Raw genomic sequence first — 57,671 nt, forward strand, 5'->3', positions numbered from 1 at the left:
CTTGTACGGAATGGTGCTGAACTCGGCCGGCCGTTGTGTCTGTCCGGAAGGCACCACCTTCCGTGACGGCCAATGCTCTTCCGGCGGCAGCAAGCTTCTGCCGCTGCCGGTGCCGCAGCGTTGCGTCCTGCTGCAGGGCCAGATCCGGACCGAGGACGGGCGCTGCGTCTGCCCGCGCGGCACGGAACTGGTAAATGGCAAGTGTGTGCAAAGCGAGCAGCCGCAGGAGCCGCAGTGCACGCTGCGTCCCGGCCAGTACCGCGACCAGGAGGGCAATTGCGTCTGCCGGCGCGGCGAGCTGGTGAACGGCGTCTGCCAGATTGTTCCGCCGAAATGCAGTATCCGCGGCGCGGTACTGACCGCCGAAGGCTGCGTCTGTCCCCAAGGCACCCATCTCGACCGGGTCGCCAAGGCTTGCGTGCCGGACCGGCAGCCGCCGAGCCAGTGCCGCATCCGTGGCCAGGTACGCAATGGAGATGGCGATTGCGTCTGCCCGAGCGGCATGGAAGTGCGCGGCAAGGCCTGCAGGCCGATCCAGACCAGCCAGTGCCGCATCCGCGGCCAGGTGCGTGACGCCAACGGCAACTGCGCCTGCCCCGACGGCCTGGAGGTACGTGGCAAGGCCTGCCAGCCGCCAAAGCCGAACCAAGAGCAGTGCACCATCCGCGGCCAGGTCCACAACAAGCGGGGCGACTGCGTCTGCCCGCGTGGAACCGAGATCCGCGACGGCGCCTGCCGCAGGCCGCCGGTGGAATGCGCACCGGGTGCCGAGTTCATCGACGGACAGTGCCAGCCGGTCTTCACCCGGCAGCGCTGCCCGGCCGGAACGACCGGACAGTATCCGGATTGCTACCCGATCCGCAGGCGGCCGGGCATCGAGATCAACCCCGGCATCCTGCTCAATCCGCTGCAGCAACTGGTGCCGCAGCGCCAGCCGCGGCGGCTGCTGCAGGACCCGGCAGGCGCCAACATCCAGAACTTCAAGCCGTAATTCGGCCGGCTGAAAAACGAAGCCCGCCGGAGCCATCCGGCGGGTTTTGTGTTGTTCCTCTTGTTTAGCCGCATTTCTGCGGCGCCAGATGATTCCACTTGGCTGCAAAATGCTCTAGGCAGTTCTGATCGCAACAAGGGCGAGGCCCGATTATGAGCAAGAAGACACTGATCGCGCCCTCGGTGCTGGCGTCGGATTTCTCGAAACTCGGTGATGAGGTCGAGGCTGTTGCTGCCGCCGGCGCCGATTGGATCCATCTCGACGTGATGGACGGTCATTTCGTGCCCAACATCACCTTTGGCCCGCCGGTGATCAAAGCGATCCGCGACCGCACCAAAACCTTCTTCGATTGCCATCTTATGATTTCGCCGGCCGATCCTTATCTCGCAGCCTTCGCCGAAGCCGGCTGCGACGGCATGACGGTGCATGCCGAGGCGGGACCGCATCTCGACCGCTCGTTGCAGACCATCAGGAATCTCGGCAAGAAGGCCGGCGTCTCGCTCAACCCAGCGACGCCGGAAACGGCGATCGAATATGTGCTCGACCGGCTCGACCTCATCCTGATCATGACCGTCAATCCAGGCTTCGGCGGCCAGGCCTTCATTCCGGCCATTGTCGACAAGGTGAAACGGGTGAAGGCGCTGATCGGCGACCGGCCGATCCGCATCGAGATCGACGGCGGTGTTTCGCCGGAGACGGCGCCGCTGGTGACAGCCGCCGGCGCCAACGTGCTGGTGGCCGGTGCCGCCGTCTTCAAGGGCGGCGGTGTCGAGGCGTACCGGGCAAATATCGAGGCGATCCGTTCGGCAGCCGACAGCGCGGCCATCTGAAAAAGCGATTTATCATTTGCAAGCGCAAGCTGCACGACCGCACCTGCTGTTGAATGGCCGCTCAATACATCAACTTGCGCAGGAATCTCAGGTTTTCTACCCGAACTTTACTGTCGCGACCCGATCGAGCGCCTGTCTCCTCTTAAAGTCGAATACCGTCATCTTCCGCTTGAGGCGGCATTGCCCCGTTGTATGATACATGTACGGGAAATTGCTTCGCCGCGGGGCCCTGACTAATCAGGGGCAAGCAACAGGAGTTGGATTGACAAACGCAAACGCCGATCCGGGCGAGGGCAAGCGTGCCAAGAGCACGCTGGCCAGCACGGTCTATCAACAGCTTCGCGACGATCTTCTGCGTGGCGTGCTCGAAACCGAAAGCAAGCTGCGGGTCGAGTGGGTGGTTTCGCGATACGGCGCGGGGGCTTCGCCGGTGCGCGAAGCCCTCAACCGCCTTGCCTCCGAAGGACTGCTCGGGCGCCACGACCAGCGCGGCTTCTTCCTGATGCCGGTGAGCGCGGAGGAACTGGAGGAACTGACCCGCACGCGCTGCTGGCTGGAAGAGCGAGCGCTGCGCGAATCGATCGAGCACCGCACCGCCGAATGGGAGGAGCAGCTGGTGCTGGCGCTGCACCGCCTGGCCCGCGCGCAACGCCGCCCGACCGATGATCCTTCGTCGCACAATCCCGATTGGAAGACGTTGCACCGCTTCTTCCACCGCGCGCTGATTTCGGGTTGCCGGTCGCGCTGGCTGGTTGGTTTCTGCGAACAGCTTTCCGACCAGGCCTCCCGCTACCGGCTGATGTCGCAACACGGTCCAGGCAATGAGCGCGACGATCTCGCCGAGCATCGGCTGATCGCCGAGCGCACCCTGGACGGCGACGCCGACGGTGCGGTGGAGGCCCTGCTCAGCCACTACCGCCTGACGGCGGCCATGTGCATGGCCCGCCTCAACCAGGGCGATGGCCTGATGGCCGGCTTAGGCAAGACGGGCCGGGTCCGCAGATAGCTGCCCATCGCCGACAAATCTGATATTCGCTTCGGCAAACGCGATTTGCCATTGGCTTCGACGCCCGAGGGAATCTCATGACCAATCACCTGTTCGATGCCTTTCGCGCCCGAATGCCGGCTGCCGATCGCCTGCTCATGGAGACGGACGACGGCCGCTCAATCTCCTATGGCGATATGCTGGCGAAATCGGCGCAGCTGGCGCATGCGCTGTTGCAACTGGATGTCGAGCCGGGCGACCGGGTCGCCGTGCAGATCGAGAAAAGCCCCGAGGCGGTGCTGCTCTATCTGGCCTGCGTTCGCGTCGGCGCCGTTTTCCTGCCGCTCAACACCGCCTACACGCTGCCGGAACTCGCCTATTTCTTTGGCGATGCCGAGCCCCGGCTGATCGTCTGCGATCCGGCAAGGGCGGCCGATATCGAAATGCTGGCCGAGGGTACGGGCGCCGCCGCCGTCGCGCTCGGCGGCAATGGCCAGGGCTCGCTGATCGACCAGGCCTCGCGGCTGCCGTCGGAATTCCGTGATGTGGTGCGGGGGCCGGACGACCTTGCCGCAATCCTCTACACCTCCGGCACAACGGGCCGCTCCAAGGGAGCCATGCTCAGCCACGAGAATCTCGCCTCCAATGCACGCGTTCTGGTCGAGCAGTGGCGCTTCAGCCCGAACGACGTACTGATCCACGCGCTGCCGATCTTCCACACGCATGGGCTGTTCGTCGCCACCCATGTCACTCTGATGGCCGGCGCAAAAATGCTGTTCGAACGGAAGTTCGACCCGGGCCGCATCATATCGCTTCTGCCGCGCGCGACGGTGCTGATGGGCGTGCCGACCTTCTATGTGCGGCTGCTGCAGCAGGACGGCCTGACGCAGGAGGCCGCCAAGGCCATGCGGCTGTTCATCTCAGGCTCGGCGCCGCTGCTTGCCGAGACACATAATGCCTGGCGCGAGCGCACCGGCCACGCCATCCTCGAGCGCTACGGCATGACCGAAACCAACATGAACACCTCGAACCCCTATGACGGCGAGCGGCGGGCCGGCACGGTCGGCTTTCCCCTGCCTGGTGTCACGCTGCGCATCACCGATCCCGAAAGCGGCAGGCTACTTGCCCAGGGCGACATCGGCATGATCGAGGTGAAGGGGACAAACGTCTTCTCGGGCTACTGGCGGATGCCGGAGAAGACAAAGGCCGAGTTCCGCGAGGACGGCTTCTTTATCACCGGCGATCTCGGGCTGATCGATGCCGACGGCTACGTCCACATCGTCGGACGCGGCAAAGACGTGATCATTTCCGGCGGCTACAACATCTATCCGAAGGAGGTCGAGAGCGAGATCGACGCGCTTGCCGGCGTCAGCGAGAGCGCCGTGATCGGCGTCGCCCATCCGGATTTCGGCGAAGGCGTCACAGCAGTGGTGGTGCGCAAGCCGGGATCGGCCGTCAGCGCCGCCGACATTGCCGACGCCATCGCCGGACGGCTGGCGAAATACAAGCATCCGAAGCAGGTGATCTTCGTCGACGAATTGCCGCGCAACACGATGGGCAAGGTGCAGAAGAACGTTTTGCGCGAGATGTATAAGGATATCTATGGGGCGAGCAAAGCCGGCTAAACATCCATCGCGTCATCCTAGGGCGAAGCAAGGAGCGAAGCGAAGCGCGCAGACCCTGGGATCCATTCCGTGACGCTAAGGCATTGCAACGATTACAGAATTCTGCACCGCTGCGCTCCGCGGGAGAGGTCACGGAATGGATCCTCGGGTCAAGCCCGAGGATGACGAAAACCGCGAAGGCCTATGCTCCAAACACCTTCCTGCCGCCGATCCAGACGCTCTTCACGCCCAGCCCCTCCGACAGGCCGACGATGTCGGCGGCGGTGCCGTTGGCGAAGCGGCCGAGCCGGTGCGCCTGGCCGATCGCTTGCGCCGGATAGAGCGAGGCCATGCGCAAGGCTTCGTCGAGTTCGAGCCCGACGACGCGATGGACGAAGCGGACGGCCGAGATCATGTCTAGATCGGCACCGGCCAGCGTGCCGTCGGCAAGCCTGAGGGTCCCGTCCTTGCGATAGATGGTGCGGCCGTTGAGCGTGAAGGAGGTCATGTCGGTGCCGATCGTCGCCATGGCGTCGCTGACCAGCAGGATCTTGCCCGGACCCTGCTTGGCACGCAGCGCAAGGATTATCGTTGCCGGATGGACGTGGATGCCGTCGGCGATGATGCCGGCAAATAAGCTGCCCGTGTCGATTGCCGCCCCGGCCAATCCGGGCTCGCGATTGCCGATCTGACTCATGGCGTTGAACAGATGCGTGGCCATGGTGGCGCCGGCTGCAGCAAAAGCGCTGGCGATCTTGTAACCCGTGTCGGAATGGCCGAGGCTGACGATGATGCCGGCCTTGGCGAGCGCTGTGACGCGGGCAGACTCGACCGATTCCGGCGCGATCGTGGTGAGCAGGACAGGAAGTTTCTTCCGCGCGGCGATCAGTGCCGCCTGGTCGGCATCCGTCATCGGCCGGATCAAGGCAGGATCATGCGCGCCCTTGCGCGCGACCGACAGATGCGGACCTTCGAGATGCAGGCCGAGAAAGCCCGGCACCTTGCGCCGGGCGGCCTCCGCGCCGGCGGCGACAGCGGCGGCGGTGGTTTCCGGCGTGTCGGTGATCAGCGTCGGCAGCAGCGCCGTCGTGCCGAACGGCGCGTGCGCCCGGCAGATGGTTTCGACCGAGGCAACATCGGGGTGATCGTTGAGCATGACGCCGCCGCCGCCATTGACCTGCAGGTCGACGAAGCCTGGCACCAGCAGCCCGCCGCCGGTCTCGACCTCGGCAACACCGGATGGAATGGCGCCGACGGGCAGGATGGCCTCGATCAGGCCGTCCCTGACGACCAGGGCGGCATCGTCGTGCCAGTCGGCGCCATCGAAGATCTTGGCGCCGGTCAGGGCGAAACGGTCGCTCATACGGTTTCCGTCACCTTGCGCAGATTGCGCGGCGTATCGGGGTCGAGGCCGCGATGGCGGGCGAAGGCCTCGACGAAGCCATAGAAGGACACGATCAGCGGCAGCGGATCGGTGAGCGGATGGCCGGTGGCGACATAAGGCAGCTTCAGGGCAGTCTTCACCTTGTCCGAGGTGGCGAAGGCGGCGGCGCCCTTGGCCGCCACGCCGTCAGCGGCCTCGGCGACGGACGGTTCCGAGGCATCCCGCGCGGCGAGCGCCAGGACCGGAAAACCCGGCCCGACCAGCGCCAGCGGCCCATGCATAACCTCGGCGGCGCTGTAGGCCTCGGCATGCATGGCGCAGGTTTCCTTGAACTTCAGCGCCGCCTCGCTGGCGATGGCGAAGGACGGGCCGCGGCCGAGGATGAACAGCGACTGCGGCGCCGCCAGCGCCGCGGCCAGCGCCATCCAGTCGCAGGCGATCGCCTTGTCGAAATGCTCCGGCAGGCGCGCGAGTGCCGCCAGCAATGCCTGATCGCCGGTGCTGTGCGCCATCAGCGCCATGCCGGCGACGGCGGAATTGACGAAGGTCTTGGTGGCCGCGACGCTGCGCTCCGGCCCTGCGAGAATATCGATGGCATAGTCCGAAGCTCGCGCCAGCGGCGAGTCGGCGGTGTTGGTGATGGCGACGGTGAGAGCACCGCCGGCCCTTGCCGTTTCGGCCATGGCGACAATGTCCGGGCTCTTGCCGGATTGCGAGATCGCCAGGCAGGCCGAGCCGCGCAGCCTGAGTTTCGCGCCGTAGATCGACGCGATCGACGGACCCACGGAAGCGACCGCAAGGCCGGCGGTCAGCTCGACGGCGTATTTCATGAAGGTGGCGGCATGGTCGGACGAGCCGCGCGCCACGGTGACGACGAAATGCGGGTCGCGCTCGCGAAGGCCGCGTCCTGCCTCGGCAAGCACAGCGGCCGAGCCGTCGAGCAGGCGGGCGGCGGCTTGCGGGATCTCGTCGATCTCGCGCCGCATATGGGTGGTGTTTGAATTCATGGTCGGCTGTCCTCTCCCGGCCCGGTCAGCCGGAGTTCGGCGACAAAATCATAGGCATCGCCCCTGTAGGTGGAGCGGGTGAATTCGATCACCTTGCCGCTCGTCAGATAGGAAATGCGCTCGATGTGCAGTCCGGCAACCCCCGGCGACACTTCCAGCAGGCGCGCATCGCCGTCGCCGAGATTGGCGGCGGAAATCCGCTGCACCGCCCGCACTGGGCGATTGCCGGTCAATTCCAGCGTGGCATAGAGCGATGAGCCGATCGCCTCGGGATCGGGCAGCACGCTGGCTGAGAGCGCCGCGCGCTCGATCGCCAGCGGCGTGTCGTTGGCGATGCGCAGGCGCGCGACGCGCGCCACCAGCTCGTTCGACGACAGGCCGAGCACCATCATTTCGTCCGGCGAAGGCGCATAAAGGCCGCGGTCGAGCCAGGCCGAGCGCACCGCCATGCCGCGGCGCGCCATGTCCTCGGTGAAGGAGGTGAGCATCGACAGCGACTGCTCGACACGCTCCATGCGCGGCGCGACGAAGGTGCCGGAACCATGGCGCTGGACCAGGATGCCGCCCTTGACCAGATCCTGCACCGCCTTGCGCACGGTGACACGCGAGATGTCGGCCTTGCTGGCGATGTCGCGCTCGGACGGCAGCGCGTCGCCCGGGCCGATCAGGCCGCGACTGACCGCTTCCTCGATGCTTTTCCTGAGCTGCAGGTAAAGCGGGGCGCCGCTCTGCGAGGATTCTTTCAGCATGGCGAAGATCTGGTCGGCGGCGCTCATCGCGGCGCCTCCGACTTGCCGGCGAAAATGCGCAGCGCCATCTGCACCGCACCGCCGAGCGCGTCGTCGAGCGGGGATTTCAGCAGCGCCTGGTAACGCGCCGACAGGCGCGGCGCGTAAAGCGGCGCCAGCCCGCCGAGCAGGCAGAGCGGCGCATCGCCGGCGAGGTCGAGCGCGCCGAGCGATGCCTCGACGTCGGCGACCGCCTTGTCGAGGATCCAGGTGGCGACGAGATCGCCCTTTTCGGCATGTTCGAACACTTTTGGCGCAAAGCCACCGAAATCGCCGGGCTTTGCATTGGTGGTGAATTCGACCACGTCTTCCGGGTTGTTGCGGAAGACGGCCAGCATGGCTTCAGTCAAGGGCGAGCCCGGGCGGATGCCGTCATAGGCGAGCAGCGTCTGCTCGAGCAGATCGCGGCCGATGCGGGCGCCGCTGCCCTGGTCGCCGACCTGGAAACCCCAGCCGCCGATGGCGCGCGACTTGCCGCCCTTGCGCGCCATATAGGCGGTGCCGGTGCCGAGGATGGCCATGGCGCCGTCGCCAGACCCGACCGCGCCCTCGAGCGCGATCTCGGCATCGGTCTCGACGCGGCTTCGGCTGAACGGCAGGATCGCCTCGAGCTGCTGCCGGTAGGTGCCGACATTGGCGCCGGCGAGGCCGAGAATGGCCGGCGTTTGCGGGATCAGTTCCGGATCCTTGCCGGCGGCGAGAAAGGCTTGCCTTGCCGCATCGACGATGTTGGCGCGGGCTCCGGTGAGGTCGGTGCGGATGTTGGCGGCGCCGCTCCTGGCGCGGCCGACGACGGTGCCGTCAACGGTCGCAAGGGCCGCCCTGCAGCTGGTGCCGCCGCCATCGATGCCAAGCACGAAATTCACGCGATTTCTCCTCGTGGCGGATAATACCAATAAAATACCAATAGCCAAGGATTAATTTCGGTTCAAAAAAGATTAAGGCGTATTTTATTGAAAACTCACCACATTTCGCCGACTAGCGACTTTCAGGTGCCGGAACTCGTTAATGGATGTGGACAAGTGGTATTTTTTTGGTATTGTTCGCTCAGTCGGAGGACAATTGATGGCCGAGATGCGCACGGAAGCGCTTCACCAGAATGCCGAGGGACTGGACGTCCAGACCCCGGATGCCATCCTTTCGTTCCTGGCCAACGCCCAGATCGAGGCCGCCAAGACCGTGCACGGCGCTATTCCGGCCATCGCCGAGGCCGCCGAACTCATCGCAAGACAATTAAAGGCTGGCGGCAGGCTCGCCTATGCGGCGGCCGGCAGCTCGGCCCTGATGGCGGTGGCCGATGCGCTAGAGCTTCCAGGCACATTCGGTATCGCGCGTGACCGTATCGCCATCCTGGTCGCCGGCGGCGACGAGGCCTTCCGCACGCTGGCCGGCGGACCCGAAGACGACACCGGGGAAGCCGCAGCGGCCGTCGCCGGCGCCGGCATCAGCAAGGGCGACTGCCTGATCGCGATTTCCGCCAGCGGCTCGACGCCCTATGCCGTGCAGGCGATCGGCGATGCACGGCGCCAGGGCGCCGCGACCATCGCAATCGCCAACAATAAAGGCGCGCCACTCTTTAACCAGGCCGACGTCGCCATCCTGCTCGAAACGCCGCCCGAGCTGATCGCCGGTTCGACGCGCATGGGCGCCGGCACCGCGCAGAAGATCGCGCTCAACATGCTGTCGACGCTCACCGCCATCCATCTCGGCCATGTCCATGACGGCTACATGGTCAACCTCACCGCCGACAACATCAAGCTGCGCGACCGCGCGGTGCGCATGGTCGCCGCCATCAGCGGCCGAGGCCGCGACGACGCGGCGCGGCTGCTCGAAGAGAGCGGCGGCGTTGTCAAAACCGCCATTCTGCTCGCCGCCGGCGCCGCCAACGCCGATGCGGCCGAGAAGATACTGGAAGGGGCCGGCCAGAAGCTCAGGCCGGCACTTTCCGCGCTGGGGCATGATCCCGAAAAGTGGAACCCGCTTTTCGGAAAAGATCATGCCCTAACAAAGAAGTAGGGCCCGTTTCATCCCGATTTCCATCGGGGCGAAACGGGCTTGCGAGGGGAGCAAGGGGCGCTAGTCCCTGTTCTCATCAGAACCGAACCTGAAAAAGGTCAACAGGGAGACTGAACATGACGACCAAATTACTGACGGCCCTTCTGCTCGGCACAAGCATCCTCGCTTCGACCGGGATGGCTCTGGCCGAGGACGTGACGCTCAACATCGAAAGCTGGCGCGGCGACGATCTTTCCATCTGGAAAGACAAGCTGATCCCGGCCTTCGAAGCCAAGAACCCCGGCATCAAGGTGGTGTTCGCACCCTCGGCGCCGACCGAGTATGACGCCGCTCTCGGCGCCAAGCTCGCCGCCGGTTCGGCCGGCGACCTGATCACCTGCCGCCCGTTCGACAAGTCGCTTGAGCTGTTCAAGAAGGGCAATCTCACCGACCTGAGCTCGCTGCCCGGCATGGACAATTTCTCGTCGGTGGCCAAGGCCGCCTGGCAGACCGACGACGGCAAGTCGAGCTTCTGCGTGCCGATGGCCTCGGTCATCCACGGCTTCATCTACAACAAGGACGCCTTCGACAAGCTCGGCCTCAAAGTGCCGACGACGCGCGACGAGTTCTACGCCGTGCTCGACAAGATCAAGGCTGACGGCACCTATATCCCGATGGCGATGGGCACCAAGGACCTCTGGGAAGCCGCGACCATGGGTTACCAGAACATCGGCCCCAACTACTGGAAGGGCGAAGAGGGCCGCCAGGCGCTGATCAAGGGCGAGCAGAAGCTGACCGATCCGCAGTGGGTCGAGCCCTACAAGGAACTGGCCAAATGGAAGCCCTATCTCGGCGACGGCTTCGAGGCGCAGACCTATCCCGACAGCCAGAACCTGTTCACGCTCGGCCGCGCCGCCATCTACCCGGCCGGCTCGTGGGAAATCGGCCTGTTCAACACGCAGGCGCAGTTCAAGATGGGAGCCTTCCCGCCGCCGGTGCAGAAGGCCGGCGACACCTGCTACATCTCCGACCATACCGACATCGGCATGGGCCTGAATGCGGCATCGAAGCATCCCGAACAGGCCAAGAAGTTCTTGGAATGGGTCGCCTCGCCCGACTTCGCCACCATCTATGCGAACGCGCTGCCGGGCTTCTTCAGCCTGAACAGCACGCCGGTGAAGATGCAAGACCCGCTGGCGCAGGAATTCGTCTCCTGGCGCGGCAAGTGCAAGTCGACGATCCGCTCGACCTACCAGATCCTGTCGCGCGGCACGCCGAACCTCGAGAACGAGACCTGGGTCGAATCGGCCAATGTCATCAACGGCACCGACACGCCGGAAGCCGCGGCCAAGAAGCTGCAGGACGGCCTCGACAGCTGGTACAAGCCGGCGAAGTAAGTCTTTAGCCAATCGAGCCGGCCGGGCGCCAGCCCGGCCGGTATTCGGACAACTTTTAGATTGCGATTGTCGGCGCCGCGTCTCGGTCTTACCCTCCAATCCGGCGGGGAAGACGAAGCCGGACTATCGCTGGCCCTTGTCCCTCGCGAGGGGACAACCGGACCGTGCATCGAGGCGTCACCTAGCATCAATTCGACCTGGAACCGAGAGAGACGGCGGGGACCGAACTCATGGCTGCACGACCGAAAAGAGCATTTCGCTGGCATATCGGCGTCTTTCTGGCGCCGGCGGTACTGGTCTATACGGCGATCATGATCCTGCCGCTCGCCGGCACGCTGCAGCTGTCGCTGTTCCGCAACATCGAGCAGGCGCAGGTGTTCGTCGGCTTCGACAATTTCCGCACGCTGTTCGGCGACCCGAACTGGTCGGTCAATTTCTGGAACGCGCTCAGGAACAATGTCTGGTTCTTCATCATCCACATGCTGGTGCAGAACCCGATCGGCGTGCTTTTGGCAGCACTTCTGTCCAGCCCGAGGCTGCGCTTCGCCGTCTTCTACCGCACGGCGATCTTCGTGCCGACGATCCTGTCCTTCGTCATCGTCGGCTTCGCCTGGAAGCTCATCCTGTCGCCGCTGTGGGGCGTGGCGCCGCACCTTCTCGACTTCGTCGGCCTGAAGAGCCTGTTCACGCCGTGGCTCGGCAAGGAGCAATATGCGCTGACCGCCCTCAGCCTGGTCTCGGTCTGGCAGTTCGTCGGCATTCCGATGATGCTGATTTATGCAGCGCTGCTGTCGATCCCCGACGAGGTGATCGAGGCGGCCGAATGCGACGGCATCACCGGCATGGCGCAGTTCTGGAAGATCAAGCTGCCGCTGATCCTGCCCTCGATCGGCATCATCTCGATCCTGACCTTCGTCGGCAATTTCAACGCGTTCGACCTGATCTACACGGCGCAAGGGGCGCTCGCCGGGCCGAACTATTCGACCGACATCCTCGGCACTTTCCTCTACCGCGCCTTCTTCGGCTTCCAGCTGCAGGTCGGCGATCCCAATATTGGCGCGGCGATCGCCACGATGATGTTCCTGATCATCCTTGCCGGCGTCTGCGTCTATCTGTTCCTCATCCAGACGCGCCTGCGTCGCTACCAGTTCTGAGGGGCGCGAGATGAGCACCGCCACACGTTCGCTGCCCCGCACCATCGGCGCCCACGCGATCCTGTTGACCTACACGGCGATCGCGCTGTTTCCGGTGATCCTGGTGATCATGAATTCGTTCAAGTCGCGCGCGGGCATCTTCGGCGCGCCGCTGACGCCGCCGACGCCGAAGACCTTCGACCTGATCGGCTATACGACGGTGATCGGCCAGGGCGATTTCATCCACTATTTCCAGAACAGCCTCGTTGTCACCGTAGGCTCGCTGTTCTTCGTGCTTCTGTTCGGCGCCATGGCCGCCTTCGCGCTGTCGGAATACCGCTTTCGCGGCAACACGATGATGGGGCTTTATCTGGCGCTCGGCATCATGATCCCGATCCGCCTCGCCACCGTCGCCATCCTGCAATTGATGGTGGCGAGCGGACTGGTCAACACGCTGACGGCGCTGATCCTGGTCTACACCGCGCAAGGCCTGCCGCTCGCCATCTTCATCCTGTCGGAATTCATGAAGCAGGTGTCGGACGATCTGAAGAATGCCGGACGCATCGACGGGCTTTCGGAATACACAATCTTCTTTCGCCTGGTGCTGCCGCTGGTCAGGCCGTCGATGGCGACGGTCGCGGTCTTCACCATGATCCCGATCTGGAACGATCTGTGGTTCCCGCTGATCCTGGCGCCGTCGGAAGAAACCAAGACGGTGACGCTCGGCGCGCAGCTCTTCCTTGGCCAGTTCGTCACCAACTGGAACGCGATCCTGGCGGCGCTGTCGCTGGCGATCCTGCCGGTGCTGATCCTCTACGTCATCTTCTCGCGGCAGCTGATCCGCGGCATCACGTCAGGAGCCGTCAAGTGAGTCCGGAAACACCTCTTCGCGTCGCAAATCCTCTACGGGTAATTGTCGCAGGCCTCGGCAATATGGGCCGCAGCCATGCGCTGGCCTATCACACCAATCCGGGCTTTCAGATCGCCGCTTTGGTGAACCGCTCCGACGTGCCGCTGCCGGAAGGACTTTCCGGCTACCCCATACGGCGCTCCTTCGAGGACGCGTTGCGCGAGGAGAAGCCGGACATCGCCGCGATCGCCACCTATTCCGACAGCCATGCCGGCTATGCCGTGAAGGCGTTGGAAGCGGGCTGCCATGTCTTCGTCGAAAAGCCGCTGGCAACGACGGTGGCGGACGCCCAGCGCGTCGTCGACGCGGCCAAGGCGAACGGCAAGAAGCTGGTGATCGGCTATATCCTGCGCCACCACCCGTCCTGGATCCGGCTGGTTGCCGAGGCGCGCAAGCTCGGCGGCCCTTATGTGTTCCGCATGAACCTCAACCAGCAATCCTCCGGCCACAGCTGGGAGACGCACAAGCAGCTGATGCAAACGACCTCGCCGATCGTCGACTGCGGCGTGCACTATCTAGACGTGATGCTGCAGATCACCGACGCCAGGCCGGTCGAGGTGCGCGGCATGGGCGTGCGGCTGACCGAAGAGGTCGCGCCGTCGATGTACAATTACGGCCATCTGCAGGTGCTGTTCGACGACGGCTCGGTCGGCTGGTACGAGGCCGGCTGGGGTCCGATGATCTCTGAGACCGCCTTCTTCGTGAAGGACGTGATCTCGCCCAAGGGCTGCGTGTCGATCGTCATGAAGGAGGGTGTGCGCTCCGACGACATCGACACCCACACCAAGACCTCGACCATCCGCCTGCATAGTGCTGCGACCGGGCCTGACGGCAAATTTGCCAGGCCGGACGAGATGCTGTCGATGGAAGGCGAGCCCGGCCACCAGGAGCTTTGCGACCTCGAACAGGCTTTCCTGCTCAAGGCCATCCGCGAAGACATCGATCTCACCCGGCATATGGACGACGCGGTGAAGTCGCTCGCCGTCTGCCTTGCCGCCGACGAGAGCGTGCGCAGCGGCGCCGCCGTCAAACTCTAGAACAGGGACGAAGCCGTGGGCTCGCTGAACATCGAGAATGTGAAGAAGGCTTTCGGGCCGGTCGAGGTGCTGAAGGGCATCGACCTCGAGGTGACGGATGGCGAGTTCGTCGTCTTCGTCGGCCCGTCCGGCTGCGGGAAGTCGACCCTGCTGAGGGTCATTGCCGGGCTGGAGGATTCGACCTCGGGCCGGGTGGTGATCGACGGCGAGGACGTCTCGGTCACGCCGCCCGCGAAACGCGGCATCGCCATGGTGTTCCAGACCTATGCGCTCTACCCGCATCTGACGGTGAAGAACAATATGGGCCTTGGCCTGAAGCAGGCCGGCACACCCGCGGCCGAGATCGACCGCCGCATCAAGATTGCCTCCTCGATGCTATCGCTGGAGCCCTATCTGGAGAGGCGACCGGCGGAGCTCTCCGGCGGCCAGCGCCAGCGCGTGGCCATCGGCCGCGCGGTGGTTCGCGAGCCGAAGCTTTTCCTCTTCGACGAGCCGCTGTCGAACCTCGACGCGGCGCTGCGCGTCAACACAAGGCTGGAGATCGCGCAGCTGCACCGGCGGCTGAAGGCGACGATGATCTACGTCACCCACGACCAGGTCGAGGCGATGACGCTGGCCGACAAGATCGTCGTGCTCAATGCCGGCCGCATCGAGCAGATCGGCAGCCCGATGGAGCTTTACAATTTTCCGGCCAATGAATTCGTCGCCGGCTTCATCGGCTCGCCGAAGATGAACTTCATCGACGGCGCCAAACTTGGCGAGACGGCGAAGACCATCGGCGTGCGGCCGGAGCACCTGACGGTCGATCCGAAGTCAGGCGACTGGAAAGGCACGGTCGTGCATGCCGAGCACCTCGGCGCCGACACCAACCTCTATCTCGACTGCGAGAAGGCCGGGCTGATCACGGTGCGCATCTTCGGCGTCTACAATGCCGAGCCGGGCGCGACGCTCTATACGACGCCGGATGCGGCGAAGACGTACCGGTTCGGGGCGGACGGGAAGGTGTTGAAGTAGTGGCTTTCTCCTTCTCCCCTTGTGGGAGAAGGTGTCGCCGAAGGCGACGGATGAGGGGTGTTGGACGGATCGCTGCGTCGAAGAATTAGGCGCTTGTCAGCACATTATTTTTCGGCGCCTCATTTCTTCCAACACCCCTCATCCGCCTCGGCGCTGCGCGCCGAGCCACCTTCTCCCACAGGGGGGGGGGGGAGGTAAGGTCGTGCTTACTCATCGGCCTTAAAAGTCTGCTTCTGCTGGCCCATGCCTTCGATGCCGAGCTCGACGACGTCGCCGGGCTTCAGGAACACCGGCGGTTTCATGCCCAGCCCGACGCCGGGCGGCGTGCCGGTGGAGATGATGTCGCCGGGATGCAGCGACATGAACTGGCTGAGATAGGAGACCAGGTACTTCACACCGTAGACCATGGTCCTGGTCGAGCCGTTCTGCATGGTCTTGCCGTTGACGGTCAGCCACATCTTCAAATTATGCGGATCGGCGACCTCATCCTTGGTCACCAGCCACGGGCCGATGGGCCCGAAGGTGTCGCAGGACTTGCCCTTGGTCCACTGGCCCTGGCGCTCGGCCTGGAAGGCGCGCTCGGAGACGTCATGCGCGACGCAATAGCCGGCGACATAATCCAGCGCCTCGGCTTCCGAGACATATTTCGCTTTTCTGCCGATGACGACGCCGAGCTCGACCTCCCAGTCGGTCTTGACCGAGCCGCGCGGGATCAGAACGTCATCGTCGGGACCGACGATGGCCGAGCTTGCCTTCATGAAGATGATCGGCTCCGGCGGCACGGTGGCGCCGGTCTCGGCGGCGTGGTCGGAATAGTTGAGGCCGATGCAGATGAATTTTCCCGTGCCGGCAACGCAGGCGCCGATGCGCGGCTTGCCGGATACCGCCGGCAGCGATTTCGGATCGAGCTTCGACAACATGTCCAGCGTGGCCGGATGCAGCGCCGTGCCGGCAATGTCGGCGACATAGGCGGAGAGGTCGCGGATCGTCCCATTCTGATCGAGCAGGCCGGGACGCTCGCTCCCCACCTCGCCATAGCGCAGCAGTTTCATGCTATTCCACTCCTCAATGAGATTGGTTCAGATCGACCAGCCGCCGTCGATATTATAGGCCTGACCCGACGTATAGGTCGCGCCGGCCAGATAGACGGCGAGATCGGCGATTTCCTCCGGCGTGCCGAGCCGGCCCATCGGCTGGCGGGCGATGAAGGCGGCGCGGGCGGCTTCGTAATCCCCCTGCGCATGCATGCGGTCCTGCAGCGAAGGGCTCTCGACCGTCCCGGGGCAGATGGCGTTGCAGCGAATGCCCTTGCCGACATAGTCGGCGGCGATCGCCTTGGTCAGGCCGATGACCGCCGCCTTGGTCAGGCCATAGACGAAACGGTTCGGAACGCCCTTCTGCGAGCTTGCCAGCGAGGCCATGTTGATGATCGAGCCGTCGCCGCGCTCCAGCATGCCGGGCAGCACGGCGCGTATGGTGCGAATCATCGCGCGAACATTGAGGTTGAGCGCGAAATCGAGATCCTCGTCCTTCATTTCGAGGATCGAGCCTGAATGGACGAAGCCGGCGCAGTTGAACAACACATCGACAGGACCGATCCCGGCAAAGGCCGAAGCGACCGCCGCGTCGTTGAGCACATCGAGCTTGCGCGTCTTGATGCCTGGGGTCTTGCCAAGCTCGGCAAGCAGCGTCTCGTTAATATCGGTGGCATGGACCGTCGCGCCGGCCTTGGCGAAAGCCAGCGCGCTTGCCTTGCCGATGCCTTGCGCCGCCGCCGTGACGACCACCACCTTGCCTGCCAGATCCGCCATGCTTTCCTCCTCGCCCGCCTGATGCATTCGCCTTTATCGGCGGCCGGCCAAGGCGTCATGTGCCAGTCAGGCGCCATCGTGCGGCCTGCACAGCTGCCGGTTCACAGATAAAGATGTTTTTTCTGGTTAAAGAACATACGTGCGAGCGTCAAGCACCAACACGATCACCATCGCGACTGTGACGTTGAAGTCAACCTGGCCGCCGATGCGGCCTCGATAGAGAAGCATCAATCGCCGTAAGGCACCCATACGTTCTTGACCTCGATGGCGCGGCGCAGGAAGGCGGCGCCTGCGGCATCGGCCGCTGCCCAGTCGAGGCTGCGGCCATTGCCGGTCCAGACGCGCTTGAGATTGCCGATAGAGTCGGCTTCCGCCCTGGCGCAGGTCCCGGCATCGGCAAAGACCCAGAGCCCGTCGACATCATCATGCCTGGCCAGCACGCCGCAAAGCTCGGCGCTGCGGCCGGTGACGATGTTGATGGCGCCGGCCGGAATGTCCGAATATTCGATCACCTGGTAGAGGTCGGTGGCTAAAAGCGGATGGCGCTCCGACGGGACCGCCACCACCGTGTTGCCCATGGCGAGCGCAGGGGCTATCAGCGACACAAATCCAAGCAGCGGCTGGTTGTCGGGCGCGACGATGCCGACGACGCCGACCGGCTCGTGCAGCGCCAGCGTGACGGCGCGGGCCGGCGGCTGGTGCACGCGGCCTTCGAACTTGTCGGCGAGGCCGGCATAGAGGAACAGCCGCTCGATCGAGAGGTCCACCTCGTCGCGCGCGGCCTTGGCGGCGACCCCGGTGAGTTGCACGAGGCGGGCGGCGAACTCGTCGGCGCGGCCGGACAGGTTTTCCGCGAGATAATAGAGCACCTGGCTGCGATTATAGGTCGTTGCTTCCGGCCATGCCTTGCAGGCGCGCGCGGCAGCGACGGCGTCGCGAATGTCCTTCCTGTTGCCGAGACCGACTTCGCCGGCGAGCTTGCCCTTGGCGGTGGCGACGGCGAGCGAATAATTGCCGTCCGGCCGCACCTGCTTGCCGCCGATGAACAGCTTTGCCGTGCGATCGATGGACGTTCCGTCGGCTTGCTCGACCGGCTGGGCGGAGAGCGTTGCCGGTTTGATGACGGGGCCGACGGGGAGTTTCGCCGCCAGATATTCGAACATGCCCTCGCGGCCGCCCTCACGGCCAAAGCCGCTTTCGCGGTAGCCGCCAAAGCCGCAGGCGGCGTCGAACATGTTGGTGCCGTTGACCCAGACGACGCCGGCCTTCAGTTGCGGCGCGACGTGCAGCGCAAGGTTGATGTTCTCGCTCCACACCGAAGCAGCCAGGCCATAGCGCGTGTTGTTGGCAAGCTCGATCGCTTCCTCGGTGTTGCGGAAGGTCATCGTCGCGAGCACCGGGCCGAAGACTTCCTCCTGCGCCAGAATATTAGCCGGCGAAACGCCCGTGGCGAGCGTCGGCAGATGATAGTAGCCGGAGGACGGCAAGGCAGCATCCGGCTGCCAGCAGACCGCGCCCTGTTTGGCTCCCTCGGCGATCAGGCCCTTGACGCGGTCGAGCTGGGTGCGGTCGACCAGCGGGCCGATGTCGGTGTTCTTGTCGAGCGGGCTGCCGACGCGCAGCCGGCTCATCCTGACCTTGACCTTGGCGATGAAGGCTTCGGCGATGCCTTCCTGCACTAAGAGGCGCGAGCCGGCGCAGCAGACCTGGCCCTGGTTGAACCAGATGCCGTCGACCAGGCCCTCGACGGCGCTGTCCAGATCGGCATCCTCGAAGACGATGAAGGCCGACTTGCCGCCAAGCTCCAGCGACAGTTTCTTTCCGGATCCGGCTGTGGCCTTGCAGATGATCTTGCCGACCTCCGAAGAGCCGGTGAAGGCGATCTTCTGGATGCCGGGATGGTTGACGATGCCAGCACCCGCCTCCGGGCCGCCCTGGACGATGTTGACGACGCCTTTCGGCACGCCGGCGCGCTCGCAGATCTCGGCGAACAAAATGGCGGTGAGCGGCGTGAACTCGGCCGGCTTCAGCACTACAGTGCAGCCGGCGGCCAATGCCGGCGCGATCTTCCAGGCCAGCATCAGCAGCGGGAAATTCCACGGAATGACCTGGCCGACGACGCCGACTGGCTTGTGGTCCGGAAAATCCTTCTCCAGCGCCTGCGCCCAGCCGGCATGATGGATGAAATGGCGGATCGCCAGCGGCACGTCGATGTCGCGGCTCTCACGGATCGGCTTGCCGTTGTCGATCGATTCCAGCACCGCGAAGAGCCGCTGGTGGCGCTGCATGGCGCGGCCGATGGCATAGAGGATTTTGGCGCGTTGATAGCCTGAAGACGCCGACCATTTCGCCAGCGCCTTGGCGGCTGCTGTAACGGCCGCGTCGATGTCGGCGGCGCCCGCGTCCGAGATCTTGGCGAGCAGTTTACCCGACGACGGTTCGCTGGTGTCGAACGTCTTGCCGCTGGCTGCCGTCTTCCAGCCGCCGTCGATGAACAGCGCTTTTGCGAAATCGCGCCCGGCGAGCCAGGCGTCGGCCTCGTTATGGGCCTCGGGCGCCGGGCCGTATTCCATGGCGTGGTAGCGTTCTAGTATGTTCATGGGTGGCTCCTCCCCGAGGAGATTTCTGGATAAGTGGGAGCTCTACGGCGCCCCCCTCTGTCCTGCCGGACATCTCCCCCACTTGTGGGGAGATTGGCCGTCATCGGCGATTTCGCCAATCGCCAGCGTTGCAGGACTGGAGCGGACAAAGGCGCAAGCTGATCTCCCCCCTTGTGGGGGAGATGTCCGGCAGGACAGAGGGGGGCGCGAAGGAACTCGACGTTCAAAGTTATGGCCTGCTTAAGCCATCGCGTGGCGATGATTGGCCGAGTAGTGGCCGGTCAGGTGGTGCTCGAGCTGGCGTTCGATGTCGGTCAACAGGCTCGATGCGCCGAAGCGGAACAGTTCCGGCTCCAGCCATGGGCGTCCGAGCTCTTCCTTCATCAGCACCAGCCAGTCGAGCGAGACTTTCGCGGTCGAGATGCCGCCCGCCGGCTTGAAACCGATGAGATAGCCGGTTTCCTCGAAATAGGCGCGGATGGCGCGCACCATGGCAAGGCCGACGGGCAGCGTGGCGTTGACACTTTCCTTGCCGGTCGAGGTTTTGATGAAATCGGCGCCGGCCATCATCGCCACCATCGAGGCCAGCACGACATTGCGCAGCGTGGCGAGGTCGCCGGTGCCGAGGATGACCTTCAGATGAGCGTCGCCGCAGGCGGCGCGCATGGCGACGATCTCGTTGAACAGCTCGCGCCATTTAGCGCCGTAGACCAGGCCGCGCGGAATGACGACGTCGATCTCGTTGGCGCCATCGCGCACCGAAGCCTCGATCTCCTGCAGGCGGGTGGACAGCGGCGCAAGGCCATGTGGGAAGGCGGTGGAGACCGCGGCGACATGGATGCCGGTGCCGCGCACGGCGTCGACCGCAGTGGCGACGAAGGGGTGGTAGACGCAGACCGCTGCCGGGCGAATGGTTTCGCCTGATATGCCGAGGCCGTCGACGATGTCCTTGCGCAACGGGTTGATTGCCTTGGCGCAGAGCCGGCGCACGCGCTCATCCGTGTCATTCGAATTCAGTGTGGTGAGGTCCATGCAGGCGATCGCCCGCAGCAGCCAAGCGGCCTGGTTGTCGGCCTTGATCGAGCGCCGCTTGGTGAGCGTGGCGACACGGCGCTCCAGTGCCGAGCGATTGACGCTGCGCACCGATTCCAGGAAGCCGAGATCGAGCTTCATGCCGGGGTTGCGGGCGATGCCATGCTCCAGCGGCATTGGCGTGTTGGCGGCGGCGCGCGCCGGCAGCGGCATAACCTTGGACGCGCCGGCGCCTGCGCCGGCCTCGCGGATGGTGCTGCTCATCTCCTGCCCTTTCATTTCAGCGAGTTGACGCCGAATGTAGCCCGTGAAGCGATGCTTCACGAGTCTTTCAGGGCGTCATAACGGAAAAAGGCTGTCCAAGCAGCATGTTTTTGACCGTATGGTCAAAACATCATTCTGAGTAGGCGCTCCCGGCGTTGGAGATTGGCCGAAACGCCCATCCCTTCGTCATACTCGGGCTTGACCCGAGTATCCATGCCGCGACCTCTGCCGCAGAGTGCAACGGTGCAGAATTCTGTAACCGCCGCAACGCCTTGGCGTAACGGCATGGATTCTAGGGTCTGCGCGCGTCGCTCCGCTCCTTGCTCCGCCCTAGAATGACGAAGCACGAATGTCGTCGGTAAATCTCAGTGGCTTCCAACAGAGCTGGACGGCGGCGCGCCTCAACCGACGAAGGCGCGCTCGACGACGAAGCTGGCGGGGTGATGCAGGGAACCTTCCTGGAAGCCGAGGCTTTCGGCCAGTTCTTTGACGTCCTTCAGCATGTGCATGGAACCGCAGATCATGATGCGGTCGGTCTCGGGATTGAGCTTGTCGATGCCGAGGTCGCTGTAGAACTTGCCCGAGCCGATCAACGCGGTGATACGGCCCATGCGCGCCGACTCCTCCCGGGTCGTCGAATTGTAGAGCGTGACGCGGCCGCCGGTCAGCTCGCCGATCAGCGGATCGTTCTCGAGTGCGGCCACCAGTTCCTGGCCGTAGACCAGCTCGGCATTGTCGCGGCAGGTGTGGGTGAGGATGACCTGGTCGAATTTCTCATAAGTATCGGGGTCGCGCAGCAGGCTGGCGAAGGGTGCGATGCCGGTGCCGGTCGAGATCATGAACAGGCGTTTTGCGGGGGTCAGCGCATCGACGACCAGCGTGCCGGTCGACTTCTGGCGCATGATGACGGTGTCGCCGACCGCGATCTTCTGCAGCTCCGAGGTCAGCGGACCGTCCGGCACCTTGATGGAGAAGAATTCGAGCTCGTCGTCCCAGGCCGGGCTGGCGACGGAATAGGCGCGGAAGATCGGCTTTTCGGCGTTGGGCAGGCCGATCATGACGAACTCGCCGGAGCGGAAGCGCAACGACTGCGGCCTTGTGATGCGGAACGAGAACAGCCGGTCGGTGTAGTGCTTCACCGAAACCACCGTCTCGGCGTAAACATTGGCTGGAATCGGGAACTGCAGCGGGCGGGCGCCGACCGTGCTGAACGCGGATGTGGTGTTCATCAATTCCAACCTTCTCGCCCCTTTAATGAGGCGGATTACCGACTCGGACGCCAAACCTTCCGGTGCGCGCCCAAACCATTCAGGTTCCGGCGTGCCTTGCACACACTGCCAAACGTTAAGCTCTTGTGTCCGGAATTTATTAGTATACAAATGATATTTGCGTCAAGACGGCCGCGTAAAACGCCTTTCCAAACTGAGACATATCCGTAGTCCTGGCATTTCGGGTTTCGACAATGGATGAGAATTTTTCGGCATCGGCGGGAAGCGTTGTTGCCGGCATCGATGTCGGAGGCACCTTCACCGATCTGCTTCTGATCGATGGCAAGGCGGGCGGCAAGGTGCATATCGCCAAGACGCCGACCACCGTCGAAAACCAGGCCTTCGGCGTGGTTTCGGCGCTTGCCGCCACCGGCTTTCCGGTCGACGGCATCGACATCATCGTGCACGGCACGACGACGACCACCAACGCCGTACTGGAGCGTCGGTTGGCACAAACCGGCATGATCACGACCAAGGGTTTTCGCGATGTGATCGAGCTTGGCCGGCGCACAAGGCCGCAGGCCTATGGCATGACCGGAACCTTCGTGCCGGTCATTTCCCGCGACCTTCGGCTCGAAGTGTCGGAGCGGGTCGAGGCGTCGGGCGCCGTGCGCACGCCGCTCGACGAGGCCGAAATGCGCGATGCGGTAAAGCAGCTCATCGACGCCGGCTGTGAGTCGCTGGTCATCCATTTCCTGCATTCCTACGCCAACCCTTCGCATGAGCGGCGCGCCGCCGAGATCGCGGCGGAGCTTTGGCCGAACGGCCACATCACCACCGGCCATGCGCTGCTTTCGGAAGCGCGCGAGTTCGAGCGTGGAGTGACCGCCGCGGTCAACGCCTCGGTGCAGCCGATCCTCAAGCGCTATGTCGAGCGGCTGCGCAAGGAGCTGGCGGCAAAAGGCTATGCGCGCGACTTCCTGATCATGAACGGCAATGGCGGCATGATCTCGGCCCGCTTCGTCACGCAGGAATCGGCAAAGACGGTGATGTCCGGTCCGGCGTCGGGCGTCATCGCCGCCGCCTACACGGGAAAACGCGCCGGCTTCGGCAATCTCGTCACCTACGACATGGGCGGCACCTCCACCGACGTGGCGCTGATCCGAAACGCCGAGCCGGCGGTGTCGAACGAGATCGAGATCGAATATGCTATGCCGATCCATGTGCCGATGGTGGCGGTGCACACCGTCGGTGCCGGCGGCGGCTCGATCGCCCGCGTCGATGCGGCCGGCCTGATCCAGATCGGCCCGGAAAGCGCCGGCGCCAATCCGGGCCCGATCTGCTACGGCCGCGGCGGGACGGAGCCGACCATCACCGACGCCAATCTGGTGCTCGGGCGGCTGGCGCCGAAGAAGCTGCTGGCGGTCGACAATCCGGTCACTGTCGAGCGTGTCACCGGCATTTTCGAGGACAGGATCGGGAAGCGCACCGGCCTTTCCGGGGTCGAAGCGGCGGGTGCCGTCTTGCGGCTCGGCAACATGAAGATGGCGGGCGCCATCCGCATGGTGTCGGTGTCGCGCGGCCACGATCCGCGCGATTTCGCGCTGTTCGCCTTCGGCGGCGCCGGGCCGCTGCATGCGACGGCGCTTGCCCGCGAGCTCGGCCTGCCCCGGGTACTGGTGCCGGCGCGCCCGGGCATCACCAACGCGCTCGGCTGTGTTGTGGCCGACCTGCGCCACGACTTTGTCAACACAATCAACATGCCGGTCGGGGCGCTCGACGAAGCAATGCTTCGCGAGGTCTTGGAACGGCACCGTAACGAAGGCGAGGCTCTCATAGCCAAGGAAGCCGTCAAGCCGGACGCGATCCGTGTCACCCATTCGGCCGATATGCAGTTCGTCGGCCAGACGCACATTATCAACGTGCCGCTACCCTCCTCGTCGGTTTCACGAAAAACACTGCAGCTTCTGTTCGAAAAGGCCTATTTCGCGCGCTTCAAGGTCGAGCTGCCGGAGATCCGCGCCAACCTCGTCAACCTCAACACGTCGGTCACCGGCGTGCGGCCGCAGGTCGACCTGTCACGGCTGATCGATCCGTCGGGGCGCGCGGCAACGCTTGAAGAAGCGCGGCGCGAAATCCGGCCGGTCTGGTACAGCGGGCGCTGGCACGACACGCCGGTCTATGCCCGCGAAAAACTGCCGCTGGCCGCCGTCATCAATGGACCGGCAATTCTCGAACAGATGGATGCGACGACGGTGCTCGAACCCGGCGACCGGGCGCGCTCGGATGCCGACGGCAACATCATCATCGACATCGGTAAGGCCTGACATGTCAAAGCTCGACGCCATCACGCTTTCGGTGCTCCAGGCAGCCCTGCAGCAGGTTTGCGACGAGATGGACCTGACATTTTCCCGCGCCGCCTTCTCGCCCGTCATCGCCGAGGCCAATGACCGCTCCGACGGCATCTATTCGGCGGTCGACGGCTCGCTGATCGCGCAAGGCAGCCAGGGCCTGCCGGTGTTCGTCGGCGTCATGCAGTATTCGACCAAGACCGTCATCGAGATGATCGCCGACGGACGCTGCCTGGCGCCGGAGCCCGGCGACATCTACATCGTCAACGACCCCTATCTCGGCGGCACGCATCTGATGGATGTGCGCTTCGTCATGCCGGTCTACCGGGCCGGCAAAATCTTCTGCTGGCTTTCCAACACGGGTCATTGGCCGGATATCGGCGGCTCTGTGCCCGGTGGCTTTTCCGCCTCGGCCACCGCCGTCGAGCAGGAAGGCTTACGGCTGCCGCCGGTGAAACTGTTCAAGAAGGGCGTGCTCGATCCGGAGATCTACGCCATCATCTGCTCGAACATCCGTGTTGCCGACCAGCGCATCGGCGACATCCGCGCGCAGGCGGCCGCGTTGTTGATCGGCCAAGACAGACTCAATGAAATCCTCGATCGTTACGGGGACGAAACCGTGGTCGAGGCGATCGCCGAACTGCGCCGCCGCGCCGCCGACCAGATGCGCGCCTCGATCGCCGCCATACCGGACGGCATCTATCGCTCGCAAGCCTTCGTCGATTCCGACGGGGTGGTGAACGAACCGCTGACCATCAATCTCGCCGTCGAAAAGAAAGGCGACACGCTGACCTTCGACTTCGCCGGCTCGTCGAAGCCATGCGCCGGGCCGATGAACAGCGTGCTGGCAACGACCTTGTCGTCGGTCTATCTCGCCATCCGCCATATCTTTCCGGAGGTGCCGATCAGCGCCGGCGCCTTCGAGCCGCTGATCGTCAAGCGGCCGGAAGGTACTTTCCTCGATGCCAAATATCCGCGCCCCGTGTCGGGATGCGCGGCGGAGGTCTCGCAGCGCATCGCCGAGGCGGTGTTCGCCGCCATGGTGCAGGCGCTGCCGGAGAAGGTGACGGCGGCGCCTGCCGGCTCCAGCGGCAATTTCGCGCTCGGCGGGAACGACCCGGCGCGCGGCCGCGACTACGTCATGTATCAGATCTCCGGAGGCGGCTATGGCGGCAATGCCGGCCATGACGGCTTGAGCAATGGCTGCTCGACCATCGGCATTTCGAAATCGCCGCCGGTCGAGATCATGGAGCAGGCCTTTCCGGTGCTCTACCGGCATTATGCTTTGCGCGAAGGCTCCGGCGGCGCGGGAAAACATCGCGGCGGCTTCGGGCTTGCCTATGAGGTCGAGATATTGCGAGGCGAAGCCCGCGCTTCCTTCGTCATGGATCACGGCCGCTTCGGGCCGCAGGGCGCGCTCGGCGGCAAGGACGGCGCGCCCAATACGGTGATCGTTTTCCGCGACGGCGAAGCGCATGTGCCGCCGCATCTTTCCAAGGAACAGGACATCGCGCTCAAGGCCGGCGACCGCGTACGCGTCGGCACGCCGGGCGGCGGCGGCTATGGCGACCCGCGCGAGCGCGACCCGAAGCTGGTCGCCGAGGATGTTAGGCTGGGTTTCTATACGGCGGAGCAGGCCAGGGAGATGTTCGGGGTGGCTCTCTCGGCGGATGGATCGGTGATCGATCGAAGGGCATAGGAAAAAAGAGCTGATAGCCTTTCTCACAAACAAAGGTGCTTGCGTCGCCGGATCCGGCACTTGGTGATTGGCCGCTACACCCATCGCTTCGTCATCCTGGGGCGAAGCAAGGAGCGAAGCGAGGCGGCGTAGACCCCAGGATCCAATGCCGTTACCTCAACCGAAGAATGCAGCGGGGCAGAATTCTGCACCGCAGCGGTGCGTTGAAGTCACGGCATGGATCCTTGGGTCTTCGCTCCGCTTCGCGTCGCTACGCCCAAGGATGACGAAGTTGGGAGGGCTCGGCAAATCGAGCCCCCCTGGAGCTTCAAGCCAGCTTCGCCAGCAGCCGCAGGAATGTCGCGGCTTCCTTGGCGGTCAGCGGCGCGAGCGTCTCCTCGGTGATGGTGCGGGCAAGCGGGATCAGCCGTTCGATCGCCTCGCGGCCCTCGGGCGTCAGATTGACCAGCAAGCGCCTTTTGTCGACCTCGTGCTTGGAAAGCTCGACCAGTCCGCGCGCTTTCAGCCGGTCGATGACGCCCTTCACCGTCGCCGCGTCCATCGCGATCAGCGTTCCGAGCTGGTTCTGCGAGGTCTCGCCGATGTCGTAAAGCTTGGCTAAAGCCGCGAATTGCGGCGGGGTCAGATCGCCAATGTGGGACGCAAAAATCGCGACATGGCGCTGGTGCGCCTTGCGCAGGATGAAGCCGACCTGATCCTGCAGGTGATAGTTGTTTTCGTCGGACTCTTCAGCCTCGACCAGCCGCAGCAGATTGTCCTCGCCGTTCATCGCAAGCCGTCCCATGCCTTGATGTCTTCGGCCGCGAGGCCGCCCATGCGGTTATGGACGCGCGGACCGCAGGTCATGGCGAGGCAGAACAGGATCTCGTCGGGGCGGGGTCCGTCGCCGATGCCAACCTCCATGGCGTCGAAATGGCTGCGCACATAGGCGGCGTTAATGTGGCCGAGCGGCACGTCGAGCCGTGAACCGAAGCCGCCGACTTTCTTGGCCGAGGGCACGATCGCCTTGGCGTCGCCGAGGCGCTCGCGCATGGCATAGCCGCCGGGAACATGCCACAGCGCGCCATGCTCCAATTCGCCCGCGGTACCGACGATGGCGCCCTTGCCGTACCCGTCGATCTTCTTCACGTCGCCACCAAGTGCTGCAATCAGCCTGTCGGCCAGCATCAGCCCTAGCGGCTTCAGGTCGTCCATCGCCCCCTGCAGCTCCTCGACATAGCGACCCGCGAAGGGGTTCTTCACAAGTGCCATGGCGGCGGCACGCAAACGCGGCTCTTTCGCCACCGGACCGCCCTCGTGAAAAATCTCCTCGGTCAGCACCGCGACCTTGCGGATCGGAAAGTCAGGCATGGGCAAATTCCTCCCGTTCATGCTTGTTGGGCGCGGCGAGCGCTATCGCGCCGCTGATGCGGGCCTCGCCCGCCAGAAACAGCGCCGCTGCGGCAATCAGGCCGCGCCGGCGAAATTCTTCGGCGACGGCAAGGCCGTTGTCCAGCGCCTGCTCTACCTCGGCGGCCGTAAGCGTGCCGACGGCCTGCGTCACCAGCCGGTCGCCGAGATCGCTGTCGGGTGCCAGATCGCGCGCCGCAGCACGGGCGATGGCAGGATGGCCGGGCAGGTCGACGGCGTTGGCAATCAGCGTTGCCGCCGCGTCGGCCCCGGCGCCCGTGCGCGCCAGAACGGTAACGGCGTCGGCGATCCCCAGCGAAAACGAGCGGCCGCGCCAGCCGCTGGTGGCGACGCCGCGCACGCCGTCTTCGGCGCGGATGGTGACGCGGTCCCCCATGCCATTGCCGGTACCGGCGATTGCCACTCTCATCGACTGGTTTCTACCGAGATGGAGGGCGCTGTCGCCGCCATTATTGACATAAGCGCGGTCGAGCCGGCGGCCGGCGAGCATTGCGCCAAGAATTTCATCGGCTACCGAACCGGCAACGGCGGCCATGGGCGTGATGAAGCATTCCGCCAACGGCATGACGGCGGCTTCCATGCGGCGGGCCGTGGGGCCGGCAAAAGCGCGCGGCGCCAGGAAGAATGCCGGGAGGCGCAATTCCGGAAGCTCCTTCACCAGCTCGATCAGGATCGTCTGGAAGCGGGTGACTGCCTGATCGTAAGCGGCGCGGCATTCATCGGCGGACCCAAACGCCTCGACGATGAGGTCGATCGGTCCATGATTGAGGTGGAGCCGCCTGCCGTCGGCGAGCCAATGCGCCTGCGGGCCGTTCATCATCCGGCCCCGTTCGCGCCGCCACGGCGCAACTGCGCCAGCGGCGGCCAGGGATTGCCGGCGGGCGCGCCGGCGCTGCTGCGCGGATTGAGATACTCGCCGCCTTTGGCGAAAATGTCCTCGACGCTGCGGATCTCGCTCTCGTAGCCGCCGAGCCGAACATAATCGTCGCGGCGCATGGTGAACTCGATCGGCGCGACCAGCGCCGGGGTCGGCACATAGCCGAAGGCGCCTTCCGGCACGCGGGTGACGTCGACCATCAGCGTGATGCCGCCGCCCGGCCAGACATAGACCGGCGCGCCGCCCACCGTCACATAGGTCTTCAGGCCCTGCACGGAGCGGGTGAGGTTGACCGGGTTCTCCGTGACGCCGGCGCGCAGCGAGCCGCCGGCGCCGCCGATGAACAGGACGGTGCACAAAGCCGGCTCGCAATTGTCCTCGATCAGGGCGACGGACTTTTGCAACCGCTCCGGGAACGGTTTTTCGACCGGCTTCAAATTGTCGTCCAGCTCGTAATAGGCGAACTGCTCGCCGGTGGTCGAAACCATCAGCAGCGACAGGCCGGGCCGCGCGCCCTTCCTGGCGTTCCAGTCGCCGAGGATCGACAGCGGGTCGGAGATCGTGGTGCCGCCCCAGCCGAGGCCGGGTTCGGAAACCTTGAAGTAGCGGCCGGGGGTCGAGCGGCGGCCGATGATCTTAATACCGGTATCCTGCCAGCCCAGCACCTTGCCGGCCTGGTGCTCGGAGACGACGCCGGTGATGTGGTCGTCGACCACCACCACCTCGTCGACCAGCCCGCGCCATTGCGTGGCGAACATACCGATGGTGGCCGAGCCGCAGCCGACACGCATGCGGTGCTCGACCTTGCCATCGATGACCGGCGCCTTGCCGGCCTCGACGATGACCGTCGCGCCGCCATCGATGGTAAGTTCCACCGGCCTCCTGTTGCAGAGGTTGAGCAGCGCATCGCAGGTGGCGCGCCCTTCAGCCTTCGAGCCGCCGGTCAGGTGATGGACACCGCCGAGCGACAGCATCTGCGAGCCGTATTCCCCCGTCGTGACGTGGCCGATCGCCTCGCCTTCCGAGCGCACTGTCGCCGTCTCGTCGCCGATGTGGCGGTCGGTATCGATCTTCACCTTGACGCCGCAGTAGGAGAAGATGCCTTCGGTGACGACTGTGACGAGATCGACGCCCTCGACCTCCTGGCTGACGATGAAGGGCGCCGGCTTGTAATCGGGATAGGTGGTGCCGGCGCCTATTGCCGTGACGAAGCGCCGGCCGGTGTTGACCAGCTCGCCATTCCAGGCCTCGCCCTCGGCGATGAAGGGCACGACCGCGCCGCCGGTCTCGGCTGTATGGTCAAGGATGGTGAGCGGATCCATGCGCACGATGCGGCCGTCGACATTGCCATAGCGGTCGCAGGCGCCGGTACGGCCGTCGGCGATGTAGCACATGACGGGACAGGCATCGCAGCGGATCTTTTCCGCCACCTGCTTCTCGCCGGGATCATGGGTTTCGAAACGTTCGGCAAGCTCGCTCATCGGCGCGCCTCCTTGTCGCGGATCGCCGCCAGGATGCGGCTCGGCGTCGCCGGCACCTTGGTGACCAGCACGCCTGTGGCATGGCGGATGGCGTTGAGGATCGCCGGCGCGGTCGGGATCAAGACATGCTCGCCCAGGCCCTTGGCGCCGAATGGCCCTTCCGGGTCCGGAACTTCGATCAGGATGTGCTCGACCGGCGGCACGTCGCCGATGGTCGGGATGAGATAGTCGTGCAAATTCTCGGTGCGGCCGGGGATGTATTCCTCCATCAGCGCCATGCCGATGCCTTGCGCGATGCCGCCCTCGATCTGGCCCTCGACCAGCAGGGGATTGATCGCCTTGCCGACGTCATGCGCGGCAGTGATCTTGATCAGCTTCACCGTGCCCAACTTGAGATCGACCTCGAGTTCGGCGATCTGGGCGCCATAGCCATAGACGGCGTAAGGCTTGCCCTGGCCCTTGGCGTCGAGCGGCAGCGTCGGTGGATCGTAGGTTTCTTCCGCAACGAAGACGAAGCCGTCGGCATCGGCCTTCAGCGCCGCAAGATCGATGCGCCGGGCCGCGTCGCCCTCGCGGATTGAAATGCTGGCGCCGTCGAGCGCGATCGTCGCCTGTCCGGAGACATTGGCGAAACGCAGGATTTCCTCGCGCAGCGCACGGCCGGCTTTTTCCGCCGCCTTGCCCGTTACGAAAGTCTGGCGCGAGGCCGATGTCTTGCCGGCGTCGGGCGTGATGGCGGTGTCGGCGCTTTTCAGCCGGAATTTTTCCAGCGGCAGGCCGAGCGCGTCGGCACAGATCTGGGCGATGACGGTGTTCGAGCCCTGGCCGATATCGACCGCGCCCTGGTGCAGCACGACCTCGCCCGAGGCCGAGATGCCGACCTTGATGGTCGAGGGATTGGGCAGCGAGGTGTTGCCGCAGCCGTACCAGCAGGAGGCGATGCCGACGCCGCGCTTCTTCCCCGTGTTGGTGGCGTTGAATGTCTCAGCCTCTGCGAGCGCGCGCGACCATTGCGGTCGAAGCGACTCCAGGCATTCGCCGATGCCGACGCCCGTCTCCAGACGTTGGCCGGTCACCGTTTCGGAGCCGTTGCGCAGGCAGTTCTTCAGCCGGAAATCGAGACGGTCGATGCCCAGCTTGCCGGCGAGCTCGTCATAGAGCGTTTCCTGCATGATGGTCGCCTGCGGCACGCCGAAGCCGCGGAAGGCGCCGGCGATCGGGCCGTTGGTGTGGATGGCACGGCCGATCGCGCGATAGTTCGGTGTCAGATAGGGGCCGGAGGCGTGCACCGGCACACGGTTGGCGACGGTCGGCCCCCAGCTGGCGTAAGCGCCGGTGTTGAAGTCCCCCGTAAACACCATGCCCGTGACGCGGCCCTCGGCATCGGCGCCGATGGTGGCCTGCATCTCGGCCGGGTGGCGCTTGGTGGTCGACATCATCGATTCGTTGCGCGTGTAGGCGAGTGCGGCCGGCCGGCCAGTCTTCATCGCCACAAGGCCGATCAGAGGCTGCAGCGAGACATCCAGCTTGGAGCCGAAACCGCCACCGGTGGCGGTTGGCACGATACGGACTTTTTCTACCGAAAGGCCGAGCACCTTGGCCGTGTCGTCGCGGTCCATATAAGGCGCCTGGGTGCAGGCGACGACGACCAGCGTGTCGCCATCCATGTAAGCGTAGCCGGCTTCCGGCTCGATATAGGCATGCTCGACGAAGGAGGTCTCGATGGCGCCGGACGCGGTGACCGCGGCGCCGGCAAGCGCGGCGTCGGGGTCACCGCGCTCGACAAAGCCGGAGGTGAGCAGGTTCGCCGGCCGATGCTGGTGGATCAGCGCAGCACCTTCGGCCTTGGCCTCGCGGGGTTGCAGCACATGCGGCAATTCCATCCAGGTGATCGGAAAATCCGCAAGGTCGAGATCGAGGATCGCTTCGCGCTCGCCGGCGACCAGCGCCACCGCCTCGCCGCGAAAGCGCGCGGAACCTTCGGCTAGCGCCGGCTGGTCGGCGAAGGGGCCGATAACGCCAAAACAGTTCTTGCCGGGAATGTCGGCGGCGGTGAAGACGCCGGCAATGCCGGCATGCGCTTTCGTCCACGCCTCCAGATCGCCGAAACTGAAGCGGGCGTGATAATGCGGCGAGCGTACCACCAGCACCGACAATGCATCGGGCGGAAAAGAGTCGCCGCCAAACTGTTCGCCACCAGTGACCTTCGGCACGCCGTCAAGCCGGATCGGCGAGGCGCCGACGGCGTGGCCGACTTCAGGCAAGCGGCGGTCGAGGTTACCGTCAAATCCGGAACGTTGGCGCTGCCCCTCACCCTTACCCTCTCCCCGTAAAGGACGGGGAGAGGGGGGCGCCAGCGCTGGAGCTTCTCCCTTCTCCCCGTCACTATACGGGGAGAAGGTGCCGGCAGGCGGATGAGGGGCAGCGCCGTCCATCGATGGTTCGCACCGTCCAGCATCCATGACCGCGGCAATGATCTTTCGGTACCCCGTGCAGCGGCAGAGAACGCCGCCCAGCGCATCCTGCGTCTCGACCTCGCTCGGCGTCGGGTTGCGCTCCAAAAGCGCGGTGGCGGCCACCAGCAAGCCTGGGGTGCAGATGCCGCATTGCGCGGCACCATGCTCCAGAAACGAGGCCTGCAAGGCGGACAGCGTGCCTTTGGCGAGGCCTTCGACCGTGGTGACGGAGGCGCCGGACGCCGAGGCGGCCGGCAGCAGGCAGGCGCAGACCGGATTGCTGTCGACCAGCACGGTGCAGGCGCCGCAATCGCCGGCGTCGCAGCCGACCTTGGTGCCGGTCAACCGCAATTCGTCGCGCAAAACCTGCGACAGCCGCCGCACCGGCGGCACCGAGACGCTGACGGCGGCGCCATTGACCGAGAAAGCAATAGCGACGCGTTCCATGCCCGGATGCGCCTCGCCTATGGCAGGCTGCGCTTGGAGCCTGTCGGCCAGAGCTTCGCTCATGCCGCCACCTTGCTGTCGCCAACACCGATGGCCGCGCACACAGCGCGGGCGACGATCTCGCGCGCAGCATCCAGCCGGTATTCGGCGCTGCCGCGCACGTCGGCAATCGGGGAGAGTTCGTCGATCGGCGCGGAACGCACCGCGTCCGCAAGCCCGGCCGTGGCAGGCAAGCCGCGCAACGCCGCTTCGACGCCGGTGAGCCGGCGGGCGACGGCGGAACATGCGCCAACGGCGATTGCCGCATCGGCGACCGCGCCGTCCTCGACCACCAAGCGGGCCGCCGCCATAGCGATGGAGATCACGAGATAGCGCCGGGCGCCGAGCTTGACAAAGGCCGACGCGCCGATGGCATCGCGCTTCGGCACGCGAATGGCGGTAACCATCTCGCCCGGCTGCAAAGCGGTGCGGCGGTTGCCGAGGATGAATTCGCCGAGCGGCAGATGGCGAGTGGCCCGTGCCGACCGCAATTCGAGATCCGCATCGAGCACCAGCAACGCCGGCACGCCGTCCGCGGCCGGCGAAGCGTTGCAGCAATTGCCGGCCACCGAAGCGACATTCTGGATCTGGACGGAACCGACTTCGCGCGCGGCGGCCTTCAGCGCGTCGAACGCGGGCGGCATGGGATGGCTCACGACGTCTGTCCAGGTGGTGCGGGCGCCGATCCGCCAATAGTCGTCCGTCTCGGCAATGCCGCGCAGCGAGGCGAACCCGTTGATGTCGAGGATGTTGTCGCGGAACGGTTTTGCGCCCTGCGCCGGATAGAAGTCGGTGCCGCCGGCCAGGATGCGCCAGCGGGCCTCGCCCAGCAAGGCAAGCGCCTCGTCGACCGTGGTGGGTTTGGCGTAACGGATCACGCTCTGCCTTCCAAAACAGGGCCGATTGGCCCGCCCAAAGCACCTTAGCTTTGGGACTTCATGCCGCGTCCGAACGGTCAAATTCATTCGTATGCAAATGATATCAAGTTCCAGGCGATTGTCAAAGCGGCAACTCCATGCAGAACCGTCAAAACAGGCCGCGACGGCTTTGTTATGCCCGGAGGTTGACGCAGGCGGCCATCTGGTCAAGGTTCTGCCTCCGGTCGCGTCAGCGGCTTTTGACTGGTGCCCAAAAAGGGAGGTCGCATGGCCGAGGAAGCACTCATCGTCATCGACTTGCAGAACGACTTCTGCCCGGGCGGCGCGCTGGCGGTTGCCGGCGGCGACGAGATCGTGCCGCTGGTCAACGACCTGATCCGCCGGACCGATCATGTGATCCTGACGCAGGACTGGCACCCCGCCGGCCATTCGAGCTTCGCTTCCAGCCATCCCGGCAAGCAGCCCTTCGAGACCATCGAGATGCCCTACGGGCTGCAGACCTTGTGGCCGGACCATTGCATCCAGGGCAGCCTCGGCTCGGATTTCCATTCCGGGCTCGCATGGACCAAGGCCGAACTGGTGATCCGCAAGGGCTTTCGGACCGCGATCGACAGCTATTCAGCCTTTTTCGAGAACGACCATACGACGCCGACCGGCCTCGCCGGCTATCTGAAGGAACGTGGCATCGACACCATCACCCTGGTTGGCCTTGCCACCGATTTCTGCGTTGCCTTCTCGGCGCTCGACGCGGTCAGGCAGGGTTTCAGGACGACGGTGCGGCTCGATGCCTGCCGCGGCATCGATCTCAACGGCTCGGTCGATGCCATGCTGGCCAGAATGCGCGAGGCCGGCGTGACGCTCGAAGATCACGTCTCGGACTGAGCGGATCGTGGGGAAGGACCCCCTCACCCGGATTGCCAACCGAATTGCGAAGGGCAATTCGGGGCAATCCGACCTCTCCCCGAGGGGAGGGGAGATAGCCAGTTTGCTGCGACGGGATGGGGGCTCCCCCTTCTCCCCTTGTGGGAGAAGGTGTCGCCGAGGGCGACGGATGAGGGGTGTTCCAGGGAACGCCGACGTCTCATTCCGCTGGAGCACCCCTCATCCGTCTCGGCGCTGCGCGCCGATCCACCTTCTCCCACAAGGGGAGAAGGGAAGGCGCGGGGCGGCCAGATGAGGCGGCTTTTTTTATTCGCCGCGCTTGCCATGGCAGTGCTGCTTCCAGCACAAGCGCTGGCAGCCGAAGCTCACGCGCTGCCCGGCGCGGCGATGTCGCTTTGGTGGGCGCTGCCCTTTGCCGGCCTGCTGCTGTCGATCGCGACCGGGCCGCTGCTCTTCCATCATGTCTGGGAACATCACTATGGCAAGATCGCCGCCGGCTGGGCGGCGCTGGTCGTGGTTCCTCTGGCGATCGCCTTCGGCATCCCGACGGCGGGTGAAGCGGTGCTGCACACGCTGCTCACCGAATATATGTCCTTCATCATCCTGTTGTTCGCGCTCTACACGATTTCGGGCGGCATCCTGGTTGCCGGCAACATCCACGGCACGCCGCTGGTGAATGCCGGATTGCTGCTGATCGGCTCCATCCTCGCCTCGATCATCGGCACAACCGGCGCCTCGATGATCCTGATCCGGCCGATGCTGCGCGCCAACGACAACCGCCCGTTCAACGCGCATGTGGTGATCTTCTTCATCTTCCTGGTCTCCAACATCGGCGGCTCGCTGACGCCGCTCGGCGACCCGCCCTTGTTCGTCGGCTTCCTGCGCGGCGTCGACTTCTTCTGGACCACGACCAATCTCTGGCGCGAGACATTGTGCGTCGGCGGGCTGGTGCTGGCCGTGTTCCTGGCGATCGACATCATCCTGCATCGCTGGGAGAAAGGCGCGCCTAAGATCAAGGACCCGACTCCCGATACCAAGGTACGCCTGCGCGGCCTCGCCAACCTGCCGCTGCTGGCCGGCGTGATCGGAGCGATCCTGCTTTCGGCCAGTTGGAAGCCAGGCGTGAGCATCCCTATCCTGGGCGTCAGCCTTGAGCTTCAGAACCTCGTGCGCGATGCCATTATCCTGGCGCTGTCGTGGCTGTCGCTTCGCGTCTCGTACAAGAGCCACAGGGAAGCGAACGGCTTCACCTGGGAGCCGATCGCCGAAGTGGCGAAATTGTTTGCCGGCATTTTCACCTGCATCGTGCCGGTCATCGCGATCCTGAGAGCCGGTCACGACGGGGCGCTGGCGCCGCTGGTCGCGCTGGTCACCTCGGCGGACGGCCAGCCCGACAACCTTGCCTATTTCTGGCTGACCGGGGGACTGTCGTCCTTTCTCGACAATGCACCGACCTATCTGGTGTTCTTCGAGCTGGCCGGCGGCGACGCCGGGCACCTGATGACGGAGGCGGCCTCGACGCTTGCGGCGATCTCGGCCAGCGCGGTGTTCATGGGCGCCAACACCTATGTCGGCAACGCGCCGAACTTCATGGTCTATGCCATCGCCAGGCATCGCGGCGTGAAGATGCCCGGCTTCTTCGGCTACATGGTATGGTCGGGACTGGTGCTGATCCCGACGTTTTTGATTGCGGGGTTGCTGTTTTTTGGGTGAGGCGCAAGGCCGCGACCCCGGCGGTTGGCATTTCCTCTCCCTCACCAAAGGTGGGGGAGAGGTGGCTCGGCGAAGCCGAGACGGAGTGGGGGAGCGCCATATGAAATTGCCCGCCACAAGCGGGAGGGTAATCCTCACCCGACCCCCACATACCGCCGCACCGCCGACGGGTCGGCACGCAATTCATCGACGCCGACCGTCTCACGATTGCGGCCGTTCTCGATGAAGGAGACACGGTCGGCGACCGAGAGCACGGCATCGACCCGCTGCTCGACCAGGATAGTCGACACACCGAGGTCTCGCAGCTTTGCCACCGTCTCGCGAATCTTTGCGATCATCGACGGCATCAGTCCTTCGGTCGGCTCGTCGAGCAGCAGCACCTGCGGCTCGAGACAGAGCGCGCGCGCCATGGCCAGCATCTGCTGCTCGCCGCCGGACAAAGTTCCGGAGCGTTGCCTCAGCCGCTCCCTGAGCAACGGGAAGAGATCGAGCACATTTTCCCGCACGGCCTTGCCTTTGCCGCGCGCCATCAGGCCGATCTCGATGTTTTCCGCCACGCTCATGTCGGCAAACAGTCGCCGGCCCTGCGGCACGTAGGCGACGCCGGCCTTCGGCACGTCATGTGGGGCGAGTCCGGTCAGCTCCACGCCGCCCAGCCGGATCGAGCCGGCAGCCGCGGGCACCAGCCCCATGATCGTCTTCAGCGTCGTTGTCTTGCCGGCGCCGTTGCGGCCGAACAGGCAAAGCACCTCGCCCTTGTTGAGCGTGAGGTCGAGGCCGTAGAGGATCTGCACTTCGCCGTAGAAGCAGTCGAGCCCGGAGATGGTGAGCGCCGCCTCAGCCATGGGTAGCTCCGAGATAGGCATCCTGGACTTGCGCATTGTCGCGTATCTGGTCCGGCGTGCCTTCGGCAAGAATTTTGCCGGCGTTGAAGACGGTGATGCGGTCGGCAAGCTGCATGACCACCGGCATGTTGTGCTCGATGAGGAGCACGGTTGCGCTCTTGGCGATCTCGCGCACCAGCCCTATGAAATTGTCGATCTCGCTGTCTGCCAGGCCTTGCGTCGGCTCGTCGAGGATGAGCAGGCGCGGCTTCAGCGCCAGGCCCATCGCGATTTCGAGCAGGCGCTGGTGGCCGTAGGACAACTGCCCGGCCAGCGTGCCGGCGCGGTCGGCGAGGCCGGTGCGCTCCAGCGCCGCCATGACGCCGCTCCTGACCGCCCCCTTCGAACTGCCGTCGGTCAGCGTGCGCTGCACCGGCAGCGCGACGTTGTCGAAGGCGGTGAGATTGGCGAAGACGCTGGTGATCTGGAAGGTATAGGCGACGCCGAGGCGAACTCTTTGGTAAGCCGGCATGCGTGTTATGTCGGCGCCGTCGAAAACGATCATGCCCGAGGACGGCCGGATGCGGCCCGAGAGCAGACTGACGAAGGTGGTCTTGCCGGCGCCGTTAGGGCCGATGATGGCGCGGACCTCGCCCGGCATCAGCGCGAAGTCGACGCCGTCGACGGCGCGCAGGCCGCCGAAATTGCGCGACAGGTCCTTGGTCGTCAAAAGCGGCATCACGGCAGCCACCCCAGCCAGCGCTGGCGGATGCTGCCCAGAATCCCCCTCGGGGCAAACAGCACCAGCAGGATGAGCGCAATGCCGACGATCAGCAGATAGGCCGAGGTGAAGCCGCTGGTGATGTCGGTGACATAGTACATGAACAGCGTGCCGATCAACGGCCCGAGCGTTGTCGCCGCGCCGCCGAGCAGCGCCCAGAGCAGGGGCAGGATGGAATATTGCACCGAGGCGAAGCTGGAGCCGATATAGCCGAACAGCAGCGCATAGGCCGCGCCGGACGCGGCGCAGATGGCGCCGGAGGCAACGACGGCGGCGAGCTTGTTGGCGACCGTGTCGTAGCCGAGCATCTTTGTGCGCTCCTCATTTTCGCGGATGGCGACCAGCACGCGGCCGAAGCGGGAGCGGACGATGGCCAGGGTGACCAGCAGCACCACCGAGAACAGCGCCAGCGCGCTCATATAGCGCATAGTCGGATTTGTGAGGTCGAAGGAGGTGCCGCCGAAGTTGAGGGTGCGCGCAGCCTGCTGGATGACAAGGCCTTGGTCGCCGCCGGTCCAGGCGGCGAAATAGAGGATCAGCAGGTAAAAGACCTGCGCGAACATCATGGTGACGATCATGAACGCCACACCCGAGGTGCGCAGCGCGAGCAGGCCGATCACCAGCGCCAGCAGGGCTCCGCAGGCGACCCCGGAGGCAAAGGCTTCAGGCACGCCCCAGCCGAGATGGTAAACGGTCAGCCCGGCGCCGTAGAGGCCGGCGGAAAAGAACATCGCATGGCCTAGGCTGAGCAGGCCGACATAGCCGAACAGCAAATTGTAGCCCATGGCGAAGACCGCCAGCACCATGATGCGGGCGAACAGCCCCTGGTGGTAGTCCGGCAGGACGAAGCTCAGTGCGAACAACAGAGCGATGATGCCGATATGCAGGGCGTAGGATTTTGCCGGCGAAGCATCCGTCATCGGGGAGTGGTCCCGAACAGGCCTTGCGGCCGGAACACCAGCACCATGGCGACAATCAGCGTGGCGATGATCTTGGCCAAGGTCGGCGAGAAGAACACCGAGATGATGCCGTCGGAAAGGCCGATCAGGACGGCGGCGACGACAGTGCCGCGCAGCGAGCCGAGGCCGCCGATGATGACGACGATGAAGGATAACAGCAGCGGGTCCTGCCCCATCAGGTAGTGCGCCTGGCTGATCGGCACGATCAGCACTGCGGCGATTGCCGCCAGCATGGCGCCGATGGCGAAGACGCCTGCATAGACGCGCTCGACCGGAATGCCGAAGGCCTGCGCCGTCTCGCGGTCGTACTGGGTGGCGCGCATGATGAGGCCTATCTTGGTGCGCGTCAGCACCAGCCAGGTCAGCACGAGCAGCAGCGCCGAGGCGGCGACGATCGACAGCTTGTAGCCGGAATAGCCGAACCACGGCAAAAGGATGCGGTAGCTGAACGGCGGCTCGACCGGCCTCGCCTCCGGACCGTAGAAGGTCAGGGCCAATTGCTGGATGATGTAGAGCATGCCGATAGTGGCGACGATGGTGGCTTCCGGATTGTAGTTGAGCCGGCGCAGCACCAGCCATTCGGCAAAAAACGCGACCAGCCCGACCAGCAAAGGCGCGACCACAAGCGCGGCCACAAAGCCGAGCGCCGGATGGCCGGCAATCGCCGTCGAGATGGCCCAGGCGAGCACCGCACCCAGCATGAAGAATTCGCCATGCGCGACGTTGACGACGCGCATGACGCCGAACACCAGCGACAGCCCAAGCGCCGTCAGCGCCAGCACCGCTGAGGTGACAAGGCCTTCGAGGGCGGCGAGGAGGAGGTGGGGTCCGAAGTGCATGGGCTAGACACAGGTTGGCGCCAAGTGCACCCCTCTCTGCCCTGCCGGGCATCTCCCCCTCAAGGGGGGAGATTGGATGTCACCTAACGCTTCGCCAATCACCAACGTCGGGAGATAGGTGCTGCCGCTCGAACTGCTGATCTCCCCCCTTGAGGGGGAGATGGCCGGCAGGCCAGAGAGGGGGGCCTTGGCGCTCACGTATGCAGGAGCAGCTAAACTCACAGCGCCTGCGTCGTGTAATCCCCTTCCGGCTCGTAGAGGCCGTCCTCGATCTTGGTCTTGTGGACGACCTTGAGCTTGCCGCCTTCGACCTTGGAGATGTTCTGGATGCCGAAGCATTGGTGGATCTTGCCGTTGAAGGTCTTTGGCCCCTGCGGATGCTCCGGCCCCTCGGCGAATTCTTTCAGCGCCTCGGTCGCCTCGACCAGCTTGGCGCGGTCTTCCGGCCCTTTGTAGCCGGCATCCTCCATCGCCTTCTTGACGACATAGAGCGTTTCCCAGCAGCCGAACATGTGAGCGGCGGTGGAGACATCCTTGGGATCGCCGACGGCGGCGCCGTTGTCGTCAATGCCGACCGCGGCGCGGTAGGCTTTTTGCGCGGCGGAATCGTCAGGCTGCGCATAGCGCGGCGAGCCTTCCCAGAAATGGCTGCCGTCGAGGAATTCGAGCCCGGGGCTGTTGATGTCGACGGCTTCGAGCGAGTCGATGAAGCCGAAGAGCTGCGGCCTGGTCGAGCCGTAGAACTCGCCGAGCTCCTTGACGAAGGTAAGCACCGCCGGGCCGACCATGACGTGGTAGATGACATCGGTCTCGGCCGGAATCTGCGGGAAGTATTTGGTGAAGGAGGACTCCGTCGGCGGGATGGCGATCTGGGCAATGACCTCGCCCCCTTGCGCTTTCAGCGCCGGCGGCAGGTAGTCGCGATGATCGTAGCCGAAGGCGAAATCCGGGAAGATCTGCGTCACCTTCTTGCCGGCGTTCGCCGCGATCCACGGCGCCATCGCCTTGATCTGGCTCTTCACGTCGGTGATGCCGGGCTGGAAAACGTAGCGGTTGAGCTTGGTCGAGGCGACGTGATGGCCTTCGCTGACGACGAAATAGGGGATCTTGTTCTCGCCGGCGGCGGGCGCCGAGCCGATCACCACGTGCGAGAACAAGGTGCCGAAGACGATGTCGGTCTTGTGCTGCTTGGCGAATTTGTTGACCACCTCGGCGCCGCGCGCCGGATCGGTGCCGTCATCCTCGATCACCAGCTCGACCTTGCGGCCGCTGATGCCGCCGGCATCGTTGATCGCCTTGACGGCGGCGGCGCTCGTCTTCTCGTACCAGCGGCCATAGGCGGCGCCGATGCCGGTGCGGTGCGACTGGAAGCCGATCTTGATCGGCGCCGAGCTCTGCGCCTGGCTGTAGCGGGCGAAACCGGGCGCCAGCGCGAAGCCGGCGCCGGCGGCCATGCCCTTCAGCGCGGTGCGGCGCGAAAGCGTGGTCTTCGAGAGGTCGAAAAATCCGTTCTTGTCAGCCATGTCCGTTCCCCTGTTTTTTCAGTTTTGACCAGCGATAAGGCGGCACGACCATCCTCGATCCGAGGATGGGAAAATTGCATGTGTACAAACTAAATCACCAAAGCCGTTACCTGGCAAGCGAGCTTCCCCAGGGACACTCTCATCCGGCGGTCGGCGTGGCAAGCAGCCAGAGGCCGAAGACCGTGTAGGCGATCATCAGGACAGTCAGCGGGAGCTGGCTGAACGCTGCGCGCGAAGCGTGCTTGTGCAGGCGCCAGGCGAGGCCGTGCGCGATGAGCACCGCCAGCATATGGCCGGCGATGATGACTCCCGCCTGCAGGTTCCAGAGCCACCAGGCAGACTCGGCGCCGGCGACGATACCCGCCTCGACTGTCATATCGGCGGTGCCGAACAGATTCCAGCCGAGCGCGAAGGGGTCCGACAGAGCGCCCAGCGCATACTGGCCGTCGACCAGTAGCGCGGTGAGGTAATGCGCGATGTGGTAGGCAAGCGCGATCGGCACGATCGACCACACCAGCAGGCCGGCGGACTCGCCGAAGGCGATCCTGTCGCCGGCGAGGCGCTGGCCGAGAAAGACGGCCAGCGCGAACACCGCGCCGAGCAGGATGAAGGTCAGGACGAGGCCGAAGCTGCCGATGCCGATCAGCGCGGTGCGGCCCGGGTATTCCAGCGGGTTGACGCCGAACAGGCCGAGCCAGAAGAAGGTTTTCGACAGGCCGTCGAAGGACACCGAAGAGAGCGCCAGCAAGACGAAGGCGACGCCGCTCGGCGGCATTGGTTCGGCCGCCAGCAATTTGGCGCCCGGCCAGCACAGATGAAGCCGGCCTTGATCGCGCTGGAGAGGCGCGAAGCGGGCCACCATGGAAAAAAAGAGGCTGAGGAATTCGCCGCGCCGGCTCCAGTCGCGATAGCCGAAGACGAGCATTGCGATGAAGCTGAGGAGCCAGTAGAGGCCGGCGGCATACGCCAGGCGCGCCGGGTCGTCGGGCGCCGCATCGATCAGTTCGAACCAGGCGAAGGCGAAGAAGAGGACAAAGGCCGGCCAGAAGCCGAGCCATGAGGGCAGGCGCGATGGCTGCGTTTCGTCTTTGCGTTCGCGGGTCACGACGCGCAAGGGGCCGTACCATGGGTTGAGCCATGACCAGAGATTGCCGAACACACTCTGTAGCAGGGTGAAGCCGGCCCAAAGCAGTGTCCAGATCACCAAAGGCAGCGGGTTGGAGAGCGGGTCGCGGCTGCCCAGCAGGCCGGCGCCGATGAGGAACGCGAAGCCGACGAAGGAAACCAGGCTGACGATGGTGCGCGGCCTGTCACCAAAGGTGAAGAGTGACAGGCGCCGGCGCCAGAAACGGTCGAGCGCGGCGGGCGGCAGCAGCGCCAGGACGAAGAAGCTGACGGCGACAGCCAGCGCGCCGCCGGCGATGTAGTAGCCGGTCGGCAGGAGGAGGACGTGGCCGCGGTCGGAGGCATGGGCGAAGGCGGGGGTGGGGAGGAGTGCGAAAGCGAGCGCCTTAATGGCCTGTCTGCAGCGATGGCGCTTTACGGCACCCCCCTCTGTCCTGCCGGACATCTCCCCCACAAGGGGGGAGATCAGCAGTTCGGGCGCTCGGCGCTCTTCTTGCGTCGTCGGCGATTGGCGAAAGCGAAGATGAAGTCCGATCTCCCCCCTCGTGGGGGAGATGTCCGGCAGGACAGAGGGGGGCGCGACGGAACTCAACCTATCTAGGAATTCCATTCGTCACAGCCTTCGCCCCTCATACCTTGACCAATTGCTCCACCCTGTCCTTCTCGCCGAAAATCTTGAGATAGCGCTTGATCTCCTTCTCATCGCCGGTCGCCTTGGCGGGGTTGTCGGAGAGCTTCACCGCCGGGCGGCCATTGGCTTCGCTGACCTTGCAGACCAGCGAGATGGCATCGAGGCTCTTGGTCTCGGTCGGCGCGCAGCCCTCGAAATCGTTGGTGAGATTGGTGCCCCAGCCGAAGGACATGCGCACCTTGCCGCGGAAATGGTGATACGTCTCCTCGATGGTCTCGACCTCCAGCCCGTCGGAGAAGATAAGCAGCTTCTGTTTCGGGTCCTTGCCCTTTTCGCGCCACCAGGACAGGATCTTTTCGCCGCCCTCGATCGGCGGCGCGCTGTCGGGGCGGAAGCCGGTCCAGTCGGCGATCCAGTCCGGCGCGTCGCGCAGGAAGGCGGCCGTGCCGAAAGTGTCGGGCAGGACGATCAAGAGATTGCCGCCATAGTAGCGCTGCCAGTCCTGCAGCACCTTGTACGGCGCCTCGCGCAATTCCATTTCGGACCGGGCGAGCGCGGCAAACACCATCGGCAATTCATGCGCGTTGGTGCCGAGCGCCTCAAGGTCGTTATCCATGGCTAAAAGCACGTTGGAGGTGCCGGTGAAGGCCTCGCCGATGCCTTCCTTCAGTGCTTCGACACACCAGCGCTGCCACAGGAAGGAATGCCGGCGGCGGGTGCCGAAATCGGAAATGCGGATACCGGGCAAGGCCTTGAGCCGCTCGGTCTTGGCCCACATCTTGGCCTTGGCGCGGGCATAGAGCACGTCGAGCGCGAACGGCCCGAAGGAGCGCATGGCCGCGCGGGAGCGCAGCTCGTTGATGATGGCGAGCGCCGGGATTTCCCAGAGCGTGGTGTACATCCAAGGGCCCGGAAAGGACAGTTCGTACTGGCCGTCGCGCCTGGAGAGTTCGTAGTCGGGCAGCCGGAAGCCTTCCAGCCAGGCGAGGAATTCCGGCTCGAATATCTGCTTGCGGCCATAGAAAGTGTTGCCGCCCAGCCAGATCATCTCTTTTTTAGAGAAGCGCAGCGTGCGGGCATGGTCGAGCTGCTCGCGCAATTCGCCCTCGTCGATCTCATCGGCAAGGCGCACCGAAGTGGTGCGGTTGATCAAGGTGAAGGTGGCGTCGACCTTGGGGTACATGCCCCAGATCATCTGCAGCATCAAAAGCTTGTAGAAGTCGGTGTCCAGCAGGCTGCGGACGATCGGATCGAGCTTCCAGGTGTGGTTGTAGACGCGCCGCGCTATATCGGTCCGTGCCATATCTCGTCACCACTTTCGCCATTGGCTATAGCCAATGGCCTCTTAGCATTGAATTTTTGATCGCGCTGCCCGCTTTGCAAGCTGGCCCGACAAAAAGAGCCGGCCTGCGGCAAACGGCAGGCCCGAATGCATTTGATTTTTCGTATGCCCTACCGGACACTCCAGCCAAGACAGTCAGGAGGAGAAACGGCATGGGTTACGATCGCGGCAAGCTCGAAGCGTTGCGCCGCAAATATGGCGAGAGCCACGGCGGCGAGATGTTCGACCCGAAATTCCGCAAGGTCGCCGACAAGATCTTCTCCAAGAGCGGCACGCGGCTGGCGCCTTATTCCGGCATCCCGACCTTCCTGGCAGCACCTTACCGGCAGGTGGCGGCCGACGATGCGGATTTCGGCGACCTGCAGGTGGCGATGATGGGCGTTCCGATGGATCTCGGCGTCACCAACCGGCCGGGCGCGCGCTTCGGGCCCCGGGCGCTGCGTGCCATCGAGCGCATCGGCCCGTACAATCATGTGCTGGAATGCGCGCCGACGCATGAACTTCGCGTCGCCGATATCGGCGACACGCCGTTCCGCAGCCGCTACCGGCTGGAGATCAGCCATGAGGATATCGAGCGCCGCACCAACCAGATCGTCGATGCCGGCGTGTTGCCACTCTCGGTCGGCGGCGACCACTCGATCAGCCATCCGATCCTGAAGGCGGTCGGGAAAAAGGCGCCGGTCGGCCTCATCCACATCGACGCCCATTGCGACACCAGCGGGCTGTTCGACATGACCAAGTTCCACCATGGCGGGCCGTTCCGCAACGCGGTGCTGGACGGCGTGCTCGACCCGACGCGCACCATCCAGATCGGCATTCGCGGCTCGGCCGAATATCTTTGGGAATTCACCTACGAATCCGGCATGACCGTGGTGCATGCCGAGGAGGTGACCGGGCTCGGCATCCCCGCCATCATCGAGAAGGCGCGCAAGATCGCCGGCGACGGGCCGACCTACATCTCCTTCGACATCGACAGCATCGATCCGGCCTTCGCGCCGGGCACCGGCACGCCTGAGGTCGGCGGGCTGACGACGCGCGAGGTGCTGGAGCTGCTGCGCGGTCTGAAGGGCCTCAATATCGTCGGCGGCGACGTCGTCGAGGTGGCGCCGCAATATGACGCCACCACCAACACCGCGCATGCCGGCGCCCAGGTGCTGTTCGAGATCCTCAGCCTGATGGTGTTCAGCCCGGCGATCAGGAAGACCTGAGACAACGCAGAATCTAACGGCCGCCGGACGACGTGGCGGCCGTCAATGCCCGAAGGACAGCGCCGGCGCGATGCGATCGCGCCGCAGCCAGCGCGCCAAAAGCAGCGCCGCCACCACGGCCAGTCCGGACGCCAGGCCGATCCAGATGCCGACGCCGTTGAAGCCGAAATGGAAGGCGAGCAGCACGCCGAGCGGCAAGCCCACGCCCCAATAGCCGATCGCGGCATAGATCATCGGCACCTTGGTGTCGTGCAGGCCGCGCAGCATGCCGGAGGCCACCGCCTGCGCACCGTCGAAGATCTGGAACAGCGCGGCAAAAACCAGGAACGACACGGCAAGCGCGATCACCCTGGTATTGGCCGGATCGGCAAGATCTATGAAGGCGCTGATCAAAAGCTGCGGCCACAGGATCATCACCAGTCCCATCAGCGCCATGAACGAGACGCCGATGACAAAGGCGGTCCAGCCGGCGCGCGAAACGCCTTCCGGATTGCCGGCGCCGTGGGCGAGGCCGACACGTACCGTCACCGCCTGGTTGAGGCCGAGCGGCACCATGAAGGATATCGAGGCGATCTGGATGGCGATGGCGTGGGCAGCGAGCGAATCCGCGTCGATCAGGCCCATCAGCAGTGCGGCCGCATTGAAGATCGTCACCTCGAAGGCGAGGATGCCGGCGATCGGCAGGCCAAGTCTGAGCAAACCGCGAAAGCGCGGCCAGTCGGCGCGCCAGAAGCGGCCGAACAGGCGGTAGCGGCGGAATTTCTTCTCCAGCAGGACCACCGCAGCCAAGCCGGCGAACATCAGCGTGCTGGAGAGCGTGGTGGCGAGACCCGAGCCGGCAATGCCCATCGAACGGATGCCGAGATTGCCGAACATGAACACCCAGTTGAAGAGGGCGTTGCAGGCGACGGCGACGAAGACGATGACCAGCGCCCAGCCCGGCCGCTCCAGCGCCGAGATGAACGAGCGCAGCACGATGTAGGCGTAGAAGGGCAGCACCGCCCATTCGAGCCAGCGCAGATAGATGCCGGCCTGATGCGCAAGGTCAGGCTTCTGGCCCATCGCCAGCAGCACCGGCTCGCCATGCCAGAGAAAGATCCAGATCGGGATCGCGATCAGGATCGCCAGCCACAGGCCTTGGCGTACCGTGCGGCGCAGGTCGCGCACTGAATGGCGGCGGCGGCCGAGCTCGGTCGCCATCATCGGCGAGGTCGCCAGCATCAGGCCGAGCCCGAAGATCAGCGGCATGAAATAGAGGTTGGTGCCAAGAGCGCCGGCGGCCAGCGTATCGGCGCCCAGTCGACCCATCATCATGACGTCGGTGGCAGTCATCGCGGTCTGGCCGAGATTGGTCAGCACCATCGGCCAGGCAAGCGCCAGCGTCGCCCTGATTTCCTGACGCCAAAGATTTTCCGGCGCGCGAGCGCCGGCTTCGATCGCAGACATTGTTCCGCTCTTTCAGATCGCGGCGCGTCGGGTCCTTGCCCGGAATCCGCGGTGCAAACGGCAAAACCTTCGGTTTCGCGGCGTTTGCGTCGTCTCTTGAACGAAATGCGACATGAAGGCAAGGGAGGAGGCGCGAGCAGCTATTGAGCCAGCGCCGCGTTCACTTGCCGACCGGGGACTGCTACGGATTGCCGGAGCAGGCGGACCGGCGCAGTGCCGGGAGGTGAGGATGCCGTTCAGACGAAGAAAGAACACGGCCGCGATCCCGCGCACGGTACCCGCCTTCGAGCACATCGTGACCGAAGCGAGCGACAGTTTTCTGTGGCGACTCGATGATTACCCTTGGGAGCGCAATGTCTGGAACTTCCATCCCGAATACGAAATCCATCTCTTGCGGAAATCGTCGGGCGTCGTCCTGGTCGGCGACCATATCGGCGAGTTCGGGCCGGGCTACCTGACCATCGTCGGCGGCGGGCTGCCGCATGACTGGGTGACAGCGGTGCAGCCCGGCGAGTTGATCGAGGGCCGCGATATCGTGCTGCAGTTCGATCCCGAACGGCTGCGCGGCTCGGCCGGGCTGCTGCCGGAACTGCGCGAGCTGGAACCGTTCCTGGAGCGCTCGCTGCGCGGCATGGTCTTCCACGGCCAGACCGCGCTCGACGGCGCCGAGCTGATGGAGAGAATGGGCGAGGTGCATGGGCTGGCACGGTTACGTCTGTTCCTCGAGTTACTCGACCTTCTGGCCGCCACCGATGAATACGAGCTCTTGTCGTCGCCCGACTTCTCCCCGCTTCTCGACGCGGAATCGCTGGACATCGTCCAGCGTTCTCTGACCTATCTGTTCCAGCATTTCGCCGAGGATTTGAAGCTGCCAGACGTGGCTCAATTGGCCGGCATGAGCGAAAGCGCCTTCTCGCGCTTCTTCCAGAAGAACACCGGCAACTCGTTCAGCGACCATGTCGCCAAGCTCAGGCTCTGGCAGGCCTGCAAGCTGCTCGCCGATACCGAGATCCCGATCACCGACATCTGTTTCCAGGTCGGCTACATGAATATCTCGAACTTCAACCGCGCCTTCCTGCGCAAGCACAAGATGACGCCGTCATCCTATCGCAAGCTGTCGCGGCAGCGGCTGACGCTGCGGGCCTGATCGAGCCGGAAGCGGCTGCGCTTGATGGAGCTGATACTCGTGTGACGGGCGGACTCTGCCGGCGCCTTTTTTTGCGCCGCACAATGCATAAAAGTACAGGTCTGCTGCAACGGGGCTTCTAGTCTCTGCCTTTCCAACTGCTCATTTTGGCGGCGGGTAGAAAGTCGACCAGGCGACGGTGAGGGTCGCTTGGTCCGAGGACCTGCCGCTTTCGCGAGTGTTCCTGGAGGAGAAAAACCAAATGAATTCAAACCGGCTCGCTGCCAGCCTCGGCGCAGCGTTCGTGCTTACCGCTTCCGTATCAACCGCAGCACTGGCGCAAGCGCCGGTCTGCTCGGCGCCGGTCAAGGTGCTGGCGCAGCCGCGCGACGGCTTGACGCTCCTGGAGAACTCCAAGGACGAGTTCAAAAAACTCTCCGGCGCCTCGTTCCAGATCGATTACCTCAACGAGAACGACCGCCGCGCCAAATCGCGCGCCGATGCCTCCACCGTCGGTAATTACAACGTCTACTATGTCGACGAGGCCAATGTCGCGCTGTTTGCGTCCTCGGGCTGGATCGTGCCGCTGACCGACTATTATCCGACTGACTATGACTACGCGGACTTCGATCCGGGCCGCCAGAAGGTCGCCACCTATGACGGCAAGGTCTGGTTCGCGCCGCTGACCGGCGGCGGCGACCTGATGGTCTACCGCAAGGACGTGCTGGAAGCCGCCGGCATCCAGCCGCCGAAGACGCTGGAGGAGCTGATCGCCGACGTGCCGAAGCTGACCAATGCCGACAAGGGCGTGTACGGCATCGCGCTGCGCGGCGCGCGCGGCTCGGGCGCCAATGTCTGGCGCTGGATGCCTTTCTTCAAGGCCTATGGCGGCAAGTGGTTCGACGGCGACAAGCCGGCCTTCAATTCGGACGCCGCCGTCAAGGCGACGGAGACCTATCTCAAGCTGTTCAAGGACTCGGCCCCCGGCACGCAGACCGGCAGCTGGGATGAATCGACCGGCGCCTTCCTCTCCGGCCAGGTCGCCATCCTCGTCGAATCGACGCCGCTGTCGGGCATGGCGGTCGATCCCAAGACTTCGCAGGTGGTGGGCAACGTTGGCTTCCTGCCGCCGCCCTCGCCGCTGCCGGGCGGCGGCTACGGCCACGGGCTCGCCATCGGCACCAAGGCCAATGCAGACGACGCCGCGAAGAAATGCGCCGGCCTGTTCATCGCCTGGGCGACCTCGAAGGAGAACGAGAAGCGCCGGCTCGATGCGCATCAGTTCGGCGAGTTGAACCGCACCAGCATCCTCTCCAGCAAGGAATTCGCCGAGATCTACGGCGCCGACCTCGGCAAGGCGCTGGCCGACACCGGCAAGGTGACGGCGGTGAACTTCTGGCAGGATCCGCGCTGGCCGGATCTCGGCGACCGCTGGGGCATCATCCTCGAGGAACTGGTCACCGGCACCCGCACCGACATCAAGGGCGGCCTCAACGAGCTTGAGGCCTATGCCAACGAGCTGGTGAAGAAGAAGTAATCCTCCCGCCCGCGGCGCGGTCTCCGGCATTCGTCGGAATGCCGGAGATCCGTGCGCCGCGGGTCACGCCAGCGGTCCAAGGCATCCGCGATACCCCGAGGATAGGCAATGCGCCGACGCTCTTCCCTGCCCGTCACATTTCTCGTTCCTACCCTCGCCATCCTTCTGGTGCTGTCGATGGTGCCGACGCTCTACGCCATCGTGATCGCCTTGCAGAACCGCGAGCTGAGTTCGCCGGGCTATTCCTGGGTGTGGTTCTCGAATTTCGCCGATCTCTTCCTCGACCGCCGTTTCCTCAACGCCGTCTGGGTTTCGGTGAAATGGGAGATCGTCACCGTGGTAGCGACGATGGTGGTGGCGGTCGGGCTGGGTGTGCTGATGTTCGAGGTCGCCGGCCCACGCCTGCGCAATTTCTACTGTCTCCTGTTCATCATCCCGGTGCTTTTGCCGCGCGTCTCGGCTGGCTTCGTCTGGAAGTTCGCCTATCACCCGCTCTACGGCATCGCCACCTATCCTTACCGGCTCGTCACCGGCGGGCTGATCTTCGATCCGCTGTCCAAGCCCGGCACCGCATTGTTCGCCGTCGCTTCGGTGGACGTCTGGCAATGGGGGCTGTTCTTCGCCGTCATCGTGCTGAAGCTGCTTGAAACCTTGCCGCCGCAACCGATCGAGGCGGCCAGGCTCGACCACGCCAAGCGCTGGCAGATCCACGCCTATGTCACCTTGCCGATGCTGAAGGCGCCGCTGATCAGTCTGATGTTTGTCAAGATGATCGAATCGCTGCGCTCCTTCGACCTGATCTATGTGATGACGCGCGGCGGACCCGGCGTCGCGACGGAGACGCTCGACATGTACGCCTTCTCGCAAGGCTTTATCGAGTCCGGCAAGGTCTCCTATGCTTCGGCGATGGCGGTGCTGATGATGATCGCGACCGTCATCACCTTCACCATGCTGTGGAAGCGGGTGCAGGCATGAAGCCATATCCGATAAGGCTGGGCCGGCTGATCGCCAAGGCCGTCCTAGCGCTGGCCGGATTCCTGGCCGTGTTCCCGCTTGTCTGGACGGCGCTCAACGCGCTCAAGAACAATGTCGACATCATCACGCGCGTGCCGAAGGTGATATTCACGCCGACGCTCGCCAACATCAGCTATATCCTCGGCCGCGACAGCGTGCTGACCGGGCTCTACAACTCGGTCGTCGCCTGCGGTTCGGCGGTGCTGATCGGCGTCGTGCTCGGGCTGCCGGCGGCCTATGCGGTGGCGCGCTACCCAAACCGCTTCGCCGGCGACATCCAGTTCTTCGTGCTGTCGCTGCGCTTCCTGCCACCGGTGGCGGTAGCCATTCCGCTGATGGTGATCTGGCTGCAGGTCGGGCTCTACGACACTTTGCCGGCGCTGGTCGTCACCTATTCGCTGCTGACCATCTCGGTCATCATGTGGCTTGCCATTCCGGCCTTTCAGGGCGTCCCGAAGGAGATCGAGGAAGCCGCCTTCGTCGACGGCTACGGCGCCTATTCGGTTTTCTGGCGGATCGCGCTTCCCGTCGCGGCGCGCTCGCTCATAGGCGCCATCGCCTTCAGCTTCGTGCTGGTCTGGAACGAATTCCTGATTGCGCTGATGCTGTCGAGCTCCAACGCCAAGACGCTGCCGATCGTGGCTTCCGAGCTCTCCCAGCAAGGCATGAACGTGCCGTGGGGAATCCTCAACGCTTCGGTTGTGCTTCTGTCGCTGCCGCCGCTTTTGTTCCTCGGCGTTTTGAGCGGCTTCCTGAATTCCGTTTTCCGGCAAAAGAAAAGTTGATGCGAGGATACCCGATGCGGGCACTGGTGCTTGAGAAAAAAGGCGAACTGTCGCTGCGCGAGATCGCGCTGCCGCAAGACGTCGGACCTGACGACGTCAGGATCGCCATCCACACGGTCGGCGTCTGCGGCAGCGACGTGCATTACTACACGCACGGCGCCATCGGCAGCTACATCGTGCGCCAGCCGATGGTGCTCGGCCACGAGGCATCGGGAACGATCGTCGAGGTTGGTGCCAATGTCACGAATCTCAAGGTCGGCGATCGTGTCTGCATGGAGCCGGGCGTGCCTAACCTTTCGTCACGCGCGACTAAGCTCGGCATCTACAATGTGGACCCGGACGTCCGCTTCTGGGCAACGCCGCCGGTGCATGGGGTGCTCGCGCCCTACGCCATCCATCCGGCGGCCTTCACCTATAAGCTGCCGGATAATGTCTCCTTCGCCGAGGGCGCGATGGTCGAGCCCTTCGCCATCGGCATGCAGGCGGCAACGCGCGCCCGCATCGTGCCCGGCGATGTCGCCGTCGTCGTCGGCTGCGGCCCGATCGGCATCATGATCGCCTTGGCCGCGCTGGCGGGCGGCTGCTCCAAAGTGCTGATCTCGGACTTCTCCGCGCCCAAGCTTGCGATCGCCGCCCAGTATCCCGGCATCGTGCCAGTCGATATCGGCAAGCAGTCGCTGGTCGACGCAGTGCGGGACGCGACCGACAGTTGGGGCGCCGACATCGTGTTTGAGGCGAGCGGCAATCCAAAAGCCTTCGCAGATCTGTTCGACACCGTTCGGCCGGGTGGCGCGGTGGTGCTGGTCGGGCTGCCTGTCGAGCCGGTCAGTCTCGACGTGCCGGCGGCGATCTCGAAGGAGGTGCGCATCGAGACCGTGTTCCGCTACGCCAACATCTTCGATCGCGCGCTGCAACTGATCGCTTCCGGCAAGGTCGATCTCAAGCCGCTGATCACCGGCACTTATGATTTCGGCGACAGCATCAAGGCCTTCGAGCGGGCGGCTCAGGGCAATCCGCAGGACGTCAAGCTGCAAATCCTGCTTACCGGCGAGAAGGGCTGACCGATGTCCGCCATCACCTGCTCCCATGTCGACAAGGCCTATGGCGCCACGACCGTCATCCGCGATCTCAACCTCTCGATCGAGGAGCACGAATTCGTTGTGTTCCTCGGCCCGTCCGGCTGCGGCAAGTCTACGCTGCTGCGGATGCTGGCCGGGTTGGAGGACATCAGCGGCGGCGAGGTGTCGATCGGCGGCAAGGTGGTGAACGATCTCGACCCTGGCGACCGCGGCATTGCCATGGTGTTCCAGAACTACGCGCTTTATCCGCACATGACGATCTTCGACAACATCGCCTTCGGGCTGAGGCGGCAGAAGGTGCCGGCGACCGAAATCCGGAAGCGGGTCGAGACGGTTTCGAAGACGCTCGGGCTCGAGCCCTATCTCGGCCGCAAGCCGAGCGAGCTTTCTGGCGGCCAGCAGCAGCGCGTGGCGATCGCGCGCGCCATGATCAAGACACCCAAAGTGTTCCTGTTCGACGAGCCGCTGTCCAATCTCGATGCCAAGCTGCGCAACCATATGCGGGTCGAGATCGCACGGCTGCACCAATCGCTGAAGACGACGACCGTCTATGTCACCCACGACCAGCTCGAGGCGATGACGCTGGCCGATCGCATCGTGCTGTTGAAGGACGGCGTGATCGAGCAGATCGGCTCGCCGGCCGAGATCTATCGCCGGCCGGGCAATCTGTTCGTAGCAGGCTTCATCGGCACGCCGAACATGAATTTCATCGAGGTGACTGTGGGCGGGGCAGAGAACGGGTGGGCGCTGACCGGCGCCGGGACGGTTCTTTCGATCGAGGGCCGGGGATTCCATCTGCAGCATGGCGATCGCGCGGTGCTCGGCATTCGGCCTCCGGACCTGAAGACGGCAAGCACCGATGGAAATCGCACCCTGCTGCTGGGCACGGCCGACCTTATCGAGTTCCACGGCAATGATGCGCTGGTGACGTTCGGCTCCGGCGGCAAGGAGATCAGCGCGCTGGTGCCGGCCCGAGAATGCCCAGACCTGCGCGCGCCTGTCCGCTACACGTTCAACGAGAAAAGCATTCACCTGTTCGACGCAACGACGGGCATGTCGCTGCGCAAATAACCGGCTAACTTATCGCGTCGAGCGCCTGCCGCTGGCGATGCATCTCAAGGAAAATCCGGTAATCGCGGTCGAACTTCGAGCTGGCGGCCGGGTTGGAGCGCCGTGTCTTGCCGCCTTGCTGCATGGCGACGCAGGCCGCGTTCAGGTCCGGAAACAGCCGGGCGGCGGTGGCCGCCACCATGCCGGTGCCGAGCAGCACCGCTTCGTCAGCCAGCGGCTCGATTACCGTGCAGCCGGTGGCGTCGGCATAAAGCTCCATCAGCAGCGGGTTCTTGGTGTGGCCGCCGGTGACGTGCAGCGTGTCGATCAGGTAGCCGTTCTCGTTCAGCGCCTCCAGCACGTGGCGCACGCCGAGCGCGATGCCGACAGCGGTGCGCCAATAGAGCTTGCACAGGCTGTCGAAGGAGGAGTCGAGCGTCAGCCCGCTGACGACGCCGACGGCATGCGGATCGGCCAATGGCGAGCGGTTGCCGTGGAAATCTGGCAGCACATGCAGTCTTGCGGCGAGGCCGTCGCCTTCGGCGGCGCGCAACTCGGCGACACGCTTGGCGATCCTGGCATGCATCGCCGCATCCGGCTCGCCGCCGGCGCCGTGCCAGCGGATGATGTGGTCGAGCAGCGCGCCGGTCGCCGACTGGCCGCCTTCCGACAGCCAGAGTCTTGGCAGCGCAGCGCCATAATATGGCCCCCAGACGCCGGCAAAGGGCTGCGGATCGGGCGACATTGCCATAACGCAGGAGGATGTGCCGGCGATCAGCGCCAGGTGCCGGCTGATGTTCTTCTCGTCGCCGGCAAAGCCGCCCAAAACACCGAGCGCGCCGGCATAGGCGTCGATGACGCCGGCGCCGACGCGGCATTTTTCCGTCAGGCCAAGCTCGGCCGCCGCCTGCGCGGTAAGCCTGCCGATATCGGCGCCGACCGGGCTCGCCTTTTCGGGAAGGTTGCCATGCTCGAACAGGTCGCCCAAGCCGACGAGCTCGAAGAAATCGCGCCGCCAGCTCGTCTCCTCATGCGCGAGATAGGTCCATTTCGCGGTCAGCGTGCATTGCGAGCGGGCGAGCGAGCCAGTCGCCTGCCAGGTCAGGAAATCGGTCAGGTCGAACAGATAGCCGGCTCTATTCCATGTCTTCGGCAGATGGCGCTTCAGCCACATCAGCTTCGGCGTCGCCATTTCCGGCGACATGACGCCGCCGATATAGTCGAGGACCGCATGGCCGCTGTCCGTGCATTCGTCGGCCTCGGCGATGGCGCGATGGTCGAGCCAGACGATGGTGTCCCAGCGCTTCTCGCCGGTGACCGAGACGCTGAGCTGGCCGCCCTGGCTGTCGCGCACGACCAGCGAGCAGGTGGCATCGAAGGAGATGCCGACGACATCCTCGGCAGCGACACCGGCCTTGTCGCGCGCGCCGCGCGCGGCGGCGCAGACCGCCGACCAGATATCGCGCGAATCATGCTCGGCGTGATCGGCCTTGGGCTGGTGCATGGCGATCGGCCGCTCGGCGCGGCCGAGCAAGGTGCCGCGAGCGTCGAGAATGCCCGCGCGAGCGCTCCCGGTGCCGACATCGACCGCGCAAACGAAGCTGTTCGTCAAGGTGCTCTTACTCTCGCTCCCAGGTCTGCAATCAGATCCGGCAATTGCAGCATGTCAGCGAATATAAAGTCCGGCTCACTCGACGCAAGCCGCGCTTTCAATGCGGGGTTGCCGGCATGCGAGCCGCCGGTGAAGGCAAAGACGCGCATGTCCGCCGCACGGGCCGCGGCGATGCCGGCCGGACTGTCCTCGATGACCAGGCATTGGCGCGGATTTGCCCGCATGGCGGCGGCGGCGTGGAGGAACAGGTCAGGCGCCGGCTTGCCGCGCATGACCATGGTGGCGCTGAACAGATGCGGCTCCATAAGCCCGAGCAGCCCGGTGACGTCGAGCGCGTAGCGGATGCGTTCCAGCGTGCCGGAGGAAGCGACGCAAAAGGGCAGGCCGAGCTTCGGCAGCATCTCCTGGACACCGGGGATCGGCTTCAGCTCCTCGCGGAATTTGCGCATCAAATCGACGCGCATGGCGGTCAGATGCCGGTCGCTGATCTCGATGCCGAAGTCGCGGCCGAGGATCTCACGCACACTCTTCATGCTCCTGCCGAGGAAATGCTCGTAGGCGGCGTCTTCGCTCAGCGCACCGCCGGCGAGCTCGATCATGCCGAGCAGCGCCGAGACCGACAGCGCCTCGCTGTCGACCAGCACGCCGTCACAGTCGAAGATGACCAGTTCGGGCGTCATCGCTGCTGCTTCCAGCGGGCTTCAGAGCTTGCCGGCGAGGTAGCGCGTCAGCGTCTCGCGCGCGCCGTTTGCCCACAGCACGTTGAGCGCGTGGGCGAAGGCCTCGGCGAAAGCGGCCGAGCGGCCGACATCGCCATAGATGTCTTCCATGGCAAGCCAGGCGCCGGGTGCATCCTTGGCGGCCTTCGCGGCCGTCTGCAGCCGGTCCCAATTAGGGTCGTTCGGTTCGGTGACGGCGCCGCTGTCGGTGGTGCCGAGGCAGTAGCGGCACCAGAGCGCCGATTCCAGCGCCAGACCGGCGACGCCCTTGCCCGCCTTCAGCCGGTCGGCAATGGTCGGGATGATGAATTTCGGCTGCCGGTTGGAGCCGTCAAGACAAAGCCTGCGGATGGTGTCGCCGATCTTCGGGTTGGAGAAGCGGCGCTCGATGAGCTGATAATAATCCTCCAGCACCGTATCCGGTACCGGCGGCACGGTCGGGATGATCTCGTCGCGCTCGAGCTTGGCGAGGAAGCCGCGCACCAGCGGTTCCTGCATCGCCTCATGGACGAAATGGATGTCCATCAGCCCGGCCGGATAGGCGATTGCTGCATGGCCGCCGTTGAGGATGCGTATCTTCATCAGCTCATAGGGCGCGACATCCTTGACGAACTGCACGCCGACCTTTTCCAGCGGCGGACGGCCGTCGGTGAAATGGTCTTCCAACACCCATTGCCGGAACGGCTCGCAGAACACCGGCCAATTGTCCTCCAGCCCGAAATCGCTGGCCAGGATGGCACGTTCGCGGTCGGTGGTGGCCGGCGTGATGCGGTCGACCATGCCGTTCGGAAAGGCGACATTGTCCCTGACCCAGTCGGCCAGATCCTCGTCGATCAGCCGGGCGAGGCCGATGACGCCATCGGAGGTGACATGGCCGTTATGAGGGATGTTGTCGCAGGACATGACGGTGAACGGCACGATGCCGTCGGCGCGCCGGCGCACAAGCCCGGCAAGGATGATGCCGAACACGGTCTTCGGTACGGCACCTGGCTGCGCGTCGGCGACGATGTCGGGATGGGTCGGGTTGAACACGCCGGAGGCCGGGTCGATGAAATAGCCGCCTTCGGTGATGGTCAGCGAGACGATCCTGATCGCCGGGTCGGCGAGCTGCTCGACAATGGCCGCCGCATCGCCAGGCATCAGGAAATCGACCATAGCGCCGGTGACGTGGGCGCTCATATGGCCCTGGTCCTGCTCGACCACGGTGGTCAGCCAGTCCTGTTCCTCAAGCTTCGAGCGGCCGACCTTCTCGCCCTCGAACACACCGGCGCCGATCAGCGCCCAGTCTTGGCCGATCCCCGAGTTGAATAGATCATCGAGATAGACGGCCTGGTGCGAGCGGTGGAAATTGCCGACGCCGAAATGGACGATGCCGGCCTTCAGCGCGGCGCGGTCATATCGCGGACCGGAGACGTTGGAAGGGAGTTTGGCGAGGTTTGAGGAAGAGAGTTTCACGGTCATCTGCTTTACCCTTTGGCCGAAAGCTGGCCCGACAATTCCGGCGCCGCCGGTGCTTCGGGAGAGTGAGGGGCTGCACCTGATTTTCAGTGTGCTGCCCCTCACCTGCCCCGCGGCGCGTTCTCCCCGGAGGAAGGGAGACGCGCCTCCCCTCAACTCGCCCCCGTCAGCTCATCCATTGGCCGCCATCGACATTGTAGGTCTGGGCGACAATGTATTCGGCCTCGTCGCTGGCGAGAAACACGGCCATGCCGGTGAGGTCCTCGGCCCTGCCCATGCGGCCATAGGGCACGCTTTCGCCGACCAGCCTTTTCTTTTCACCCTTCGGCCGGTTTTCGTATTTGGCGAACATCGCATCGACATGATCCCAATGCTCGCCGTCGACGACTC

At 64.7% G+C, this 57,671-nt stretch carries 48 protein-coding genes (2 of these 48 cut by a window edge); 21 read left to right on the forward strand and 27 right to left on the reverse strand.

The genetic code is table 11. The features are described 5' to 3' along the window. From FJ974_RS01815 to FJ974_RS01830, 4 genes are all read left to right on the forward strand, one after another. Positions 1 to 991: the 3' portion of a DUF11 domain-containing protein gene (locus FJ974_RS01815; RefSeq protein WP_140531393.1), read on the forward strand. It extends 2,843 nt beyond the left edge of the window; the window shows 991 of its 3,834 coding nt (coding positions 2,844-3,834); its start codon lies off the left edge, out of view; the stop codon is at positions 989 to 991. 152 nt (positions 992 to 1,143) lie between these two features. Beyond that, positions 1,144 to 1,821 (forward strand): ribulose-phosphate 3-epimerase, encoded by a 678-nt coding sequence (gene rpe / locus FJ974_RS01820; RefSeq protein WP_140531390.1) that lies wholly within the window; start codon positions 1,144 to 1,146, stop codon positions 1,819 to 1,821. 262 nt (positions 1,822 to 2,083) lie between these two features. After that, entirely contained in the window at positions 2,084 to 2,827 is a 744-nt protein-coding gene (locus tag FJ974_RS01825) for a GntR family transcriptional regulator (RefSeq protein ID WP_226891443.1), read from the forward strand. Positions 2,828 to 2,904: 77 nt separating this feature from the next. After that, a complete protein-coding gene (locus FJ974_RS01830) occupies positions 2,905 to 4,431 on the forward strand; it encodes a malonate--CoA ligase (RefSeq protein ID WP_140531385.1) in 1,527 nt (508 codons plus the stop codon). Positions 4,432 to 4,612: 181 nt separating this feature from the next. Here FJ974_RS01830 and nagA read toward each other — a convergent pair whose 3' ends face one another. From nagA to FJ974_RS01850, 4 genes are read right to left on the reverse strand one after another with little or no spacing between them, the layout of a single operon-like run. After that, entirely contained in the window at positions 4,613 to 5,773 is a 1,161-nt protein-coding gene (nagA, locus tag FJ974_RS01835) for an N-acetylglucosamine-6-phosphate deacetylase (protein WP_140531382.1), read from the reverse strand. Next, a complete protein-coding gene (locus tag FJ974_RS01840; RefSeq protein ID WP_140531379.1) occupies positions 5,770 to 6,801 on the reverse strand; it encodes an SIS domain-containing protein in 1,032 nt (343 codons plus the stop codon). Before FJ974_RS01840 ends, nagA begins: the two co-directional genes overlap by 4 nt. Further along, a complete protein-coding gene (locus tag FJ974_RS01845) occupies positions 6,798 to 7,577 on the reverse strand; it encodes a GntR family transcriptional regulator (RefSeq protein WP_140531377.1) in 780 nt (259 codons plus the stop codon). The genes FJ974_RS01840 and FJ974_RS01845 overlap by 4 nt, the downstream gene beginning before the upstream one ends. Beyond that, entirely contained in the window at positions 7,574 to 8,455 is an 882-nt protein-coding gene (locus tag FJ974_RS01850; protein WP_140531374.1) for an N-acetylglucosamine kinase, read from the reverse strand. Before FJ974_RS01850 ends, FJ974_RS01845 begins: the two co-directional genes overlap by 4 nt. A 199-nt stretch (positions 8,456 to 8,654) precedes the next feature. Here FJ974_RS01850 and FJ974_RS01855 point away from each other — a divergent pair, with 199 nt between their 5' ends. The 6 genes from FJ974_RS01855 to FJ974_RS01880 all read left to right on the forward strand — a co-directional run bounded on the left by FJ974_RS01855 (position 8,655) and on the right by FJ974_RS01880 (position 15,075). Further along, positions 8,655 to 9,605: an N-acetylmuramic acid 6-phosphate etherase gene (locus tag FJ974_RS01855; protein WP_140531372.1), complete on the forward strand. Its 951-nt coding sequence runs from the start codon at positions 8,655 to 8,657 to the stop codon at positions 9,603 to 9,605. A gap of 116 nt (positions 9,606 to 9,721) precedes the next feature. Further along, a complete protein-coding gene (locus tag FJ974_RS01860; protein ID WP_140531369.1) occupies positions 9,722 to 10,981 on the forward strand; it encodes an ABC transporter substrate-binding protein in 1,260 nt (419 codons plus the stop codon). Positions 10,982 to 11,211: 230 nt separating this feature from the next. Then, complete coding sequence (locus tag FJ974_RS01865) at positions 11,212 to 12,135, forward strand: carbohydrate ABC transporter permease (RefSeq protein ID WP_140531367.1); 924 nt, start codon at positions 11,212 to 11,214, stop codon at positions 12,133 to 12,135. 10 nt (positions 12,136 to 12,145) lie between these two features. Then, positions 12,146 to 12,985, forward strand: coding sequence for a carbohydrate ABC transporter permease (locus FJ974_RS01870; protein ID WP_140531364.1), 840 nt, complete (start codon positions 12,146 to 12,148; stop codon positions 12,983 to 12,985). 62 nt (positions 12,986 to 13,047) lie between these two features. Further along, positions 13,048 to 14,061: a Gfo/Idh/MocA family protein gene (locus FJ974_RS01875; RefSeq protein ID WP_140531361.1), complete on the forward strand. Its 1,014-nt coding sequence runs from the start codon at positions 13,048 to 13,050 to the stop codon at positions 14,059 to 14,061. A gap of 15 nt (positions 14,062 to 14,076) precedes the next feature. Next, positions 14,077 to 15,075 (forward strand): ABC transporter ATP-binding protein, encoded by a 999-nt coding sequence (locus tag FJ974_RS01880; protein WP_140531359.1) that lies wholly within the window; start codon positions 14,077 to 14,079, stop codon positions 15,073 to 15,075. Positions 15,076 to 15,281: 206 nt separating this feature from the next. Here the strand turns inward: FJ974_RS01880 and FJ974_RS01885 are convergent, their stop codons facing one another. From FJ974_RS01885 to FJ974_RS01910, 5 genes are all read right to left on the reverse strand, one after another. Further along, positions 15,282 to 16,127, reverse strand: a complete 846-nt coding sequence (locus tag FJ974_RS01885; protein WP_140531356.1) for a fumarylacetoacetate hydrolase family protein — start codon at positions 16,125 to 16,127, stop codon at positions 15,282 to 15,284. 27 nt (positions 16,128 to 16,154) lie between these two features. Continuing rightward, positions 16,155 to 16,886: an SDR family oxidoreductase gene (locus FJ974_RS01890; protein ID WP_140531353.1), complete on the reverse strand. Its 732-nt coding sequence runs from the start codon at positions 16,884 to 16,886 to the stop codon at positions 16,155 to 16,157. A gap of 227 nt (positions 16,887 to 17,113) precedes the next feature. Beyond that, positions 17,114 to 19,486, reverse strand: a complete 2,373-nt coding sequence (locus FJ974_RS01895; RefSeq protein ID WP_140531351.1) for an aldehyde dehydrogenase family protein — start codon at positions 19,484 to 19,486, stop codon at positions 17,114 to 17,116. A gap of 240 nt (positions 19,487 to 19,726) precedes the next feature. Beyond that, entirely contained in the window at positions 19,727 to 20,782 is a 1,056-nt protein-coding gene (gene deoC / locus FJ974_RS01905) for a deoxyribose-phosphate aldolase (RefSeq protein ID WP_140531348.1), read from the reverse strand. Between the two features lie 401 nt (positions 20,783 to 21,183). Next, on the reverse strand, positions 21,184 to 22,011 hold the full coding sequence (locus FJ974_RS01910; RefSeq protein WP_140531345.1) for a ferredoxin--NADP reductase: 828 nt from the start codon (positions 22,009 to 22,011) through the stop codon (positions 21,184 to 21,186). Between the two features lie 233 nt (positions 22,012 to 22,244). Here FJ974_RS01910 and FJ974_RS01915 point away from each other — a divergent pair, with 233 nt between their 5' ends. Both FJ974_RS01915 and FJ974_RS01920 read left to right on the forward strand, forming a co-directional pair. Continuing rightward, positions 22,245 to 24,317 (forward strand): hydantoinase/oxoprolinase family protein, encoded by a 2,073-nt coding sequence (locus FJ974_RS01915; RefSeq protein ID WP_140531343.1) that lies wholly within the window; start codon positions 22,245 to 22,247, stop codon positions 24,315 to 24,317. A gap of 1 nt (position 24,318) precedes the next feature. Continuing rightward, on the forward strand, positions 24,319 to 26,040 hold the full coding sequence (locus FJ974_RS01920; protein ID WP_140531340.1) for a hydantoinase B/oxoprolinase family protein: 1,722 nt from the start codon (positions 24,319 to 24,321) through the stop codon (positions 26,038 to 26,040). Positions 26,041 to 26,347: 307 nt separating this feature from the next. Here FJ974_RS01920 and FJ974_RS01925 read toward each other — a convergent pair whose 3' ends face one another. From FJ974_RS01925 to FJ974_RS01950, 6 genes are read right to left on the reverse strand one after another with little or no spacing between them, the layout of a single operon-like run. Beyond that, the gene (locus FJ974_RS01925; RefSeq protein ID WP_140531580.1) at positions 26,348 to 26,809 is read right to left on the reverse strand and encodes a MarR family winged helix-turn-helix transcriptional regulator; all 462 of its coding nucleotides are present in this window, start codon (positions 26,807 to 26,809) and stop codon (positions 26,348 to 26,350) included. Continuing rightward, complete coding sequence (locus FJ974_RS01930) at positions 26,806 to 27,390, reverse strand: amino acid synthesis family protein (RefSeq protein WP_140531337.1); 585 nt, start codon at positions 27,388 to 27,390, stop codon at positions 26,806 to 26,808. Before FJ974_RS01930 ends, FJ974_RS01925 begins: the two co-directional genes overlap by 4 nt. Further along, positions 27,383 to 28,267, reverse strand: coding sequence for a UPF0280 family protein (locus FJ974_RS01935; RefSeq protein ID WP_140531583.1), 885 nt, complete (start codon positions 28,265 to 28,267; stop codon positions 27,383 to 27,385). The genes FJ974_RS01930 and FJ974_RS01935 overlap by 8 nt, the downstream gene beginning before the upstream one ends. Beyond that, on the reverse strand, positions 28,267 to 29,808 hold the full coding sequence (locus tag FJ974_RS01940) for a 6-hydroxynicotinate reductase (protein ID WP_140531334.1): 1,542 nt from the start codon (positions 29,806 to 29,808) through the stop codon (positions 28,267 to 28,269). Before FJ974_RS01940 ends, FJ974_RS01935 begins: the two co-directional genes overlap by 1 nt. Then, positions 29,805 to 32,711, reverse strand: coding sequence for a molybdopterin-dependent oxidoreductase (locus tag FJ974_RS01945; RefSeq protein ID WP_413468345.1), 2,907 nt, complete (start codon positions 32,709 to 32,711; stop codon positions 29,805 to 29,807). Before FJ974_RS01945 ends, FJ974_RS01940 begins: the two co-directional genes overlap by 4 nt. A 59-nt stretch (positions 32,712 to 32,770) precedes the next feature. Beyond that, positions 32,771 to 33,628 carry an FAD binding domain-containing protein gene (locus FJ974_RS01950; protein WP_140531577.1) on the reverse strand — a complete coding sequence of 286 codons (858 nt, stop codon included), beginning with the start codon at positions 33,626 to 33,628 and terminating at the stop codon, positions 32,771 to 32,773. Positions 33,629 to 33,895: 267 nt separating this feature from the next. On the opposite strand from FJ974_RS01950, the gene pncA reads away from it, so the two are divergent. After that, positions 33,896 to 34,510, forward strand: a complete 615-nt coding sequence (gene pncA, locus FJ974_RS01955; protein ID WP_140531329.1) for a bifunctional nicotinamidase/pyrazinamidase — start codon at positions 33,896 to 33,898, stop codon at positions 34,508 to 34,510. 291 nt (positions 34,511 to 34,801) lie between these two features. Beyond that, entirely contained in the window at positions 34,802 to 36,223 is a 1,422-nt protein-coding gene (locus tag FJ974_RS01960) for a sodium:proton antiporter (protein WP_140531327.1), read from the forward strand. 134 nt (positions 36,224 to 36,357) lie between these two features. Here FJ974_RS01960 and FJ974_RS01965 read toward each other — a convergent pair whose 3' ends face one another. From FJ974_RS01965 to pncB, 7 genes are all read right to left on the reverse strand, one after another. Then, positions 36,358 to 37,068 carry an ABC transporter ATP-binding protein gene (locus FJ974_RS01965; RefSeq protein WP_181177036.1) on the reverse strand — a complete coding sequence of 237 codons (711 nt, stop codon included), beginning with the start codon at positions 37,066 to 37,068 and terminating at the stop codon, positions 36,358 to 36,360. After that, positions 37,061 to 37,789, reverse strand: coding sequence for an ABC transporter ATP-binding protein (locus FJ974_RS01970; RefSeq protein WP_140531324.1), 729 nt, complete (start codon positions 37,787 to 37,789; stop codon positions 37,061 to 37,063). Before FJ974_RS01970 ends, FJ974_RS01965 begins: the two co-directional genes overlap by 8 nt. Continuing rightward, entirely contained in the window at positions 37,786 to 38,748 is a 963-nt protein-coding gene (locus FJ974_RS01975; protein ID WP_140531321.1) for a branched-chain amino acid ABC transporter permease, read from the reverse strand. Before FJ974_RS01975 ends, FJ974_RS01970 begins: the two co-directional genes overlap by 4 nt. Then, a complete protein-coding gene (locus FJ974_RS01980) occupies positions 38,745 to 39,626 on the reverse strand; it encodes a branched-chain amino acid ABC transporter permease (RefSeq protein WP_140531318.1) in 882 nt (293 codons plus the stop codon). Before FJ974_RS01980 ends, FJ974_RS01975 begins: the two co-directional genes overlap by 4 nt. Before the next feature lie 218 nt (positions 39,627 to 39,844). Continuing rightward, positions 39,845 to 41,149 carry an ABC transporter substrate-binding protein gene (locus FJ974_RS01985; protein WP_140531316.1) on the reverse strand — a complete coding sequence of 435 codons (1,305 nt, stop codon included), beginning with the start codon at positions 41,147 to 41,149 and terminating at the stop codon, positions 39,845 to 39,847. 139 nt (positions 41,150 to 41,288) lie between these two features. Continuing rightward, complete coding sequence (locus FJ974_RS01990; RefSeq protein ID WP_140531313.1) at positions 41,289 to 42,719, reverse strand: hypothetical protein; 1,431 nt, start codon at positions 42,717 to 42,719, stop codon at positions 41,289 to 41,291. 184 nt (positions 42,720 to 42,903) lie between these two features. Then, on the reverse strand, positions 42,904 to 44,208 hold the full coding sequence (gene pncB / locus FJ974_RS01995; protein ID WP_140531310.1) for a nicotinate phosphoribosyltransferase: 1,305 nt from the start codon (positions 44,206 to 44,208) through the stop codon (positions 42,904 to 42,906). 191 nt (positions 44,209 to 44,399) lie between these two features. Here pncB and speB point away from each other — a divergent pair, with 191 nt between their 5' ends. Beyond that, complete coding sequence (gene speB / locus FJ974_RS02000) at positions 44,400 to 45,455, forward strand: agmatinase (RefSeq protein WP_140531307.1); 1,056 nt, start codon at positions 44,400 to 44,402, stop codon at positions 45,453 to 45,455. A 42-nt stretch (positions 45,456 to 45,497) separates the two neighbouring features. On the opposite strand, the gene FJ974_RS02005 is transcribed toward speB, so the two are convergent. Next, positions 45,498 to 46,901, reverse strand: coding sequence for an MATE family efflux transporter (locus FJ974_RS02005; protein ID WP_140531304.1), 1,404 nt, complete (start codon positions 46,899 to 46,901; stop codon positions 45,498 to 45,500). 229 nt (positions 46,902 to 47,130) lie between these two features. On the opposite strand from FJ974_RS02005, the gene FJ974_RS02010 reads away from it, so the two are divergent. The 6 genes from FJ974_RS02010 to FJ974_RS02035 all read left to right on the forward strand — a co-directional run bounded on the left by FJ974_RS02010 (position 47,131) and on the right by FJ974_RS02035 (position 53,513). After that, positions 47,131 to 48,048, forward strand: a complete 918-nt coding sequence (locus FJ974_RS02010) for an AraC family transcriptional regulator (protein WP_140531301.1) — start codon at positions 47,131 to 47,133, stop codon at positions 48,046 to 48,048. A 241-nt stretch (positions 48,049 to 48,289) separates the two neighbouring features. After that, positions 48,290 to 49,564, forward strand: a complete 1,275-nt coding sequence (locus FJ974_RS02015) for an ABC transporter substrate-binding protein (RefSeq protein WP_140531298.1) — start codon at positions 48,290 to 48,292, stop codon at positions 49,562 to 49,564. Positions 49,565 to 49,672: 108 nt separating this feature from the next. After that, positions 49,673 to 50,539, forward strand: a complete 867-nt coding sequence (locus tag FJ974_RS02020; protein WP_140531295.1) for a carbohydrate ABC transporter permease — start codon at positions 49,673 to 49,675, stop codon at positions 50,537 to 50,539. Beyond that, positions 50,536 to 51,363 (forward strand): carbohydrate ABC transporter permease, encoded by an 828-nt coding sequence (locus tag FJ974_RS02025; protein ID WP_181177035.1) that lies wholly within the window; start codon positions 50,536 to 50,538, stop codon positions 51,361 to 51,363. The genes FJ974_RS02020 and FJ974_RS02025 overlap by 4 nt, the downstream gene beginning before the upstream one ends. A 14-nt stretch (positions 51,364 to 51,377) precedes the next feature. Continuing rightward, positions 51,378 to 52,424, forward strand: a complete 1,047-nt coding sequence (locus FJ974_RS02030; protein ID WP_140531292.1) for an NAD(P)-dependent alcohol dehydrogenase — start codon at positions 51,378 to 51,380, stop codon at positions 52,422 to 52,424. A 3-nt stretch (positions 52,425 to 52,427) separates the two neighbouring features. After that, on the forward strand, positions 52,428 to 53,513 hold the full coding sequence (locus FJ974_RS02035) for an ABC transporter ATP-binding protein (protein WP_140531289.1): 1,086 nt from the start codon (positions 52,428 to 52,430) through the stop codon (positions 53,511 to 53,513). A gap of 4 nt (positions 53,514 to 53,517) precedes the next feature. Here FJ974_RS02035 and FJ974_RS02040 read toward each other — a convergent pair whose 3' ends face one another. The 4 genes from FJ974_RS02040 to FJ974_RS02055 form a co-directional block, all read right to left on the reverse strand. Continuing rightward, the gene (locus FJ974_RS02040; protein ID WP_140531286.1) at positions 53,518 to 55,104 is read right to left on the reverse strand and encodes an FGGY-family carbohydrate kinase; all 1,587 of its coding nucleotides are present in this window, start codon (positions 55,102 to 55,104) and stop codon (positions 53,518 to 53,520) included. Further along, on the reverse strand, positions 55,101 to 55,784 hold the full coding sequence (locus tag FJ974_RS02045; RefSeq protein WP_140531283.1) for an HAD family hydrolase: 684 nt from the start codon (positions 55,782 to 55,784) through the stop codon (positions 55,101 to 55,103). The genes FJ974_RS02040 and FJ974_RS02045 overlap by 4 nt, the downstream gene beginning before the upstream one ends. A gap of 21 nt (positions 55,785 to 55,805) precedes the next feature. Then, on the reverse strand, positions 55,806 to 57,284 hold the full coding sequence (locus FJ974_RS02050) for a mannitol dehydrogenase family protein (RefSeq protein WP_140531280.1): 1,479 nt from the start codon (positions 57,282 to 57,284) through the stop codon (positions 55,806 to 55,808). A 163-nt stretch (positions 57,285 to 57,447) separates the two neighbouring features. Then, a protein-coding gene (locus tag FJ974_RS02055; protein ID WP_140531277.1) for an L-iditol 2-dehydrogenase crosses the window boundary here: on the reverse strand, positions 57,448 to 57,671 show its 3' end. 547 nt of this gene lie beyond the right edge of the window; 224 of the gene's 771 nt are visible here — the last part of the coding sequence; the start codon falls outside the window, past its right edge; its stop codon occupies positions 57,448 to 57,450.

This window comes from Mesorhizobium sp. B1-1-8, assembly GCF_006442795.2.
Classification (GTDB): Bacteria; Pseudomonadota; Alphaproteobacteria; order Rhizobiales; family Rhizobiaceae; genus Mesorhizobium.

Coding starts and splice junctions, on each gene's coding strand:
- FJ974_RS01830 (WP_140531385.1), top strand. CDS start 2,905: ATGACCAATCACCTGTTCGATGCCTTTCGCGCCCGAATGCCGGCTGCC.
- FJ974_RS01860 (WP_140531369.1), top strand. CDS start 9,722: ATGACGACCAAATTACTGACGGCCCTTCTGCTCGGCACAAGCATCCTC.
- nagA (WP_140531382.1), bottom strand. CDS start 5,773: ATGAGCGACCGTTTCGCCCTGACCGGCGCCAAGATCTTCGATGGCGCC.
- deoC (WP_140531348.1), bottom strand. CDS start 20,782: ATGAGCAGCACCATCCGCGAGGCCGGCGCAGGCGCCGGCGCGTCCAAG.
- FJ974_RS01875 (WP_140531361.1), top strand. CDS start 13,048: ATGGGCCGCAGCCATGCGCTGGCCTATCACACCAATCCGGGCTTTCAG.
- FJ974_RS02005 (WP_140531304.1), bottom strand. CDS start 46,901: ATGTCTGCGATCGAAGCCGGCGCTCGCGCGCCGGAAAATCTTTGGCGT.
- FJ974_RS01935 (WP_140531583.1), bottom strand. CDS start 28,267: ATGAACGGCCCGCAGGCGCATTGGCTCGCCGACGGCAGGCGGCTCCAC.
- FJ974_RS01975 (WP_140531321.1), bottom strand. CDS start 38,748: ATGACGGATGCTTCGCCGGCAAAATCCTACGCCCTGCATATCGGCATC.
- FJ974_RS01840 (WP_140531379.1), bottom strand. CDS start 6,801: ATGAATTCAAACACCACCCATATGCGGCGCGAGATCGACGAGATCCCG.
- pncA (WP_140531329.1), top strand. CDS start 33,896: ATGGCCGAGGAAGCACTCATCGTCATCGACTTGCAGAACGACTTCTGC.
- FJ974_RS01980 (WP_140531318.1), bottom strand. CDS start 39,626: ATGCACTTCGGACCCCACCTCCTCCTCGCCGCCCTCGAAGGCCTTGTC.
- FJ974_RS01965 (WP_181177036.1), bottom strand. CDS start 37,068: ATGGCTGAGGCGGCGCTCACCATCTCCGGGCTCGACTGCTTCTACGGC.
- FJ974_RS02020 (WP_140531295.1), top strand. CDS start 49,673: ATGCGCCGACGCTCTTCCCTGCCCGTCACATTTCTCGTTCCTACCCTC.
- FJ974_RS01890 (WP_140531353.1), bottom strand. CDS start 16,886: ATGGCGGATCTGGCAGGCAAGGTGGTGGTCGTCACGGCGGCGGCGCAA.
- FJ974_RS02025 (WP_181177035.1), top strand. CDS start 50,536: ATGAAGCCATATCCGATAAGGCTGGGCCGGCTGATCGCCAAGGCCGTC.
- FJ974_RS02015 (WP_140531298.1), top strand. CDS start 48,290: ATGAATTCAAACCGGCTCGCTGCCAGCCTCGGCGCAGCGTTCGTGCTT.
- FJ974_RS01945 (WP_413468345.1), bottom strand. CDS start 32,711: ATGGAACGCGTCGCTATTGCTTTCTCGGTCAATGGCGCCGCCGTCAGC.
- FJ974_RS01855 (WP_140531372.1), top strand. CDS start 8,655: ATGGCCGAGATGCGCACGGAAGCGCTTCACCAGAATGCCGAGGGACTG.
- FJ974_RS01865 (WP_140531367.1), top strand. CDS start 11,212: ATGGCTGCACGACCGAAAAGAGCATTTCGCTGGCATATCGGCGTCTTT.
- FJ974_RS01925 (WP_140531580.1), bottom strand. CDS start 26,809: ATGAACGGCGAGGACAATCTGCTGCGGCTGGTCGAGGCTGAAGAGTCC.
- FJ974_RS01845 (WP_140531377.1), bottom strand. CDS start 7,577: ATGAGCGCCGCCGACCAGATCTTCGCCATGCTGAAAGAATCCTCGCAG.
- FJ974_RS01990 (WP_140531313.1), bottom strand. CDS start 42,719: ATGTCCGGCAGGACAGAGGGGGGTGCCGTAAAGCGCCATCGCTGCAGA.
- FJ974_RS01895 (WP_140531351.1), bottom strand. CDS start 19,486: ATGAACATACTAGAACGCTACCACGCCATGGAATACGGCCCGGCGCCC.
- FJ974_RS02010 (WP_140531301.1), top strand. CDS start 47,131: ATGCCGTTCAGACGAAGAAAGAACACGGCCGCGATCCCGCGCACGGTA.
- FJ974_RS01915 (WP_140531343.1), top strand. CDS start 22,245: ATGGATGAGAATTTTTCGGCATCGGCGGGAAGCGTTGTTGCCGGCATC.
- FJ974_RS02035 (WP_140531289.1), top strand. CDS start 52,428: ATGTCCGCCATCACCTGCTCCCATGTCGACAAGGCCTATGGCGCCACG.
- FJ974_RS02045 (WP_140531283.1), bottom strand. CDS start 55,784: ATGACGCCCGAACTGGTCATCTTCGACTGTGACGGCGTGCTGGTCGAC.
- FJ974_RS02030 (WP_140531292.1), top strand. CDS start 51,378: ATGCGGGCACTGGTGCTTGAGAAAAAAGGCGAACTGTCGCTGCGCGAG.
- rpe (WP_140531390.1), top strand. CDS start 1,144: ATGAGCAAGAAGACACTGATCGCGCCCTCGGTGCTGGCGTCGGATTTC.
- FJ974_RS01885 (WP_140531356.1), bottom strand. CDS start 16,127: ATGAAACTGCTGCGCTATGGCGAGGTGGGGAGCGAGCGTCCCGGCCTG.
- FJ974_RS01920 (WP_140531340.1), top strand. CDS start 24,319: ATGTCAAAGCTCGACGCCATCACGCTTTCGGTGCTCCAGGCAGCCCTG.
- speB (WP_140531307.1), top strand. CDS start 44,400: ATGGGTTACGATCGCGGCAAGCTCGAAGCGTTGCGCCGCAAATATGGC.
- FJ974_RS01910 (WP_140531345.1), bottom strand. CDS start 22,011: ATGAACACCACATCCGCGTTCAGCACGGTCGGCGCCCGCCCGCTGCAG.
- FJ974_RS01870 (WP_140531364.1), top strand. CDS start 12,146: ATGAGCACCGCCACACGTTCGCTGCCCCGCACCATCGGCGCCCACGCG.
- FJ974_RS01940 (WP_140531334.1), bottom strand. CDS start 29,808: ATGAGCGAGCTTGCCGAACGTTTCGAAACCCATGATCCCGGCGAGAAG.
- FJ974_RS01960 (WP_140531327.1), top strand. CDS start 34,802: ATGAGGCGGCTTTTTTTATTCGCCGCGCTTGCCATGGCAGTGCTGCTT.
- pncB (WP_140531310.1), bottom strand. CDS start 44,208: ATGGCACGGACCGATATAGCGCGGCGCGTCTACAACCACACCTGGAAG.
- FJ974_RS01985 (WP_140531316.1), bottom strand. CDS start 41,149: ATGGCTGACAAGAACGGATTTTTCGACCTCTCGAAGACCACGCTTTCG.
- FJ974_RS02050 (WP_140531280.1), bottom strand. CDS start 57,284: ATGACCGTGAAACTCTCTTCCTCAAACCTCGCCAAACTCCCTTCCAAC.
- FJ974_RS01930 (WP_140531337.1), bottom strand. CDS start 27,390: ATGCCTGACTTTCCGATCCGCAAGGTCGCGGTGCTGACCGAGGAGATT.